The 53,675-nt window shown below is 66.6% G+C and carries 52 protein-coding genes; 21 read left to right on the top strand and 31 right to left on the bottom strand.

Translation table 11 applies throughout. The features are described 5' to 3' along the window. The 3 genes from AAG816_RS21230 to AAG816_RS21220 form a co-directional block, all read right to left on the bottom strand. Positions 1 to 380, bottom strand: a 380-nt coding sequence (locus tag AAG816_RS21230; protein ID WP_341991681.1) for an iron-sulfur cluster assembly protein, incomplete at its 3' end; no start/stop codon positions are given. 51 nt (positions 381 to 431) lie between these two features. Beyond that, positions 432 to 1,175, bottom strand: coding sequence for a uracil-DNA glycosylase family protein (locus AAG816_RS21225; protein WP_341991680.1), 744 nt, complete (start codon positions 1,173 to 1,175; stop codon positions 432 to 434). Between the two features lie 84 nt (positions 1,176 to 1,259). Continuing rightward, complete coding sequence (locus tag AAG816_RS21220) at positions 1,260 to 1,877, bottom strand: glutathione S-transferase (protein WP_341991679.1); 618 nt, start codon at positions 1,875 to 1,877, stop codon at positions 1,260 to 1,262. 117 nt (positions 1,878 to 1,994) lie between these two features. Here AAG816_RS21220 and AAG816_RS21215 point away from each other — a divergent pair, with 117 nt between their 5' ends. After that, positions 1,995 to 2,333, top strand: coding sequence for a hypothetical protein (locus AAG816_RS21215; RefSeq protein WP_341991678.1), 339 nt, complete (start codon positions 1,995 to 1,997; stop codon positions 2,331 to 2,333). A 21-nt stretch (positions 2,334 to 2,354) separates the two neighbouring features. Here AAG816_RS21215 and AAG816_RS21210 read toward each other — a convergent pair whose 3' ends face one another. Next, positions 2,355 to 2,861 carry a thermonuclease family protein gene (locus AAG816_RS21210; RefSeq protein ID WP_341991677.1) on the bottom strand — a complete coding sequence of 169 codons (507 nt, stop codon included), beginning with the start codon at positions 2,859 to 2,861 and terminating at the stop codon, positions 2,355 to 2,357. Between the two features lie 230 nt (positions 2,862 to 3,091). Between AAG816_RS21210 and AAG816_RS21205 the strand changes: the two genes are divergently transcribed. Continuing rightward, positions 3,092 to 4,069, top strand: a complete 978-nt coding sequence (locus tag AAG816_RS21205) for a HAMP domain-containing sensor histidine kinase (RefSeq protein ID WP_341991676.1) — start codon at positions 3,092 to 3,094, stop codon at positions 4,067 to 4,069. Positions 4,070 to 4,080: 11 nt separating this feature from the next. On the opposite strand, the gene cobT is transcribed toward AAG816_RS21205, so the two are convergent. From cobT to AAG816_RS21150, 11 genes are all read right to left on the bottom strand, one after another. After that, positions 4,081 to 5,109 carry a nicotinate-nucleotide--dimethylbenzimidazole phosphoribosyltransferase gene (cobT, locus tag AAG816_RS21200; protein ID WP_341991675.1) on the bottom strand — a complete coding sequence of 343 codons (1,029 nt, stop codon included), beginning with the start codon at positions 5,107 to 5,109 and terminating at the stop codon, positions 4,081 to 4,083. A gap of 74 nt (positions 5,110 to 5,183) precedes the next feature. Beyond that, the gene (locus tag AAG816_RS21195) at positions 5,184 to 8,372 is read right to left on the bottom strand and encodes a multidrug efflux RND transporter permease subunit (RefSeq protein ID WP_341991674.1); all 3,189 of its coding nucleotides are present in this window, start codon (positions 8,370 to 8,372) and stop codon (positions 5,184 to 5,186) included. A 12-nt stretch (positions 8,373 to 8,384) separates the two neighbouring features. Further along, positions 8,385 to 9,572, bottom strand: a complete 1,188-nt coding sequence (locus tag AAG816_RS21190) for an efflux RND transporter periplasmic adaptor subunit (protein ID WP_341991673.1) — start codon at positions 9,570 to 9,572, stop codon at positions 8,385 to 8,387. A 144-nt stretch (positions 9,573 to 9,716) separates the two neighbouring features. Continuing rightward, a complete protein-coding gene (gene murJ, locus AAG816_RS21185) occupies positions 9,717 to 11,267 on the bottom strand; it encodes a murein biosynthesis integral membrane protein MurJ (RefSeq protein ID WP_341991672.1) in 1,551 nt (516 codons plus the stop codon). 213 nt (positions 11,268 to 11,480) lie between these two features. After that, positions 11,481 to 12,656, bottom strand: coding sequence for a DegT/DnrJ/EryC1/StrS family aminotransferase (locus tag AAG816_RS21180; protein WP_341991671.1), 1,176 nt, complete (start codon positions 12,654 to 12,656; stop codon positions 11,481 to 11,483). Between the two features lie 157 nt (positions 12,657 to 12,813). Beyond that, complete coding sequence (locus tag AAG816_RS21175) at positions 12,814 to 13,803, bottom strand: Gfo/Idh/MocA family oxidoreductase (protein ID WP_341991670.1); 990 nt, start codon at positions 13,801 to 13,803, stop codon at positions 12,814 to 12,816. Positions 13,804 to 14,085: 282 nt separating this feature from the next. Continuing rightward, the gene (locus tag AAG816_RS21170; RefSeq protein WP_341991669.1) at positions 14,086 to 14,727 is read right to left on the bottom strand and encodes an outer membrane protein; all 642 of its coding nucleotides are present in this window, start codon (positions 14,725 to 14,727) and stop codon (positions 14,086 to 14,088) included. A gap of 295 nt (positions 14,728 to 15,022) precedes the next feature. Next, positions 15,023 to 15,727 (bottom strand): outer membrane protein, encoded by a 705-nt coding sequence (locus AAG816_RS21165; protein ID WP_341991668.1) that lies wholly within the window; start codon positions 15,725 to 15,727, stop codon positions 15,023 to 15,025. A gap of 208 nt (positions 15,728 to 15,935) precedes the next feature. Next, positions 15,936 to 16,541 carry an outer membrane protein gene (locus tag AAG816_RS21160; RefSeq protein WP_341991667.1) on the bottom strand — a complete coding sequence of 202 codons (606 nt, stop codon included), beginning with the start codon at positions 16,539 to 16,541 and terminating at the stop codon, positions 15,936 to 15,938. Between the two features lie 157 nt (positions 16,542 to 16,698). Beyond that, positions 16,699 to 18,126, bottom strand: a complete 1,428-nt coding sequence (locus tag AAG816_RS21155; protein ID WP_341991666.1) for a mechanosensitive ion channel family protein — start codon at positions 18,124 to 18,126, stop codon at positions 16,699 to 16,701. A 7-nt stretch (positions 18,127 to 18,133) separates the two neighbouring features. Continuing rightward, complete coding sequence (locus tag AAG816_RS21150; protein WP_341991665.1) at positions 18,134 to 20,281, bottom strand: adenylate/guanylate cyclase domain-containing protein; 2,148 nt, start codon at positions 20,279 to 20,281, stop codon at positions 18,134 to 18,136. Between the two features lie 126 nt (positions 20,282 to 20,407). On the opposite strand from AAG816_RS21150, the gene uvrC reads away from it, so the two are divergent. The 5 genes from uvrC to AAG816_RS21125 all read left to right on the top strand — a co-directional run bounded on the left by uvrC (position 20,408) and on the right by AAG816_RS21125 (position 25,333). Next, positions 20,408 to 22,588, top strand: a complete 2,181-nt coding sequence (gene uvrC, locus AAG816_RS21145; protein WP_341991664.1) for an excinuclease ABC subunit UvrC — start codon at positions 20,408 to 20,410, stop codon at positions 22,586 to 22,588. A gap of 129 nt (positions 22,589 to 22,717) precedes the next feature. Continuing rightward, the gene (gene pgsA, locus AAG816_RS21140; protein ID WP_341991663.1) at positions 22,718 to 23,359 is read left to right on the top strand and encodes a CDP-diacylglycerol--glycerol-3-phosphate 3-phosphatidyltransferase; all 642 of its coding nucleotides are present in this window, start codon (positions 22,718 to 22,720) and stop codon (positions 23,357 to 23,359) included. Then, positions 23,356 to 23,607, top strand: coding sequence for a molybdopterin converting factor subunit 1 (gene moaD / locus AAG816_RS21135; protein WP_341991662.1), 252 nt, complete (start codon positions 23,356 to 23,358; stop codon positions 23,605 to 23,607). The genes pgsA and moaD overlap by 4 nt, the downstream gene beginning before the upstream one ends. Before the next feature lie 5 nt (positions 23,608 to 23,612). Continuing rightward, positions 23,613 to 24,134: a molybdenum cofactor biosynthesis protein MoaE gene (locus AAG816_RS21130; RefSeq protein WP_341991661.1), complete on the top strand. Its 522-nt coding sequence runs from the start codon at positions 23,613 to 23,615 to the stop codon at positions 24,132 to 24,134. A gap of 92 nt (positions 24,135 to 24,226) precedes the next feature. Continuing rightward, the gene (locus AAG816_RS21125) at positions 24,227 to 25,333 is read left to right on the top strand and encodes a serine hydrolase (RefSeq protein WP_341991660.1); all 1,107 of its coding nucleotides are present in this window, start codon (positions 24,227 to 24,229) and stop codon (positions 25,331 to 25,333) included. Positions 25,334 to 25,337: 4 nt separating this feature from the next. On the opposite strand, the gene dctA is transcribed toward AAG816_RS21125, so the two are convergent. From dctA to AAG816_RS21110, 3 genes are all read right to left on the bottom strand, one after another. Next, complete coding sequence (gene dctA, locus AAG816_RS21120) at positions 25,338 to 26,651, bottom strand: C4-dicarboxylate transporter DctA (protein WP_341991659.1); 1,314 nt, start codon at positions 26,649 to 26,651, stop codon at positions 25,338 to 25,340. 164 nt (positions 26,652 to 26,815) lie between these two features. Further along, complete coding sequence (locus tag AAG816_RS21115; RefSeq protein WP_341991658.1) at positions 26,816 to 28,126, bottom strand: dicarboxylate/amino acid:cation symporter; 1,311 nt, start codon at positions 28,124 to 28,126, stop codon at positions 26,816 to 26,818. 116 nt (positions 28,127 to 28,242) lie between these two features. After that, a complete protein-coding gene (locus tag AAG816_RS21110; protein WP_341991657.1) occupies positions 28,243 to 29,130 on the bottom strand; it encodes a branched-chain amino acid aminotransferase in 888 nt (295 codons plus the stop codon). Between the two features lie 278 nt (positions 29,131 to 29,408). Here AAG816_RS21110 and AAG816_RS21105 point away from each other — a divergent pair, with 278 nt between their 5' ends. Genes AAG816_RS21105 through AAG816_RS21090 form a run of 4 tightly spaced genes read left to right on the top strand, consistent with a single transcriptional unit; the run spans position 29,409 to position 32,466 of the window. Continuing rightward, positions 29,409 to 29,894 carry a MarR family transcriptional regulator gene (locus AAG816_RS21105; RefSeq protein ID WP_341991684.1) on the top strand — a complete coding sequence of 162 codons (486 nt, stop codon included), beginning with the start codon at positions 29,409 to 29,411 and terminating at the stop codon, positions 29,892 to 29,894. 12 nt (positions 29,895 to 29,906) lie between these two features. Next, positions 29,907 to 30,626: a response regulator gene (locus AAG816_RS21100; protein ID WP_341991656.1), complete on the top strand. Its 720-nt coding sequence runs from the start codon at positions 29,907 to 29,909 to the stop codon at positions 30,624 to 30,626. Between the two features lie 5 nt (positions 30,627 to 30,631). Then, the gene (locus tag AAG816_RS21095) at positions 30,632 to 32,011 is read left to right on the top strand and encodes an ATP-binding protein (protein ID WP_341991683.1); all 1,380 of its coding nucleotides are present in this window, start codon (positions 30,632 to 30,634) and stop codon (positions 32,009 to 32,011) included. Positions 32,012 to 32,061: 50 nt separating this feature from the next. Next, a complete protein-coding gene (locus AAG816_RS21090; RefSeq protein WP_341991655.1) occupies positions 32,062 to 32,466 on the top strand; it encodes a GNAT family N-acetyltransferase in 405 nt (134 codons plus the stop codon). Between the two features lie 3 nt (positions 32,467 to 32,469). On the opposite strand, the gene AAG816_RS21085 is transcribed toward AAG816_RS21090, so the two are convergent. From AAG816_RS21085 to AAG816_RS21065, 5 genes are all read right to left on the bottom strand, one after another. After that, entirely contained in the window at positions 32,470 to 32,826 is a 357-nt protein-coding gene (locus AAG816_RS21085) for a tRNA-binding protein (RefSeq protein WP_341991654.1), read from the bottom strand. A gap of 53 nt (positions 32,827 to 32,879) precedes the next feature. Further along, positions 32,880 to 33,551, bottom strand: a complete 672-nt coding sequence (locus AAG816_RS21080) for a TetR/AcrR family transcriptional regulator (protein ID WP_341991653.1) — start codon at positions 33,549 to 33,551, stop codon at positions 32,880 to 32,882. Positions 33,552 to 33,674: 123 nt separating this feature from the next. Continuing rightward, the gene (proC, locus tag AAG816_RS21075) at positions 33,675 to 34,511 is read right to left on the bottom strand and encodes a pyrroline-5-carboxylate reductase (protein ID WP_341991652.1); all 837 of its coding nucleotides are present in this window, start codon (positions 34,509 to 34,511) and stop codon (positions 33,675 to 33,677) included. 71 nt (positions 34,512 to 34,582) lie between these two features. After that, the gene (locus tag AAG816_RS21070; RefSeq protein ID WP_341991682.1) at positions 34,583 to 35,083 is read right to left on the bottom strand and encodes a YbjN domain-containing protein; all 501 of its coding nucleotides are present in this window, start codon (positions 35,081 to 35,083) and stop codon (positions 34,583 to 34,585) included. 260 nt (positions 35,084 to 35,343) lie between these two features. Continuing rightward, positions 35,344 to 35,664 carry an accessory factor UbiK family protein gene (locus AAG816_RS21065; protein ID WP_341991651.1) on the bottom strand — a complete coding sequence of 107 codons (321 nt, stop codon included), beginning with the start codon at positions 35,662 to 35,664 and terminating at the stop codon, positions 35,344 to 35,346. A 355-nt stretch (positions 35,665 to 36,019) separates the two neighbouring features. Here AAG816_RS21065 and lgt point away from each other — a divergent pair, with 355 nt between their 5' ends. From lgt to AAG816_RS21040, 5 genes are all read left to right on the top strand, one after another. Beyond that, positions 36,020 to 36,835 carry a prolipoprotein diacylglyceryl transferase gene (gene lgt / locus AAG816_RS21060; protein WP_341991650.1) on the top strand — a complete coding sequence of 272 codons (816 nt, stop codon included), beginning with the start codon at positions 36,020 to 36,022 and terminating at the stop codon, positions 36,833 to 36,835. Continuing rightward, positions 36,832 to 37,935, top strand: a complete 1,104-nt coding sequence (locus tag AAG816_RS21055) for an SAM-dependent methyltransferase (protein ID WP_341991649.1) — start codon at positions 36,832 to 36,834, stop codon at positions 37,933 to 37,935. The genes lgt and AAG816_RS21055 overlap by 4 nt, the downstream gene beginning before the upstream one ends. Next, a complete protein-coding gene (gene pgeF, locus AAG816_RS21050) occupies positions 37,935 to 38,702 on the top strand; it encodes a peptidoglycan editing factor PgeF (RefSeq protein ID WP_341991648.1) in 768 nt (255 codons plus the stop codon). The genes AAG816_RS21055 and pgeF overlap by 1 nt, the downstream gene beginning before the upstream one ends. A gap of 111 nt (positions 38,703 to 38,813) precedes the next feature. After that, complete coding sequence (locus AAG816_RS21045; RefSeq protein ID WP_341991647.1) at positions 38,814 to 39,506, top strand: hypothetical protein; 693 nt, start codon at positions 38,814 to 38,816, stop codon at positions 39,504 to 39,506. A gap of 85 nt (positions 39,507 to 39,591) precedes the next feature. Then, a complete protein-coding gene (locus AAG816_RS21040) occupies positions 39,592 to 40,545 on the top strand; it encodes a ribose-phosphate pyrophosphokinase (RefSeq protein WP_341991646.1) in 954 nt (317 codons plus the stop codon). A gap of 57 nt (positions 40,546 to 40,602) precedes the next feature. Here the strand turns inward: AAG816_RS21040 and AAG816_RS21035 are convergent, their stop codons facing one another. Further along, a complete protein-coding gene (locus AAG816_RS21035; protein ID WP_341991645.1) occupies positions 40,603 to 41,373 on the bottom strand; it encodes a phosphatase PAP2 family protein in 771 nt (256 codons plus the stop codon). A gap of 148 nt (positions 41,374 to 41,521) precedes the next feature. Here AAG816_RS21035 and AAG816_RS21030 point away from each other — a divergent pair, with 148 nt between their 5' ends. Together AAG816_RS21030 and AAG816_RS21025 are read left to right on the top strand one after the other, a co-directional pair. Then, positions 41,522 to 41,995, top strand: coding sequence for a YaiI/YqxD family protein (locus AAG816_RS21030; protein ID WP_341991644.1), 474 nt, complete (start codon positions 41,522 to 41,524; stop codon positions 41,993 to 41,995). 47 nt (positions 41,996 to 42,042) lie between these two features. Then, on the top strand, positions 42,043 to 42,447 hold the full coding sequence (locus tag AAG816_RS21025) for an MAPEG family protein (protein ID WP_341991643.1): 405 nt from the start codon (positions 42,043 to 42,045) through the stop codon (positions 42,445 to 42,447). A 77-nt stretch (positions 42,448 to 42,524) separates the two neighbouring features. On the opposite strand, the gene AAG816_RS21020 is transcribed toward AAG816_RS21025, so the two are convergent. Beyond that, positions 42,525 to 43,028 (bottom strand): PadR family transcriptional regulator, encoded by a 504-nt coding sequence (locus AAG816_RS21020; protein ID WP_341991642.1) that lies wholly within the window; start codon positions 43,026 to 43,028, stop codon positions 42,525 to 42,527. Positions 43,029 to 43,277: 249 nt separating this feature from the next. Between AAG816_RS21020 and AAG816_RS21015 the strand changes: the two genes are divergently transcribed. Continuing rightward, positions 43,278 to 44,261, top strand: a complete 984-nt coding sequence (locus AAG816_RS21015) for a tyrosine recombinase XerC (protein ID WP_341991641.1) — start codon at positions 43,278 to 43,280, stop codon at positions 44,259 to 44,261. Between the two features lie 15 nt (positions 44,262 to 44,276). Here AAG816_RS21015 and AAG816_RS21010 read toward each other — a convergent pair whose 3' ends face one another. Next, positions 44,277 to 44,861: a hypothetical protein gene (locus tag AAG816_RS21010; RefSeq protein WP_341991640.1), complete on the bottom strand. Its 585-nt coding sequence runs from the start codon at positions 44,859 to 44,861 to the stop codon at positions 44,277 to 44,279. Positions 44,862 to 44,998: 137 nt separating this feature from the next. Between AAG816_RS21010 and AAG816_RS21005 the strand changes: the two genes are divergently transcribed. Both AAG816_RS21005 and AAG816_RS21000 read left to right on the top strand, forming a co-directional pair. Beyond that, the gene (locus AAG816_RS21005; protein ID WP_341991639.1) at positions 44,999 to 45,412 is read left to right on the top strand and encodes a VOC family protein; all 414 of its coding nucleotides are present in this window, start codon (positions 44,999 to 45,001) and stop codon (positions 45,410 to 45,412) included. 120 nt (positions 45,413 to 45,532) lie between these two features. Continuing rightward, positions 45,533 to 45,691: a hypothetical protein gene (locus tag AAG816_RS21000; RefSeq protein ID WP_341991638.1), complete on the top strand. Its 159-nt coding sequence runs from the start codon at positions 45,533 to 45,535 to the stop codon at positions 45,689 to 45,691. Between the two features lie 126 nt (positions 45,692 to 45,817). Here AAG816_RS21000 and lpdA read toward each other — a convergent pair whose 3' ends face one another. The 5 genes from lpdA to sucD all read right to left on the bottom strand — a co-directional run bounded on the left by lpdA (position 45,818) and on the right by sucD (position 53,615). Continuing rightward, entirely contained in the window at positions 45,818 to 47,224 is a 1,407-nt protein-coding gene (lpdA, locus tag AAG816_RS20995) for a dihydrolipoyl dehydrogenase (protein WP_341991637.1), read from the bottom strand. Positions 47,225 to 47,281: 57 nt separating this feature from the next. Beyond that, on the bottom strand, positions 47,282 to 47,941 hold the full coding sequence (locus AAG816_RS20990) for a LysE family translocator (RefSeq protein ID WP_341991636.1): 660 nt from the start codon (positions 47,939 to 47,941) through the stop codon (positions 47,282 to 47,284). Between the two features lie 178 nt (positions 47,942 to 48,119). Beyond that, the gene (gene odhB / locus AAG816_RS20985) at positions 48,120 to 49,355 is read right to left on the bottom strand and encodes a 2-oxoglutarate dehydrogenase complex dihydrolipoyllysine-residue succinyltransferase (protein WP_341991635.1); all 1,236 of its coding nucleotides are present in this window, start codon (positions 49,353 to 49,355) and stop codon (positions 48,120 to 48,122) included. Positions 49,356 to 49,419: 64 nt separating this feature from the next. After that, positions 49,420 to 52,377 carry a 2-oxoglutarate dehydrogenase E1 component gene (locus AAG816_RS20980; protein WP_341991634.1) on the bottom strand — a complete coding sequence of 986 codons (2,958 nt, stop codon included), beginning with the start codon at positions 52,375 to 52,377 and terminating at the stop codon, positions 49,420 to 49,422. Between the two features lie 353 nt (positions 52,378 to 52,730). Next, a complete protein-coding gene (sucD, locus tag AAG816_RS20975; RefSeq protein ID WP_341991633.1) occupies positions 52,731 to 53,615 on the bottom strand; it encodes a succinate--CoA ligase subunit alpha in 885 nt (294 codons plus the stop codon). Positions 53,616 to 53,675 lie beyond the last annotated feature (60 nt).

The raw sequence follows: 53,675 nt of genomic DNA, 5'->3' as shown, positions 1-53,675 counted from the left end.
CCGCCCTTGCCCGAGGCCACGGCGATGATGGAGGCCACGCCGGGCACCTCGAGGGCGGCGGCGCGGGCCGGCCCATGGCTGTGCCCTGCGTGCCCGCCGGCCGGTGGCGGGGCGGCGGTGCCGGGGCCGGCCTTGCGCTCAGCGGTCAGGGCCACCAGGGCCGACTCCACGCCGGGGATGGCCCGCACCGCCGCCTCTGCCTCGATCCGCACGCCCTCCCAGGCGCGGGCCTGGGCGGCATCCACGGTGATGGACAGATAGACCTTGCCGCTGGTGACAACGATGCCCGACAGCGCCGGCGAGACCGAAAGCGCCACGCCCTCCGGGGTCCGCACGCCGGCGAGCTTGGTGCGAACGAGGTCTTCGGTAAGGTCGGTCATGTCTTTGTCTCTCCCAAACACGAGGGCGCGTGGCGCCAGCTTTGAATCTCTCTATGCCACGCCGCAGCGGGCAGTGGACACCCTGTCTTGCCCGACGGCGCGCAACGCGGTTGCGATATCGGCGCGCAGCTCTGGCAGCAGTTCGGCCTCGAACCAGGGATTGCGCTTGATCCAGCCGGTGTTGCGCCAGGAGGGATGCGGCAGCGCATAGACCTTGGGCGGCACCGCCGACGATGCCCGCACCTGCCGCCAGCGGGCGACGGTTTCCGTCAGGGTGGGGGCGATCTGATCCTGCCGACCCAGCCGGCGCAGCTGGTAGAGCTGGGCCGGGCGGCCGATGGCCAGCACCAGATCGAAGGTCGGCAACTGGGCGAACAGGCGGTCATGCCAAGTGGCGCCGCACTCCCGGCGCGGCGGCAGATCCCCGCCGGCGGCATCCTGGCCGGGAAAGCAGAAGCCCATGGGAATGATGGCGACGCGGGACTCGTCATAAAACTCGTCCCAGGTCACCCCCATCCAATCCCGCAGCCGATCGCCGGAGGCGTCATTGAAGGTGATGCCGGTAAGATGCACCTTGGTCCCCGGTGCCTGGCTCGCCACCAGGATGCGGGCGGTGGCGGACGCCCGCAGCACGGGACGCGGCGCGTGCGGCAGCGGCGCCCCAAGCGGCGCGTCCACGCAGCGGCGGCAGGCGCGGATCTGTGCCAGAAGGCCATCGAGGGGGCCTTCTGACTGCTCCGCCTGCGCCGCCTCGGCGCTCTCCGTGCGCGTCCTGCGACCGGATGTGTCTGTCATGCGCGCTCTCTGGTGCCGCGCCGCCCTCGCCAGCGGCGTCCCCTCATATGGGGGCGCCGCATCCGATCTGCACCCTGATGGGCCTTAAGCGCCGACGTGCGCCGCGGGCCGGGCCGAGACCTCAGCCCGCCAGCGGGCGAGGTTCAGCAGCGTCTCCGGCACGGCGATGCGCGCCGCGCGCATGAAGTCGATGGCGACGAGCGCGGTGATGTCGGCGACCGTGAAACGATCCAGGGCCACAAAGGGGCGATGCGCCAGCTCGCCATCGAGGAAAGCGAGGAAATCCAGCACCTTGGCCTTGTTGGCCTCGCCCCATTCCTTCACCTGCGGCGTCTCCCGCTCCGCCAGAGCCGGATGGATATGGCGGAAGGCGAACTGCACCGCCTGCATCAGCTCGATTTCCACCCGCCGCTGCCACATCTCCACCACTGCCACCTCCTGCGCGCCCGTGCCGAACAGGTTCGGCTCCGGCTGCACCTCTTCGAAATAGCGGCAGATGGCGATGCTCTCGGAAATGGCGGTGCCGTCATCCAGCACCAGGACCGGAACCGTGCGGCGCGGGCTCAGCTTGCGGAAGTCCTCGGCCCAGTGCGCGCGGGCGCCGAGATCCACGGTGACTTCCGGCACGGTGATGCCCTTCTCGGCCAGGAAGAACTGGACGCGGCGCGGATTGGGCGAACGGGCGGAGAGATAGAGCAGCATGGCGTTTCCTCGTGTTTTGTCGCGAGAGACCATGCGGGTGAGGAGGCGTCAAGGCGGGGTGGACGACCAAGCCGCGCCTGATGGGGGCATCCTGCGCCGCATCGCCGGGAGTGGGCCATGGTCATAGCGGAACGGATGTTGCACTGCCGACGGGTTGCGGACGTCGTCGATGTCCCGATCCGCATTCACGCGCCGGAGATGGAAAGCCCCAAGGCCTTCAAATGCGCCTACGAGATCCACTGGCCGGACGGGCCTTATACCAACGACGCCTGGGGGGCTGATGCGGTTCAGGCCCTTGACCTGTGCCTGAAATCCATCGCCTGGCGGCTCTATTGCAGCGATGCGCACAGGGACGGCACGCTGTTCTGGACTGGGCAAGGCGAGGGCTACGGCGTCCCCATGGCCAAGAGCGGGCGCGATCTGTTGATGGGGCAGGACAAGGAATTCGATGCGTAAGGCTGTCCAGCGTCTCAGATCCTAACGCGAATGCGCCGCCCGCCAATCCACCGGGCGCTCGAAGGGGCCGGACCAAATGCCCTGCCGGGTCGCCCGGGCTTCCGCCTCCAGGGCCGTGTAGCGCCCGCTGGACAGGGCCAGACCGGCCCGCACCAATCCGCTGGCCAGATCCGCCTCGCCCACCCGGCAGATGGCGACGAGCCGATGATAGGCGTCATTGGCGCGGCCGGTGCAATGGACCAAGCCATGCACCACGGCGGCCTCCAAGGCCGTGCGCGCTGCCGCCCCGCACGGCCATTCCTGCGTGGGCGCGCCGCAGGTCTGGCGCAGTTCAGGGGCATCGATCCCCGCCAAGCGCACACGGCGCCCAGCAACCTCCAGCGTATCGCCATCCACCACGAACGCCGGGCCGATCACATCCTTCTCACTGCCCCACTTCCGGGTGAGGTGGTGGGCCAATGCGAACAGCGCCGCCAGCACGGCGAAGGCGGTCAGCGCGTCAACAATGCGGGAGGAGCGGCGAAGCATGCCCTCGCAGAGCTGATTCCCGTGTGCGGCGTCAATGTGGAGCGTGGACGTTAACCTTTCATAAACCGTACTGGCGCAGGAGTCGGATCGGATCTCTCGCGGGCGGACTCAGCCGCACGCCGGGGCGCAGAAGGTTCGGGCATATGACAGGGCCCTTCACGGATCGCGCATCTCGCGCCCGCGTGCCTGACCGGGCCGCCGCGGCGGATGAGAGCGGATTCGACGCCCTGATGAGCGAGGCGCACCGCTCGGTGCGCTGGCTGGCCGGCGCCATGGTCGCCTTTCTGATCTGCCTGCTGATGGCCCGCATACGCACGCCCTTGCTCTGGCTCGCTGCCGCGCCCCTGGCCTTCGCCGCACTGGAATTGTTCACCCTCTGGGGCACATTGCGGCGCCTCGCCCACGCGCGTCCTCTCGCCAGTTCCGCGGCGCTGGACGCCGCCTTGGCAGAGAGCCGCGCCAAGTCGAAATTCCTGGCCGAAATGAGCCACGAGTTGCGCACCCCGCTCAATGCGGTGATCGGCTTTTCCGAAATGATGGCGCAGGAAGTGCTGGGGCCACACGCTGTTCCCACCTATCGCGACTATGCCCAGGACATCCATGCCTCCGGACGCCATCTGCTGTCGCTGGCCGACGATGTGCTCGATCTGGCCCGGATCGAGACCGGCCACCGCGAACTGTTCGAGACCGCCGTCAGCCTGGAGACGCTGGCGCAGGACTGCAGCCACATGATGCGGCTTGCCGCCAGCCAGCGCTCAGTCGCGCTGACCATCCATCTGGCCCCGGTTCCGCGCCTGTGGGCCGACGAGCGGGCGGTGCGGCAGATGACGTTGAATCTGCTCACCAATGCGGTGAAATTCACGCCCCAGGGCGGCGCTGTGCGCCTGCGTGTGGCCTTGGATCCCTCGGGTCGCCCCTATCTCGCGGTGGAGGACACCGGCCCCGGCATGGGCGATGCGGAGTTGCCTTTGGCCCTCTCCCCCCGCCATCGGGAAAGCGCCCTGGACCGGGCCAGCGGTCGCGGCGCCGGGCTGGGCCTCGCCATCGTGCATGGCCTGGCGGACTTGCATGGGGCCGAGCTGAGCCTGGCGGATCGCGCCTCCGGCGGCACCCGCGCCACCCTCACGTTTCCGGTTGCCCGCTGCCTGCCGGAGGCGGCGGAGGCCCCGGCCGTGCCGGCGGCCATGAAGCTGGCCGCGGCGGAATAAGCCGACGCCCGTCAGGCCTGGTCGGAAACGCCCGCCTGCGCGAACGTGGCCATGCCGCGATGGCAGGCCACGGACGCCTTCACCACCCCCAGCGCCAAGGCGGCGCCGGAGCCCTCGCCCAAACGCATGCCCAGATCCAGGATCGGCTCCAGGTTGAGGCGGGCCAGCAGGCGGCGATGGGCCTGCTCGGCGGACACATGGCCGGCGAGGCAATGGTCCAGCGTGCGGGGATCCAGCGCATGCAGCACCGCCGCGGCGGCGGTGACCACATAGCCATCCAGGATCACCGGCACCCGCTCATGGCGGGCGGCCAGGATCGCCCCGGCCATGGCGGCAATCTCGCGCCCGCCGACCCGGCGCAGCACTTCCAGCGGATCGGACAGGGCCTTGCCATGGAAGGCGATGGCCTCGCGGACGGTCTCCACCTTGCGCGCCAGGATCTCGCCGGACGCGCCGGTTCCGGCGCCGACCCACTCCTCCGGCGTGCCGCCATAGAGCGCATGGCAGATGGCGGCGGCGATGGTGGTGTTGCCGATGCCCATCTCGCCCAGGCACAGCACATCCGCGCCACCGGCAATGGCCTGCATGCCGAAGGCGATGGTGGCGGCGCACGCCCGCTCATCCAGCGCCGCATCTTCGGTAATGTCCGGGGTGGGCAGGTCGAGAGCGAGGTCGAACACCCGCAAACCGGCGTCGAAGGTGGCGCAGATCTGGTTCACGGCGGCTTTGCCGGCGGTGAAGGTATCCACCATCTGCTTGGTCACGCTGCCCGGATAGGGCGACACGCCCCGCGCCGCCACCCCGTGGGTGGCGGCGAACACCGCCACCATGGGCCGGTCGGCGGTGGGCATGGCCTTGCCCTGCCAGGTGGCCAAATGGATGGCGATGTCTTCCAGCCGTCCCAGGGCGCCCGGGGGCTTCACCAATTGCCCCTGGCGCTCGCGCGCCGCATCCCCTGCCACAATGTCCGCGTCCGGCATGGTGGCGATCAGGTGGCGAATGTCGTCGAACGGGAGGCCGGTGGGGGTCTGGACGGGCATGGGCACTCGGAGATCGGTTCAGGTAAAACGAAAGCGGCGCCGGAAGCCCGGCGCCGCGCGATGAGGGGACGCGATCACTCCGCCGGGGCGGGGTGGTCGGATGGGGGATGATCGGGCTCGGCGCCCTTGCGGCGTTCCGCGAAGGAGGCGATCCAGCGGGCCAGCACATAGAACACCGGTGTGAACAGCAGACCGAAGAAGGTCACGCCGATCATGCCGGAGAACACCGCCGTGCCCAGCGCCTGGCGCAGTTCGGCGCCGGCGCCCACCGCCCACACCAGCGGAACCACGCCGAGAATGAAGGCAAGCGACGTCATGATGATGGGACGCAGCCGCAGCCGGGCCGCCTCCACCGCCGCCGCCTGACGCCCCTGCCCCTGGTCCTCCAATTGCTTGGCGAACTCCACGATCAGGATGGCGTTCTTGGCCGCGAGTCCGATGAGCACGATGAACCCGACCTGGGTCAGGATGTTGTTGTCCATCCCTCGCATCAGCACACCCAGCAGCGCCGCCACCAGGCACATGGGCACGATGAGCACCACCGCCAACGGCAAGGTCAGGCTTTCATACTGCGCCGCCAGCACCAGGAACACGAACACCACACCCAGACCGAAGGCGAAGATGGCGGTATTGCCCGCCCGCTGCTGCTGATAGGCCAGCGTGGTCCACTCATAGGAGAAGCCCTGCGGCAAGGTCTTGGCCGCCAGCTCCTCCATGATCTTGATCGCCTGGCCCTGGGAATAGCCCGGCGCCGAGGTGCCATCCAGCTCCGCCGCCGGATAGAGATTGTACCGCGGCACGCGATACGGCCCGGAGATGTCGTTGACCGTGGTGAAGGAGCCGAGCGGCACCGTTCCCCCGTTTGCATTGCGCACGCGGATGGACAGGATGTCCTTCACATTGAGCCGGAACGGCGCATCCGCCTGCACCTGCACCCGGAAGGTGCGGCTGAACAGGTTGAAGTCGTTCACATAAGACGAGCCGATATAGGTCTGGAGCGCCGCGAAGACGTCGGCGACATTCACCTCCAGCAACTGCGCCTTGGCGCGGTCGATGTCGAGGAACACCTGCGGCGTCGAGGTTTCGAACAACGAATAGACCTGTTGCAACCCCGGCGTCTGCGCCGCCGCGCCCATCATGGCATAGACTGCCCCCCGCAGCGCCAGATAGCCGGCGCCGTCGCGATCCTCGATCATCATGCGGAAGCCCGCCGCATTGCCGATGCCGTTGACCGGCGGCGGCTGCACGACGATGAGCTGCGCTTCCTGGATCGCCGCCACCTTGCCGAACAGCGCCTGCTGCACCGCCGTGGCGGTGCGGGTGGGATCGCCGGCCCGCTGCGAGAACGGCTCCAGGATCACGAACATGGCGCCCGCGTTCGGGGCATTGGTGAAAGTCGCACCGGAGAAGCCGACGATGTTGACGATATGGCCGACGCCGGGCGTGCCGAGCACCAGATCGGCGGTGCGCTTCATCACGTCTTCGGTCCGCGCCATGGCGGAGCCGGGCGGCAATTGCGCCGCGATGATGAGATAGCCGCGATCCTGCTGCGGGATGAAGCCCTGCGGCGTCGTCACGAAGAGATAGCCACCGAAGGCCACGATGCCCGCATAGACGATGAGCACCAGCGCGACGATGCGCACCATCCGCGACACGATCGCCGCGTAGCCGTTGCCGAGTTTTTCGAACGCGCGGTTGAACAGCTTGAAGAAGCCGACCACCGGGCGGGCATACCAGGGGTGCTGGTAATCCCCATGGCGATGCGGCTTGAGCAGCAGAGCGCACATGGCCGGTGACAGGGTCAGCGACACCAGCAGCGAGATCAGGGTCGAGCCGGCAATGGTCAGCGCGAACTGCTGGTAGAACTGGCCTGAAATGCCGGTGATGAAGGCGGTGGGGATGAACACCGACGACAGCACGAGCGAGATCGCCACCAGCGCCCCGCCCACTTCATCCATGGTGCGATAGGAGGCATCGCGCGGCGAGAGCCCCGCCTCGATATTGCGCTCGACGTTCTCCACCACCACGATGGCATCGTCCACCACGATGCCGATGGCCAGCACCAGGCCGAACAGCGACAGATTGTTCAGCGAGAAGCCGAACAGGCTCATCACGAAGAAGGTGCCCACCAGCGAGATGGGGATGGCGAGGATCGGAATGATCGCCGCACGCCAACTCTGCAGGAACAGCACCACCACGATCACCACCAGCACAATGGCTTCGAGGATGGTGTGAATCACCGCCTCCACCGACTGCGAGATGAACTCGGTGGGATTGTAGTAGATGGCGTATTTCAGGCCCTGCGGAAACGACTTGCCCAGTTCCTGCATCCGCGCCAGCACCGCATTGCCGGTCGCCAGCGCATTGGAGCCCGGCCGCTGGAACACACCCAGCGAAATGGAGATGTCCTTGTCGAGATAGGAGGTGGAGGAATAGTCCTGCGCGGTGATTTCCACGCGCCCCACATCCTTCAGCCGGACCAAGGCGGTGGGTGTCTGCTTTATCACCACATTGGCGAACTGGGCTGGGTCCGAGAGTCGCCCCAGCGTCCGCACGGCGATCTGGAACGCCTGCTGCTGCGGGATCGGCGGCTGGTTGAGCACGCCGGAGGCCACCTGCACGTTCTGAGCCTGCAGCGCGGTAACAACTTCCGCCGATGTCAGATTGAGGGTTTGCAGCCGGTCAGGATCAAGCCACACCTGCATGGCGTAGTCGCGGCCACCGAACACGGTGATGGAGCCCACGCCATCGATACGCGACAGCACGTCCTTGATCTGGACATTGGCGTAATTGGAGATGAACAGCGGATCGCGCGAGCCGTCGGGCGAATACAGGCTCACCACCATCATGATGTCGGGGGAGCTTTTCGCCGTCACCACGCCGATCTGCTGCACCTGGCTGGGCAGGCGGGGCTGGGCAATGGCCACCCGGTTCTGCACCTGAACCTGCGCAATATCCAGATTGGTGCCGAGATCGAAGGTCACCGAGATCGAGAACCGGCCGTCCGCCGACGAGTTGGAGGAGACATAGAGCATGCCCTCCACGCCATTGATCTGCTGTTCGATGGGCGCGACGACGGTGTCGGCGACGGTCTCGGCGCTGGCGCCGGGATACTGGCCGCTGACGTTGATCACCGGCGGGGCGATATCAGGATACTGCGCCACCGGCAGGCGCAGGTAGGATACCCCGCCCAGGATCATCACCACGATGGAGATGACGAAGGCAAAGATCGGTCGATCGATGAAGAAATGTGAGAAGCGCATGGGTTCGCCTCCTCACTTCGCCGAGGCGGCAGCGGCACCGGAAGCTGGAGCGGCCGGCGGCGCTGCGGGCTTTTCCTCCTGCACCGTCACCTTCACGCCGGGACGAACGCGCATAAGGCCGTTCACCACCACCATGTCATCCGGCGCCAGGCCGGACTTGATCACCCGGCGCCCGTCCATCAGCGGGCCCAGTTCGACGAACTTCATGGCGATGGTGTTTTCGGGTCCGACCACATAGACGAACTTGCGCACCTGCTCGGAACCGATGGCGACATCGGGAACGGTCAAGGCCTGATAGGGCTCGCCTGCGGCCAGGCGAATGCGCCCAAACATGCCCGGACGGAACAGGCCCTTGGGGTTTTCGAACGACGCGCGGCCGCGGATGGTGCCGGTTTCCCGGTCCACCACATTGTTCAGGAAGTCGAGTTTGCCCTTGTGATCGAAGGTCTTGTCGTCGATCAGCTTGATCTCCACCGGGGCGCCGGTGACGTCGGCGCCATTCTTGCCCCGTTGGTAGCGCAGCAGCGACGCCTCATCGAAGGTAAATTCGAACCGGATCGGGTCGATTGAGACGATCACCGCCAAGAGCGTAGGCGACCCGCCCGTACCGCCCAGCACATAATTGCCGACGGATACGCGACGATCGCCGATGCGCCCGCTGACCGGGGCGGTGAGTTGGGTGAACTCCAGGTCCAGCTGGGCATTGGCCACAGCGGCCTCCTGCGCCTGCAGGGTCGCGGCGGCGGCTCGCTCGGTCTGGGTGCGCTGGTCGAAGGTCTGCTTGGAGATCGCGGTGGAATTGCGATCCTGCAGCAGGGTGCGGGCGCGCTCCAAGTCGGTGGTGGCGAAATCGAGGTTGGCCTGAGCCAGTGCGAGGTTCGCCTTGGCCTGATCCAGCGCGATCTTGTAGGGGCGCTGGTCGATGGTGAACAGCAGGTCGCCCTTCTTCACCATCTGGCCGTCGGTGAAGTGGATCTCCGCCAGATAGCCGGGGATGCGCGCATGGACGTTCACTTCATCGATGGCGACGAAGCGGCCGACATATTCGTCATAGTCGGTGATGGTGCGGGGCTGCGGCTTGGCCACGGTCACCGTGGGCGGCGGCGGGGCAGCCTGCTGCTGCGGCTGGCCACAGCCGGCCAGCGCGAGGAGCGCCAGAGTTCCCAAGGCCAAGAGCGGGAGGCGGGCCGAAACAAGCATACAACAGCTCCGAAAGGACGCCCTGGAGGACGTATCACAGTCTCATCGGATGACCGGCGCCTCCCGCAACAGACGAGCCGTCATTTCACACCGGTCGATAGCACAGCTTGCCGCGATGCAAAATGGCGGAAGGCCGATCAAAGCCTAGGCCTGAGGTCTCGGCGGGCGCCGCCCGATCAGCCCAGCGGCGAACCCGCGCCCCAGGAATGCCGCAACGGCAAGGAGATACGCGCCGCCGCCGATGGCGATCACCAGAGCCAACATCACTTCGTCGCGACCGACCGTCATGCCGGCCGTCAGCAGATCCGCGGCGCGAGTTCCGCCAAACAGCGCCGCCGCCAAAACCAACCCGCAGGCGCCGAGGCGCAGCAGGTGCCCCCACAAGGCGCTGTCTCCCACCGCGAACCCTCGACGGCGGGCAAACCACACCAGAAGCCCCAGATTGATCCAGCCGCCCATGGCGGTCGCCAACGCCAGACCCACCTGCGCCAAGGTGCCCATGAGAGCGAACTTCAGCGCGACATTGATGGCCACCGCGGTCAGCGAGGCCTTCATCGGTGTTGCCGTGTCACCCCGGGCGTGGAACGGCGCGATGAACGCCCGCACCACCACAAAGGCGAGCAGGCCCAGTCCATAGGCTTGCAGCGTGGCCGCCGCCTCCGCCGCATCGCCGCTGGTGAACGCGCCGCGCGCGAACAGCGCCCGCATGGTCAGATCGGGAATCATCAGCGCCGCCATCACGAACGGCAGCGCCAGCACCACCGCCAGCTCGATGGATCGGGCCTGGGCGTGGGCCGCGCCCGCGTCATCCCCTGCCGCCAGACGGCGAGCCATTTCCGGCAGCAGCACGGTGCCGATGGCGATGCCGACCACGCCGATGGGCAGCTGATTGATGCGATCGGCATAATATAGGGCAGACAGGGCGCCCGACGGCAGGAAGGTGGCAATGATGGTGTCAGCGAACAGCGCGATCTGCACCCCGGCGGAGCCGATGATGGCGGGCCCCAACGCCTTGAGGAATTGCCGCGTGCCGGGATCCAGGCGCGGCGTGCCGAAGCGCAGCCCGATGCCGGTGCGCTCCGCATCCCACGCCACCAGGATCACCTGCAACACGCCGGAAATCAGCACGCCCCAGGCGGCCGCATGGCCGGCGGTCTGGAACGCGGCGGCGGACAGCAGCGTCCCGACCATGCACACGTTTAGCAAGATGGGCGATGCGGCGGCCATGGCGAAACGATCGGAGGCGTTCAGGGCCCCGGAGATCAGCGTGGCAACGGAGATCAGCGCCAGATAGGGAAAGGTGATGCGGGTCAGCGTCACCGCCATGGCGAAGCGCTGCGGATCCTCCAGCAGGCCCGGTGCCAGCAGGCTGACGAAGGTGGGCGTGAAGCCAAGGGCCAGCACAAGCAGCACCGCATGCACCAGGGCCATGGCCGTGAGCACCTCGTCGGCAAATCCACGGGCTGCCGGGATGCCGCCCTGTTCCTTCAGGCGGGCATACGTGGGCACGAAGGCAGCGTTGAAGGCCCCTTCCGCAAAGATCGCGCGAAAATGGTTCGGGAGTCGGAACGCGATCAGAAACGCATCCGCAATCGGCCCGGCGCCGAGCACCGCCGCCATCACCACGTCACGCACGAAGCCAGCGAGCCGGGACAGCAGGGTCAGGCCGCCGACGGAGAGGATATTGCGAAACATGGATCTTTTGACTTTGGGCTGCGGGTGGCCGCGACCCTAGAGCATGATGCCCAAAAGTGGAAACTGGCCGGCCGGTCTCCGCATGCTCCACCGCACTTCCAACCAAGCCCCGGCAACCCGACCACGCCCGGCCGAGCTGTGCCCGGCACCCATCCCAGGCCGGCCCATCCTGGGGATGGCCGGCCCGAGAGCGAGGTCTGTCGAAGGATCCGTCTATTTGCCCAAGGCGCGGCGCACCGCAGCGATCACGCGGTCCTGAACCTCGGCTTCCAGATAGGCGTGCATGGGCAAGCTGATGACTTCGGCGCAGAGCGCTTCCGCCACCGGCAGGTGCTCGGCGGCCGACGGGAACTGAGCATAGGCCGGCTGCCGGTGCATGGGGATCCGGTAGTAGACGGCGGTGGGAATGCCGTCCGCCTTCAGCGCTTCGGCCAAGCCATCGCGGACACCCGGGGCAAAGCGCAGCGTATATTGCGCCCACACCGACGTGGCCCGCGGGTCCACATGCGGCACGATGGCGAGATCCGCGAAGGCGGCATTGTACCGGCGCGCCACCTGCTCGCGCGCGGCAATTTCGTCCTCGAAGATGGACAGTTTCTCGATCAGCACCGCCGCCTGGATGGTATCGAGGCGCGCGGTCATGCCGATGCGCACATTCTCGTACTTGTCCACGCCCTGGCCGTGCTCGCGCACGCTCTTGAGCACCGCCACCAGATCCGCATCATCGGTGAGGATCGCGCCACCATCGCCGTAGCAGCCCAGCGGCTTGGCCGGGAAGAAGGAGGTGGCGGTGGCATCGCCGATGCTGCCGGTGCGCTTGTTGTTCCAGGTGCCGCCGAAGCCCTGGGCGGTATCCGCCAGAACCTTGAGGCCATGCTTCTCCGCAATGGGGAGAATGGCGTCATAGTCGGCGGGCTGGCCGAACAGATCCACCGGGATGACCACCTTCGGCTTCAGGCCCTTGGCCAGCGCCACGGCAACCGCCTGCTCCAGGCTGGCAGGGTCCATGTTAAAGGTATCGGCCAGCACGTCCACGAACACCGGGGTCGCGCCCACCCACGGCACCACTTCGGCGGTGGCGCAGAAGGTGAAGGCCGGGCAGAACACCGCGTCACCGGCACCCACGCCCCAGGCCATCAGCAACATGGCCAGGGCATCGGTGCCGCTGGAGCAGGACACCGCATATTTTGCGCCGGCGAACGCCGCCAGTTCGGTTTCGAACCGGGTCACCTCCGGGCCATTGATGAAGCGGCAGCTGTCCAGCACCGCGGTCACGGCCTGATCGATGCGCTGGCCGAGGCGGGCGCGCTGGGCGGCCACGTCGATGAACGGGATCGGCGCATCGGCAACCGAAGCGGGGCGCGCCTGCACGGCGGCGGATGTGGTCATGGTGGCGTCCTTGTCTTGGGGGCCATGTCATTGTGGCCATGTCGGGAAGGCCGGAGCGCCTCAGCACCGGGCGTCCTGCCCCCGCGCGGTCAGGTCTCTAGATATGGGCCACCGACGACGCGGGGGAACATCCCCACCCGTCGGTTGCCGGCGGGTGTCAGCCGGCGAGGCGCACTTTGGCACGGGCGGCTGCTTCCACCCGTTCGGTCAGGCAGGCGATGGCGATCTCAAGGCTGGCAACGCCCTCCTCACCGCTGACCGGCGGATTGCCCCCGGTGCGCACGGCGTCCAGGAAGCGTGTCAGTTCGGTGCGCAGCGGCTCGGCATAGGCCACGGGCAGATGGCGCATGGAATAGGAGCCGTCGGGCCGATAGTCGAAGCATTCGGTGACCTGACGGGTCAGCAGATCGCCGATCACATATTTCTTGCGCGTGGCCACATGCACCGTGCGCGCCTTGAACGGCGTCAGCCAATTGGTGTTGATGTGCGCCAGAACGCCGGAAGCGGTGCGGAATTGCAGCAGAGCGATGTCTTCGCGCTCGGCCACGGCGCTGGAGGTCTGCGGCTGCACCTCCACAATGTCGGAGCCGGTGAACCAGCGGATCAGGTCGATGTCATGCACCGCCAGATCGATCACCACGCCCACATTGGACATGCGCGGGGGAAACGGACCGACGCGGGTAATAGCGATGGACAGCAGTTCCTCGCCGTCGATGGCATCCTTGACCGCCTGGACCGCGGGATTGAAGCGCTCCACATGCCCGATCATCAGGGTGACCCCCTTGGTGCGGGCCAGGGACACGATTTCACGGCCCTGCTCCACCGTGGAAGCCACCGGCTTCTCCACCAGCACCGAACAACCGGCGTTGATCACATCCAGGGCGATGGGATGATGCAGATGGGTGGGTGCTGCCACAATGACCGCATCAAGCCCGAGAGCCAGCAGATCGTGGTGGTCGCCCACGGCCTGACAGCCCAGGAATCCGGCGACACGCGCCGCCTGGGCCTGGTCCGGGTCCGCCACTGCCACCAGTTCCGCGCCGGGCAGTTCGGCGAGCACGCGGGCATGATTGGATCCCATGACGCCAATGCCGGTGACACCAACGCGAAGGGGACGCTTCTCGGACGCAGCCGAATCACGAGCCATTTCAGCCCTCTTGTTCATGAAGTTCGGCTCGGCTCGTATCACGCCAATGCGCACCAAAGCGAGGCGGGGCGGCACCGGAACGGCATTCCTGCGTTCAAGAATTGCATCGGCGTGTTACCACCCTGCCCCTCGGCCCCGCCGAAGGCGGAGCGGATCAAGGCATGGTTTTGACGCAAAGCGCTGGCGCGACTCACAAAAAAGGACGCACGGGAGGCGCGTCCTGCGTCACGCAAGAGGGCAAGGTGCCGAGCGACAGCAGCGGCGAGCCGACACGGTGAAACTCTAGAATTTGTAGTTCACGCCGAGGCGCGCCGTCGAGGCCGTCACGCCAGCATCGCCAATGGACTGAAATCCGCTCTTCCCCAGATCCATATAGAGATACTCCGCCCGAGCGGTCCAATTATTGGTCAGGGCGTATTCGACGCCAGCCCCGGCCGCCCAGCCGGTGGACGTATTGGACTGACTCACTCCGTTGGCGGTGATCTTGTTGTTCCCCCAGGCCAGACCGCCGGTCACATAGGGCAACACGCGATCGAACGCGTATCCGAGTCGCGCCCGTACCGTGCCGAAATAGTCCAGCTTGGACGAGACCGGCCCATTGCTGCCGCTGATATTGGCGGCGTCGACGTCCGCCTCCACACCGACCAGAACGTTGTTCTGGAACTGGTAATTGTAGCCGACCTGGCCGCCGCCCAGCCAACCGTCGGGGCTCAAGCCAAACGCGTCCGCCGCTCCGGTGCCGGAACCCCAGGCATAGCCGGTATTGGCGCCGATATAGAATCCCGTCCAGGAGAACACGGGCGCCGCAGCGGCCACCGGTGCCTTGTTGCCGTATGCGGGCAATTGGGTCAGATCGGCCGCCATGGCAGGGGCCGCCAACAGCAGCACACCGGCGAAGGCGCCCGAAACAAACACCGACTTCATGATCGCAAACCTCGAGAATGAGCCATTGCTCCCTTTCTCGCGCGCGACGTCGACCCTGCCGTGTTCCTGCTTGGGCAAAGCGATGGCAGAGCCGGGGTAAGTTCGTGTCGGCGACTTTGCGGCGACACGTCCGCGACGGGGCACGGTGCGGCTGAGTCGGACCTGAGGAACTCCGCGTGGCAAAGGGGCAACACGCGCTCGCGCGGGGCGCAACCCATCGGGGACTCTGGAGGCGCTGGACATAAAAAAAGCCCCGGGCTGACGCCCGGGGCTCTCAGAACCGAAAAGCTTCGGATCAGAACTTGTAGTTCACGCCGGCCTTCAGCACGCTCATGTCGAACGAGGTGTTGAGGGTGCCACCGTTCGAGAAGGCGTAGTTGTTGCCGCCCAGGTCGATGTAGAGATATTCGACCTTGGCCGTGAAGTTGTTGGTGATGGCGTATTCCACACCGGCACCGACCGTCCAACCCCAGTTGGTGGAGGAGGTGTCAGCACCGTAGTAGGTGCCGAAATCGGTCTTGCCCCAAGCGGCGCCGCCGGTGACGTACGGCAGCACGCGATCGAAGGCATAGCCAACGCGAGCGCGGATGGTGCCGAAGTAGTCGAGGGTCGCGCCGTTCTTGTTGACGCCGTTGTTCAGCGGGCCAACGGTGATCACGTTGGTGTTGCCGATGCCGGTCCAGTCGATGTCGGCTTCCACGCCGAGCACGACGTTGTTGGCGAACTGGTAGTTGTAGCCGATCTGGCCACCGCCGACCCAGCCGTCACCGCCACCGATGTTGTAGTTGTAAGCGACACCGATCGGAGTGCGGTAGTCGTAGTTGTTGTTACCCCAGCCGTAGCCGACGTTCGCGCCGATGTAGAAGCCGGTCCAGGAGAACACGGGAACCACGGGCACGACGGCCTTGACGGGATACTTGGTCGCGAGATCAGCCGCAGAGGCGGCGCCGCAGCCGATGAGGGCCAGGGCCGAGACCCCGAGGAGAGCGCGCTTCAACATGTGGAACACCTTTGTTTTCGACGAAGAACCAGAATGCGCAGACCATACAGCGAGGTTGTCGTTTCGTCTGTGACCTGCGGGCAACACCCCCCTGAGAAAGCAGGGCGACATTGTGGCAGCAAGGCTACATCAGAACACAATTCAAACTCAAGGCTGGATGCGATCCTTTGTTCATCAGGGTTTTGGCGAGATTGCCAAGCTTAACGGTTCAGAAACGATAGTTCACACCGGCGCGAACAACGCTTCCATCATATCCAATCGACGCAGGGCCAACCCACGAGCCATAGGTAGAACTACCCAGATCAACGTACAGATACTCTGCACGAGCACTCCAATTACGATCAAGCGCGTATTCCGCGCCTGCTCCCAACGTCCATCCATAGGATGTCTGGCTGTTGCTCAAACCGAAGACTTGGTACTGGCCTTCACCATAAGCCAATCCTCCGGTTGCATAGACGAGAAAACGCTCGGCGGCAAAGCCGACACGGCCCCGCACGGTGCCCAAATAGTTCACGCTGAAGGCCCCGCCGGCCACACCTGACCAATCGAAGTCGGTCTCAACGCCGAACACGATCGGCGACCCGGGCGCCTGAAAGTTAAAACCGGCCTGCAAACCGCCAATCATGCCGCTGGGATTGTCCCCGGCGGCGGAACCCCAGCCATAGCCGGCATTGGCGCCGATGTAGAATCCATTCCACGACGGCGGCAAAGCGGCCTGCGGGGCGTATCCGTAGCTCGCGGACAAGTCCGCCGCAACGACGGGAGTCGCCAAGGCCGTCAAGGCGGCCAACCCTGCGAGAATGCGGGTTTTCATCTCGGTCTCCTCTTCCCAGGCCTAGCCAAGGCCACACCTGCTGGGCGCGAGTTAGCCCGGCAATGGCAAAGGAAACGTCGCCAAGCCTGACACCGGGCATGGCTTTGCGTGCGGATGGTGAACGGGATGTAAAAAAGGCGTACCGCGGCGCCATCCGTCAGGCGTTTCGCCCATGCACCGCGGCGCTGGCGGCGGCGAGCGCCGCGGTGCGCGAATCGATCACCACTTCCGTCGCTTCCGCCAGCAGGGGGTTGCGCTCCAGCAGGCACTCCATGGCCGGCACCGGAATGGACAGCAGGCGCACCTCGCCCTCCGCCGTCAGGTCCACCTGCGATGCCGCGCCGCGGTACACATCCCGAGTGGCGTAGAGGTCCCCCGCCACCAACCGCTCCACATTGACCCCGCCCCGCATGGGCAGGCTCACCTGCGCCGCCCCGGACAGCATCACCAGGAAGCTGGGAGTGCTGGCTCCATGGCGGAGAATCACTTCTCCCGCGCAGAAGGTGAGCAGACGCGCGGCCGCAGCGATGTCCATGAGATCCGCGGCATTGCCGCCGAATGCGCCGCTTGCGGCGAGCGCCTCCGCCCGCAGGTCGGCAGAATCGGCGCCATACAGCACCTCGCCCGCGCTCCCGCCGCCAAGGGCCAGATCGTGCCGCTGGCCCACATACCACAGGCGATGCAGGAGGATGTCCCGCGCAGCCGTGACTTGCGTGGCGTCGGCCACCAGGAAGCGGACCTCATACTGCACACCATCCGCCCCCATGGCGAGGATGCGGCAGACCAGCCTCGCCGGCTCCAGCAATTGCGGGACATCGAAGGCCGCCTCGCGCAGCGCGTCCTTGGCCGCCTCGGGCGAGGTCTTCAGCGGAAGAGTCACCGTGGCCTCGACCCAGACCGGCTGGTGCGCGCGGGTGATGTGCATCACGTCGCCGGACATGTTGGCGCTGGGAATCACAACCCGCTGCCCGGCCAGGGTCTCCACGGTGATGGCCCGCCAGTCGATCTGCACCACGCGGGCCGGCGCCCCATCGATGGCCAGCCAGTCCCCGAGATTGAAATGCCGGCCGGAAAACACGATCACGCCGGCCACCAGCCCGCCGATCACATTCTGCAACGCCAGGCCGAGCACCACCGAGCCGATTCCCAGCGCCCCCAGCAAGCTGCCCAGATCCACGTCCCAGATGGTCGAGACGATGATCGCCGCCCCCACCGCAACCACCGCCGACGACGCCAGTTCATAGAACAGGCGCGGCGCCGGCAATCGCCCCACAGTCTCGCTGAAGGCGATCAGCAGGCTCTGAAGGATGGTGAAGACCGCATGCAGCAGCAGAATACCGACCACCGTATCGACGATCTTCACCGTCAAGCCGTCTGGCGGAAGATGGGCCAGCTGATGCACGATGATCCAGACCACGCCGGCGGGCAGAACGATATTCTGCAACACGCGCAGCGGCCGTCGCATCACCGATCCGGCATCGGCGAACCGGCGCACCAGCTCGATCAGCACCACCGTCAGCAACGGAAAGCCGAGGACCACCAGCAAGGTCCACTGGGCTTCGGGCTGGCTCAGAACATCCCACATGGCGTCCTCACCCGGTGGGAGTGTCGGGGGTGAAACCGGCGTCGCGCTGCCAGGTTTCCACATGGGTGGAATCGAACAAAACGATGTCCGGCATCTGCACGAAGCCCTCGCGGGCACTCAGTTGCTGGAGAGCGGCAGAGGTGACCCGCAGGGTTCCCGGCTCGGCGTCGAACACGATGCGGCGGGCCTGCAGCATGGTCGGGCCCCACACGTCATACAACAGCCGATGCCGCCCCACGACGCCCACTTCCGCATCCCCCAGGGCCACGCCGGCCCGGGCGCTGAGCGGCACCTCATAGGTGCGGGCCAGGCGCTCCAGCACCGCATTCACCTGCGCCACAAAGGCCAGGCTGCGCTGGGCGGCGTCTAGCCGCGGCGTGGAGAGACCGCAGGCCGCGATGTAGGTTTCGCCAATGGTGCGGATCTTCTCCAGGCCGCCGGCGGCGCAGGCCTCGTCGATATCGCCCACCAGGGTGTTGATGCGCTCCAGGGTGTCGCGATGGCCCGCGCCCACCAGCCCGTCGAAGCCCTCGATGATGAGGACCACCACGCAGACATTGCGCACCCGCTCTGAGAAGGAACTCTCCCCCAGGCGAATGCGATCGGCGATGAGGTCGGGATAGATGTTGCGCAGCAGCTGTTCATAGTCGCGGGTCTTCTGGTCGATACGGGCGCTGCGCTCGGCAATCTCATTGGCCATGGCATTGAACGCCTTGGCCAGTTCGGCGAACTCATCCCGGCCCTTCACCGCGATGCGCACGCTCTCATCCCCGCCGGCCAGCTTGTTGACCCCCGCCAGCACCGCATGGATCGGACGGGTAAAGCTGCTGGCCAGCAGCACCGAAACGTCGGTGAGCAGCACCGCGGCGATGGCCGCCACCACCATGATGGAGTGGCGCAAGTCCTGAACCGGCGCCAGCGCCTCAGCCTCATCCTCCTGCGCGATCACGATCCAATGCAGCCCCTGCACCGAGACCGGCGCCCAGGAACTCAGGGTCGACACACCTCTATAGTCCTGGACGATCTGCGTATCCGACAGCCCCTTCTGGCCCTCGCGGGACGCGCGGGTATCCACCCGCTGGGCCAGGATGGGGGAATTGAAATGCTTGATCTTGGCCAGCGTCTCCGCGTCCACGCCCGCCGCGGCAAGGGCCTTGTAATACCCCTCCGGATTCTGGATCAGGAAGCGGGATGGCGAGCGCATCAGGAGGTCATTGGCGCCCACCAGATAGACTTCGCCGGTCTTGCCCAGCCCCACGCTGTCCCAGCGGCCGTCGAAGGTCAGGAAAGCGTCGATCTGCCGGACGGACAGGACGCCGATCAGGATGCCGGTCAGATTGCCGTCGGTCAGCACCGGCGCGGCGATGAAGGCGGACGGCCGCAGGCCGGCGGGAACGTAGGGGCTGAAATCCTCCAGCACCGTCTGACCCGGCACACCGCCCCCCTCGATCACCCGGCGAAAGGCCCGCGCGGCGCCGGAATTCGAGAGCGGTCCGGAGGTGAGGCTGGCGCCGAGATCGATGCGCTTGGAGACGGTGTAGACAATTGTCCCGGACTTGGCATCCACGAGGAGAACATCTTCCAGAGCGTGGGTTTCCACCGCCCGGAGGAAGAAGGGCCGATATTTGGCAATCACCTGATCATAGGCCGACAGGGTACCGTCCGGCCCGGATGTGACATCGACAATCTTGCGGCCGCCGCTCCCGGCGGGGTCGTCATTGCGCACCACATAGGCGTCCTGGAGACGCAAGGCCGCCGGGCTCGTGGGCAGAAAGGCGCGGGGCGACAAGGGCGCATCCACCAGCGTGGCAAAGCTGGGAAGCACCTTGTCCTTATAATAGGCTTCCAAGGCCAGACTGGGTCCGTCGGGCGCGCCCTGCCCCAATTGGGCGAACGCCGCGGTGAAGGCGGCGATGCCCTCCACCGCCGGCGTGTCCTGCGAGATGTCACTGAAATCGTCCGCCACATCCTTGAACCAGGCGGAGACCTGCGAGGTCTTCGACGCCCGCAGCGTGGTCAGTTGCTCGAAGATGGTGGACTTGAGCGCGTGGGTGCCGCTGCGGATGGCGACGAAGCTGGCTGCCAGCAGGCACAAAACCCCGCACATGAGCAGCATGGCCAGGATTTTTGACCGGATGGACAGGATCCCGAACATGAAGCCCCCAGCAGGACGCACGACGCCGTCGGTTGGATAGGTATCTTTATAAGCGCTGTCCATGGGGCTGTGTACCTGGGGCGCCGCCCCCTGGCCCTTGTCCACCGGAGTGCCTACGTTCCGCCCATGATGTCCCGCCCTCCCCTCGACCAGCCCGACGCACCGGAAGACGCCGATCTCCCCGAGTCCGAGGATGATGCCCTGTTGCTGGTGGAGGACGCCGAAGAGGCGCCGCCCGCACCGGGAACGCTGGCCAACGGCCGCGAGGCCATCGCCCGCGCAGCCAAGCATGCTCCATCCGGTCCCGGCGTCTATCGCATGCTCGCGGCCGATGGGGCGGTGCTCTATGTGGGCAAGGCCAAGAGCATCAAGAAGCGCATCCTCAGCTATACGCGGCTGGTGGGGCACACCAACCGCATCGCCCGGATGATCGCGGCCACCGCCAGCATGGAGTTCCTCTCCACCGGCACCGAGCCGGAAGCCCTGTTGCTGGAGGCCAACCTCATCAAGCAGTTGAAGCCGCGCTTCAACGTGCTGCTGCGGGACGACAAGTCGTTTCCCTACATCCTCATCACCGCCGACCACGCAGCCCCGCAGATCTTGAAGCATCGGGGCGCGCGCTCGCGGGCGGGGGATTTCTACGGCCCCTTCGCCAGCGTCTGGGCGGTGGACCGCACCATCAATGCTCTTCAGCGGGCCTTCCTGCTGCGCTCCTGCTCGGACAGCTATTACGAGAACCGCAGCCGCCCCTGCCTGCTCTATCAGATCAAGCGATGCTCCGGCCCCTGCACCGGCGAGATCAGCCACGCCGACTATGCCGAGCTGGTGCGCGAGGCCCGCGCCTTCCTGACCGGGCGCTCCCGCGCCATCAAGGAAGAGCTGGCGCTGGAAATGGAAGCCGCCTCCGAGGAACTGGAGTTCGAGCGCGCCGCCCGGCTCAGGGATCGCCTCGCCGCGCTCTCCGCCGTGCAGGGCAGCCAGGGCATCAACCCGCGCTCGGTGGAGGAGGCGGATGTGTTTGCCTGCCACCAGCAAGGCGGGGCCACCTGCATCGAGGTGTTTTTCTTCCGCACCGGCCAGAACTGGGGCAACCGGGCTTATTATCCCCGCGCCGACCGCTCGCTGGACGAGAGCGAGGTGCTGGGCGCCTTCCTGTCGCAATTCTATGAGGACAAGCCCTGTCCCCGTCTGATCCTGCTCAGCCATGAGGTGGAGGAAGAAGCCCTCATCGCCGAAGCCCTTTCCACCAAGGCCGGCTACCGGGTGGAGATCGCGACCCCCAAGCGCGGTGAGAAGCGCGAGTTGGTGGACCACGCCATGCAGAACGCCCGCGAGGCGCTCGGCCGCAAGCTGGCGGAGACCGCCACCCAGACCAAGCTTCTGGAAGGCGTCGCGGAGGCCTTCCAGTTGCCCCGCCCGCCCCGGCGCATCGAGGTCTATGACAATTCCCACATCATGGGCAGCAATGCGGTCGGCGGCATGATCGTGGCCGGGCCCGAGGGGTTCCGGAAGAACCAGTACCGCAAGTTCAACATCAAGTCGGCGGACCTGGTGCCGGGTGATGACTACGGCATGATGCGGGAAGTCCTGCGCCGCCGCTTCTCCCGGCTGCTGCGGGAAGCGCCGAGGGCTGAGGCGGGGCCGATCGCAGCCATCGCACCAGCCATCCCCTCAGAGATCGACGCGGTGACGGCGCCGGAAACGACGTCGCCGGACGACGCCCCCGCAGCAGAGCGCGCCGCCGCCACATGGAAGGGGCGCGGGGAGCCGGGGGAGGTTCCTGTGGATCCCAGCCGCACCGCAACGCCAGTTGCCGACGAGGAGACCCTGCCCGACGATGACGCTTCGCCCTGGCCGGACCTGGTGCTCATCGACGGCGGCCTTGGCCAGTTGAATGCGGCCCGCGTCGTCATGGACGAACTGGGCATATCCGACGTGCCGCTGGTGGGCATCGCCAAGGGCCTCGACCGCGAGGCCGGGCGCGAGCAGTTCTTCCTGCCCGGTCGCACCGCCTTTCGCATGGAGCCCCGCGACCCGGTGCTCTATTTCATCCAGCGTCTGCGCGACGAAGCCCATCGATTTGCCATCGGCTCCCATCGGGCTCGCCGCAAGAAGGACATCACCGACGCTGGCCTTCAGACCATCCCGGGCGTGGGACCGACCCGGAAGCGGGCGCTCTTGCGGCACTTCGGTACCTTGAAGGCCATCGAGCGCGCGTCTTTGGCGGATCTTGAGCACGTTCCGGGCGTCAATGCCTCGACGGCGAAGGCCATATATGAGTATTTCCACGAGCGTGCCCAGGGATGAGGCGGCCTCGACCTCGCCGGCTTTCACAGGCATGCTGGTTTCCATCGACGTGGCAGATGCCCTTGGCAGATGCGCTTGCCGTGACCGCGAGCGATGTCTGCGAAGCGCCCTTGAATGAACCGAGCAGGCATGGCTGACGCAGCAACACGCCCCACCGCCCCCCGCCCCGCGCCGTCCGCGCGGAGTGTCGCATTCTCGGTACCGAATCTGCTCACCTATTCCCGGTGCGCGGCGGTGCCCCTCGTGGCCGCCTGCCTGTTCTGGGCCGACATTCTCCATGGCGGTGTCTCCCTGCGCTGGCTGGCGTTGGGCCTGTTCGTCGCCGCGGCGGTGACGGACTTTTTCGACGGCTACCTCGCCCGCGCCTGGTCGCAGCAATCGGCCATCGGCCGCATGCTGGACCCCATTGCCGACAAATTGCTGGTCTCCACCTCGTTGCTCATGCTGGCCTCTGATGGCACCATCCGCGGCTGGTCGCTGTGGGCCGCCGTGGTGATCCTGTGCCGAGAAATCCTGGTGTCCGGCCTGCGGGAGTTTCTGGCGGAACTGCACGTGAGCGTGCCGGTGTCACGACTCGCGAAGTGGAAGACCACCTTGCAACTCATCGCCGTCGGCTTCCTGCTGGCGGGCGAGGCTGGCGACCGGCTGCTCCCCGGCGTGACCTTTGCGGGGCTGACCTTGCTGTGGATCTCGGCGGTGCTGACGCTCTACACCGGATACGATTATTTCCGCGCCGGCGGCCGGCATCTGGTGCAGGGAGACAAGGCTTGAAGGTGCTGTATTTCGCCTGGCTGCGCGAGCGGGTTGGCGTCGCCGAGGAACAGGTGGAGCCCCCCGTTGAGGTGCGGACCGTCGCAGATCTGGCAGGATGGTTGCGCGCTCGTGGCGGCGGCCATGCCCATGCCTTCGAGAATCCCGCTGTGGTGCGCGCCGCCCTGGACCGCCGCCATGTGAAGCCCGACGCCCTGCTTCATGGCGCGCGCGAGATCGCCTTTTTCCCGCCCATGACGGGAGGCTGATCGCCGTGCCCGCCCCCAGTGTCTCTACCCTTGATGCTGCCGATCTGCCGCTCGATGCCTTTCAGGTCCGGGTGCAGGCGGAGGTGTTTGACGCATCGACGGAGACCACTGGGCTGGTGGCTGGGCGCACGGACGTGGGCGCTGTGGTGACGTTCACCGGCCTGTGCCGCGCCGACGATCAGAACGGGACACCGCTGGCGGCGCTGACGCTGGAGCATTATCCCGGCATGGCGGAAGAGGAGATGGACCGTCTTCTTCAGGAGGCGCGCACGCGCTGGCCCCTGAGCGGCGCGCGCCTCGTCCACCGTTACGGACGGATGGTGCCGGGCGATCCGATCGTGCTGGTGGTCACCGCCTCCGCCCATCGCGGCGCGGCCTTCGCCGCCGCCGAATTCCTGATGGACTGGCTAAAGACCAACGCTCCCTTCTGGAAGAAGGAGGAGCGCCCCGGCACCGCCGCCGATGGCACCTGGGTGGAAGCCAAGGGCACCGACGACGCCGCTGCGGATCGCTGGCAGAAGGGCTGAGCGGTCCGCGTCCCGTTCGCCGTGTCTCCAGGCTTGCAACGTAGCGGCCACAACGGCTCCCAGCCGCCTCCTCCCTCCCCATGACACAGGCCATGATGAAGGCACGTCGCAACGCTCGCTCCCGCCAGACGCTGGGCGTCGTGCTGCTCGCGGCTCTGACCTTGGCCAGCACGGGAGGGTGGGCGGATACGCCAAAGTTTCCCGGCGCCGATTGGGAGACCGTGCCCACCGCGCAGCAAAGTCCGGCCTGCCAGGACGCCTTGTCCCGGGCGCGCGGCCAGTTGGAGAGCGGCGCTACCACCGCGCTGGTGGCGGCGCGCGACGGCCGCATCCTGTTCAGCTACGGCCCCATCGCCACGGCGAGCATCGTGGAGTCCGTGCGCAAGAGCATTCTGGCAATGATGTATGGGCGCCATGTGGCTGATGGCACCATCGACCTCGATGCCACCTTGGGCGCCCTGGGCATTGACGATATCGGCGGCCTCCTGCCCATCGAGAAGACGGCCCGCGTGCGCGACCTGCTCAGTTCCCGTTCGGCGGTCTATCACCCCGCCGCCAATGCCGGCGATGACCTATCCACCGCACCAATTCGGGGATCGCAGCAGCCGGGAAGCTATTTTCTCTACAACAACTGGGGATTCAACGCGGCGGGAACCGTGTTCGAGCAGGCGACCGGTCGGGGCATCTACGAGGCTTTTGCCACAGACATCGCCGCCCCGCTGCACTTGCAGGACTTCCAACCGGGCCGCCATGTCCGCGGCCGCTTCGGCGACAAGACCCGCTCCAGCCACCCGCCCTACCATTTCTTCCTGTCCACGCGGGACATGGCCCGCATCGGCTATCTGATGCTGGAACATGGCCAGTGGGAGGGCACGCAGGTGATCGCCGCCGACTGGGTGACCACCATCACCACGCCCATCACCACCTCAGCCGACATGCACCCCCGCAAGACCGCCGCCTACGGACTGGGCTACGGCGACCTATGGTGGACCTTTGCAGAACCGCCCGGATCGCCGCTGGAGGGCGCGTTCATGGCCTGGGGCGTCCATGGCCAGTACATCCTGGTGGCTCCCAAGCGGAACATGGTGATCGCCCACAAACGGCTGGTCGCCCCCTCGGCCAACGGGCCGGTGCTCCGCGTGCGAAAGGATGACTTCCTCGCGGCGGCGCGCATCCTGCTGGACGCGCCGTGCCCCTGACGCGTCAGGTGGGAGGACTGCTGTTGGCGGGGCCGCGCGCCTGGAGCACGCGCTGGGCGGTCTCCGCATCCAGCGCGCCCTCCCATTTGGCGATCACCAGGGTCGCCACCGCATTGCCGACCACATTGGTCATGGCCCGCGCCTCGCTGAGAAAGCGATCGATCCCGAGAATCAGCGCGAGCCCGGCGACCGGGATGCCCGGCACCACCGCCAAGGTGGCCGCCAGCGCGATGAAGCCGGAGCCGGTCACCCCGCCCACGCCTTTGGACGTCGCCAAGGCCACCAGCAGGATGACCATCAGCTGCGAGAAATCCAGATGGGTGTTGGTGGCCTGGGCGATGAACAAGGTCGCCAGCGTCATATAAATATTGGTGCCGTCGGAATTGAACGAGAAGCCGGCGGGCATCACCAGTCGCACCACCGAGCCCTCCGCGCCCGCCAGCCGCAGTTTCTCCATCAATGGCGCCAGGGCGCTTTCCGCGCAGGAGGTACCGAGCACGATCAGCAACTCGTCCTTGATGTAGGCAATGATGCGGAAAATGCTCAATCCGTTGAACCGGGCAATGCTCCCCAACACCAGCACGATGAACAGCAACTCGGTGAGATAGACCGCCGCCAGCAGCTTGAGCAGGGCGCCGATGGCGGCAAGGCCGTATTTGCCGATCACGAACGCCATAGCTCCAAATGCGCCCACCGGTGCCGCCGCCATCACCAGCCGAGCCACCGCGAAGATGCCCCGCTTCAGATAGGCCAGCCCCTCCAGCAGGGGCGCCGCCTGTTCGCCCAACTGGCCGATGGCGAAGCCGGTCAGCAAGGCCACCAGCAGGACCGGCAGTATCGCGCTGCCGGTGAAGGCCCCGAAATAAGTGTCGGGAATGATGGCGAGAAGAAACGAAACCGGCGTCACCCCGTGGCTTTGCTCCACATAGGCGCCGATGCCGCTGGTATCGATGGTGGCCGGGTTCACGTCGAATCCCGCCCCCGGCTTCAGCAGCAGGCCGACCACCAGCCCGATCACCAGGGCCAAGGTGGACACCACCTCGAAATAGAGCAGCGCCTTGCCGCCGATGCGCCCGACCTTGCGCCCGTCCTGCATGCCGGCGACGCCCAGCACCAAGGTCAGGAACACGATGGGTGTGATGATCATCCGCACCAGTTGCACGAAGCCGGTGCCCAAGGGCTCCATGGCCGCAGCAACGCCGGGAACTGCCAAGCCGAGGATGCCCCCTGCGGCGGCGGCCACCAGGACCTGCACATAGAGGATCTGATGCAGGCGCTGACGGCCGGCAGGAACGGGCGGGGCGGGCGGCGGCAGCATGGTAGGTGAGTAGCATAAGGCACTCAGTGCCGCAGCGGTCTTTTTCGCCGCGCCGCTGCTCCCGCCGTCCTGATCCGCAGATGGCCTAACGGCGGCAAACACCGCACATCTCACGTGGCGGACCGGGGCGTCTGCCGCGATCCGCCACCGGTTGTCGCGACGTGCTAATGCACCGGCGCTGCCACGGCGCGGGCCGGCGCCGCGGCCAGGGGCTCCACGGGTTTGCCGTCCAGCACCGCATGCAGGCGATCCATGTCCAGTTCACCTTCCCAACGGGCCACCACCAGGGTCGCAACCGCATTGCCGGTGAAGTTGGTGAGCGAGCGGCACTCGCTCATGAAGCGGTCGACACCCAGGATCAGCGCCATGCCGGCGATGGGAATTTCCGGCACCGCGGCCAAGGTCGCCGCCAGGGTGATGAAGCCAGAGCCTGTGACGCCGCTGGCGCCCTTGGAGGTCAGCATGGCGACGCCGAGCACCAGGAGATAATGCTCCCAGGTGATGTGCGTGTTGGTGGCCTGGGCGATGAACAGCGTCGCCAGGGTCATATAGATATTGGTGCCGTCCAGATTGAACGAATAGCCGGTGGGGACCACGAGGCCGACCACCGAGCGGGAGGCGCCCGCATGCTCCAGCTTCTGGATCAGCGCCGGCAAGGCGCTTTCAGACGAGGACGTGCCGAGCACGATCAGCAGTTCGTCCTTGATGTAGCGCACCAGCTTGAACACGCTGAAGCCGAAGACCTTGCCGATCGCACCCAGCACCACGAACACGAACAGGAGCGCGGTGAGATAGAAGGTGGCGATCAGCTGCAGCAGGTTGCCGATGCTGGAGATGCCGTACTTGCCGATGGTGAAGGCCATGGCACCGAACGCCCCGATGGGCGCGGTGTACATGACCAGCTTGACCACCGCGAACACCGCTTTCTCGATGGCTTCCAGGCCATGCAGCAGTGGATCGGCGATGTTGTCGGACAGCGAGCCGATGGCAAAGCCGGACAGGATCGCCACCAGCAGCACCTGGAGGATTTCGCCGGTGGAGAAGGCGCTGAACATCGTGTTCGGGATGATGTTCAGGATGAAATCGACCGTGCTGGCATGCGCGGCCTGGTTGGTATAGCCGGCGATCGCCTTGGTATCGATGCTGGCCACATTGGCGTTGAAGCCGTCACCGGGCCGGACGATATCGCCGACGATGATGCCGAGAATGAGCGCGAAGGTGGAGACCACCTCGAAATAGATCAGCGCCTTGCCGCCCACCCGGCCCACCTTGCGCACATCGCGCATGCTGGCGATGCCGATCACCACGGTACAGAAGATCACCGGCGCGATGATCATCTTCACCAGCTTGATGAAGCCGTCGCCAAGCGGCTTCATGGCCTCGCCGGTGGCGGGGAAGAATGCGCCCAGGAGCAGTCCCGCGACCACCGCGACCAGAACCTGGAAATACAAGACTTTATAAATCGGCCGACGCATCGACGTTCCCCGCACAGCTTCTTGGGGACCGGAAGGTCCACAAACGAAAAGGGTGGCCGTCGGCCACCCTTTTGCTCTTATGCGTGTGATTTACGTCATGCAATTCTGACGTAACGTCAGGCCGCCTGCTTCTTTGGTTGAACTTCGGCGGTATAAGCGTCCATCAACTGATGGGTGATCCCGCTCGGGGCGAAGCGCCAATCGGCGATCTCACCCACCGGGGTCACCTCGGCGGCGGTACCGGTGATGAAGCACTCGCTGAAGTCGGCCAGTTCCTCGGGCTTGATGTGACGCTCGATCACCTCCAGGCCATGGCGCTTGGCCAGTTCGATCACCGTGCGGCGGGTGATGCCGTCCAGGAAGCAATCGGGGGTCGGGGTGTGGATCACCCCATCCTTGACGAAGAAGATGTTGGCGCCGGTGCACTCGGCCACGAAGCCGCGATAATCCAGCATCAGCGCGTCCGCATAGCCGCGGCGCTCCGCCTTGTGCTTGGAGATGGTGCAGATCATGTACAGGCCCGAGGCCTTGGCCTTGCAGGGGATGGTGGCCGGGTCGGGACGGCGGAACTCCGCCATATCCAGGCGCAGGCCCTTCTGGCGCTGCTCGGGATCGAAATAGCTCGGCCATTCCCACACGCCGATGGCCAGATGGATCTGGTTGCTCTGCGCGGAGACGCCCATCATCTCGCTGCCACGCCACGCCACCGGGCGCACATAGGCATCGACGAGATTGTTCTTTTCCAGCGTCAGCCGCTTGGCGGCATCGATCTCGGCGATGGAATAGGGGATGGTGAAATCCAGCATCTCGCCGGACAGCCGCAGCCGCTCGGAGTGCATGGAGGACTTGAAGATTTCGCCGCCATAAGCGCGTTCGCCTTCGAACACGCAGCTGGCATAGTGCAGGCCATGGGAGAGCACATGCAGCTTGGCATCCTGCCACGGCACCAGCGCGCCATCGTACCAGATCCAGCCGTCGCGTTTGTCGAAAGGCTCTCCACTCATGGTCTTCACTCCTGTCAGGCGCGTCTTGCAGGCGGCCTTTGCTTCCGGCGACGACTGCACTTTGCAGCGGCGCAAGGTATCGATAGTTTCATGCCCGAAGGATGGGCACACTCGCCGGAAAGCGCAATGATCGAACGTCTCACAGCAATCTGAAGACCGATCCTTTCGCTTCCGATGCCATCTGAGTAACGATCGGACCGAAAAAAGTCAACATGACTGACGTAAATCCTCATTCCGAGCCCCCCCGCACCGCCGATATCGCGGCCCCGTCCGACACCATGGAGGGCCAGCCCTCGGTCGAGTTGATCGAGCTGTTTTTCTTTGCGTATCGCGACTTTGTGGGCGATCCGGACGAGATCCTGGCCTCCATCGGTTTCGGGCGCGCGCACCATCGGGTGCTGCATTTCGTGAACCGCAATCCTGGTATGCGCGTGACGGACCTGCTCGACATCCTGCGCATCACCAAGCAGAGCCTTGGCCGTGTGCTGCGCGAACTGGTGGATGAGGGCTTCGTGGAAAGCCGCGCCGGCGCCTCGGACCGGCGCCAGCGGCTGCTGTATCCCACCGCCAAGGGGGAAGCGCTGGCCCGCGAGTTCGTCGCCCTGCAAAGCCGGCGCATCGCCAAGGCGCTGGCGGAATGCGGCCCGGGCGCGGAAGAAGCCGCCCGCCGCTTTCTTGTGGCCATGATCGACCGGGAGGATCGCCCGGCGGTGGAGCGCCTGATCCAGCGGGCGGAACGCGCCGCCCGCTCCCATTCCGCCTGAGGGCCAGACCTGATGACCGAGATTGCCCCCCGGCCCGCCCCGCCGCCATTGCCGGACGACGCCCCCCATCTGCTGGTGGTGGATGACGACAACCGTATCCGCACCCTGCTGTCCCGCTTCCTCAGCGAGCACGGCTACCGCGTCACCACTGCCGCTTCGGCCCTGGAAGCACGCAGCCGCATGGTGGGCCTTGAGTTCGACCTGCTGGTGCTGGATGTGATGATGCCCGGCGAATCCGGCGTCGATTTCGCCCGCTGGCTGCGCACCACCTCTGCCGTGCCGATACTGATGCTGACCGCCCGCTCCGAAACCGTGGACCGGATCACCGGCCTGGAGGCGGGCGTAGACGACTATGTGGCCAAGCCGTTCGAGCCCCGCGAACTGCTGCTGCGCATCGGCTCCATCCTCAAGCGCACCACGGTGACGCCGCCCAAGGCCATTGAAGCGGTGCGGTTCGGCGACTTCACCTTCCATCTCGGGCGCGGCGAACTCACCCGCGCCGGCGAAGGGGTGCGGATCACCGAGCGCGAGCGCGACATGCTGCGGGCGCTGGCCGAGCAGCCAGGGGAAACCGTGCCGCGCCTGGCGCTTGCCGGTGGCGGGGCGGCCAGCGAGCGGGCGGTGGACGTTCAGGTCAACCGCCTGCGCCGGAAAGTGGAGCGGGATCCGGCCAATCCCTCCTTCGTGCAGACGGTGCGGGGCATCGGCTATCGGCTGGTGGTGACGCCGTGAGCGTGATGGAAGCCAGCCGGGCGGGGCTGCGCAGCCTCAGTGAATTCTGCACCGAAGCCAATTCGCGCTTCGCGGCCTGGTTCAACCGCGTCACCCCCAAGGGGCTGTTTCCCCGCTCGCTGCTGATCATCGTCATTCCCATGGTGATCCTGCAGTCGGTGGTCGCGTTCGTGTTCATGGAGCGGCACTACAACACCGTTACACGGCGGCTGTCGGCGGCGGTCAGCCAGGACATCGCGGCGGTGGTGGATATGTACGCTACCTATCCGAACGACAAGGACGCGGCCAATCTGCGGCGCATCGCCTGGCAGTCGCTGGAACTGTCCGTCGACGTGCTGCCGCCCGATCCCCTGCCGGCGCAGGGGCCGCGTCCATTCTTCTCCATTCTCGACAGTGCCCTGTCGCGGGAGATCGGCCGGCGCATCAAGCAGCCCTATTGGATCGATACCGTGGGGCGCTCGAACCTGATCGAGGTCCGGGTGAAGATGCCCGATGCGGTGCTGCGCATCTTTGCCCGCCGCAGTTCGGCCTATGCCTCCAACTCGCATATCTTCCTGCTGTGGATGGTGGGCACCTCGCTGGTGCTGCTGGCGGTGGCCATCCTGTTCCTGCGCAACCAGATACGCCCGATCGAGAATCTCGCCGACGCGGCGGAAGCCTTCGGCAAGGGCCGCGACGTGGAGAACTTCCGCCCCCGTGGCGCCCGCGAGGTCCGGCGCGCGGCGGTGGCATTCCTGGAGATGAAGCGGCGCATCGAGCGACAGATCGAGCAGCGCACCGCCATGCTGGCGGGCGTCTCCCATGACATGCGCACCATCCTCACCCGCTTCAAGCTGGAACTGGCCTTCCTGCCCGAAGGCCCCGAGGTGGATGAGCTGCGCCGGGACGTGGACGAACTGCAGGGCATGCTGGAGGCCTATCTGGCCTTCGCCCGCGGCGATGGCGGCGAACAGACGGCGCTCACCGACATGGCGCAACTGGTGGAGGATCTGCGGGCCAGCGCCCAGCGCTCCGGCGCCCAGGCCAGCGCCAGCTTCATGGGCCCGCCGCTGGTGCAGGTGAAGGCGGATTCGCTCAAGCGCTGCATCGGCAATCTGGTGGGCAATGCGGTGCGCTATGCCAAGCGCCTGGAGATCACCGGCACCCGTGATGCCCGCTGGCTCATCGTCACCGTGGACGACGACGGCCCCGGCATTCCCGAGGACAAGCGCGAGGACGTCTTCCGCCCCTTCCTGCGGCTGGACGATGCCCGCAACCAGGACGCGGGCGGCTCCGGCCTCGGCCTGTCCATCGCCCGCGATATTGCCCGCGCCCATGGCGGCGATGTGATCCTTGCGGACAGCCCCCTGGGCGGGCTACGCGCCACCATTCGGCTGCCGGTGTGATGACATCAAAACCCTTGATCCGCCCCGCAAGGGGCGAGGACGTCCCGGCCATGACCGCCATCGCTCAGGCGGCCTATGGCATCTATGTGCCGCGCATCGGCCGCCCGCCTTTGCCCATGCTGGCGGACTATGCGGATCTGGCCGAAAACGGGCTGGCCCAGGTGTTGGATATCGATGGCGCCGTTGCCGGCTTCCTGGTGCTGATCCACGAGCCGGACGCGTTGCTGCTGGACAACATCGCGGTAAGCCCGGATTTCCAGAAGCGCGGGCTCGGCCGGCTGCTCCTCTCCTTTGCCGATGAGGCCGCCCGTACCGCCGGCTATTCAACTGTTCGCCTCTACACCAATGCCGCCATGACCGAGAATATCGCCCTCTATGGCCGCTGCGGATATGTGGAAACCCACCGGGCGACGGAGGATGGGCGCCACCGTGTCTATATGCAGAAGCCGGTGTGAGCCTCAGAACAGGCGCGCGCCGTTCGGCACTCCGGTGGCCGGCGTCACCAGCACCACGGCGCCGTTGTCGTCCGCGAAGCCGAGGGTGAGCACTTCCGACAGGAACGGGCCGATGCGGCGCGGTGGCAGGTTCACCACGCCGGCCACCTGCCGCCCCACCAGTTCCTCAAGCCCGTAATGCTCGGTGATCTGCGCCGACGACCGCTTGACGCCAATGTCCGGTCCGAAATCGATGCTGAGCTTATAGGCCGGCTTGCGGGCTTGCGGGAACGCCTCCGCTTCCAGGATGGTGCCGACGCGCACGTCAACTTTGAGGAAATCCTCAATTCCGATCTGGCCGCTGACCGCAGGCGACACCATACCGCTCTCCTTGTTCTGGGATCGGGCCACTCAATCGGCCATGGGCCAATGGGTCAAGCGCCCGCCTGCGCCTCGGTTGGCGCATCCGCCTGCCCGACCGCAGCCGATCGGCGGCGGGCGCGCCAGGGAAGCGCCAGATAGGCCAGATCATCCAGCATGCCCAGCAGCTTGGCGCCGCTGGCCAATTCCCGGTCCAGGGCCGCCATGGTGGGGGCAAGACCGGGGTCCTCGTCCTTCAGCCAGACATCCAGAATGCGCCCGAACAGCACCGCCAGCCCGCGGGCACGGGTCGCGCCCGCCAGTCCGGTGGACGGCAGGCCGGCTGCGGCCAGCATCCAGGTCTGGGACCGGATGCTCAAATCCAGCAGGGTCAGCGCCAGGAGCGGATTGCGCCGGGCCGAGGCCATCAGGGAGCGCACCGCGCCCCGATGTGGATCCAGCGCATCCAGGCGCCGCATCAGCACCTCGAACAGACGCTCCTGGGCCGGCTCCTCCGCCAGTTCCGCAGCGGTGGGGTCGGCGCCGGCTGCCAACACGTGCCGATCCGTGGCACGAAAGAAGGCAGCGAGCAGATCGCGCGGCGAGGCGAACGCCACCCGCAGTTCCGACAGCGCCACGCCCGAGCGCTCCGCCACCTGAAGCAGATCGATGCGCTCGAACGGCCCCTCCTCCAGGAGCGAGAGGAAGGCACGTAAAGCGGCGTCACGGCTGGTTTCCGAGGTCATAAGTCCTCCCGCCGACGGGCTGCTGGGCTACATGCCGCATTCGATCCGGCTGAACGCCGGATCACAACGGATGCCACGCGTCAGGTGGGGGCGGTAGACCGCCCCCACAAGGTCGGATCGCTCTCAGCCGGCCAATTCGTGGGACCGCCGGGTGGCGTCCGCGACGGCGCGGGTCAGCAGGGGGCCGAATCCGGTGGAGGCATCCATCAGCACCGCCAGAGCGGCGGCCGTGGTCCCGCCCGGCGACGTGACGTTCTGGCGCAGGGTTCCCGGAGCGGTGCCGGACTGGGCCAGCAGCGCCCCGGCGCCGGAGACCGTGGCTCGGGCCAGCCGATCGGCGAGATCGGCGGGGAGGCCTGCGGCCGCTCCGGCCTGCGCCAAAGCTTCCGCCAGCAGGAACACGTAAGCGGGACCGGAGCCGGACACGGCGGTGGCCACGTCCATCAGATCCTCATTGTCCACCCATTCCACCGGCCCGACCGCACCGAGCAAAGCAGAAGCCGCATCCCGCGCCACCTGCGGCGCGGCGGCGTTGGCCACGGCCACCGTGATGCCCTGGCCGATGGCCGCGGGGGTATTGGGAATGGTGCGGATGATGGCGGTGCGATGGGTCAGGGCTTTCTCGAGGAAGCCGATGGTGCGCCCGGCCATGATGGAAACCACCACCGTCTCCGGCCCCACCAGCGCGCGCACGCTGGCGATGACCGCGGGCGCCACCTGCGGCTTGACCGCGAGCACCAGCACGCCGGCGGCGGGAAGGGTGTCATAGGCGGGATTGGCGGCAACGCCCTTGGCGGCCAGGGCCGCGGCGACCTCATCGGGCAGGTTCGGATCAAGCGCCACGAGGTTGGCGGGATCGAGCCCCAGGCCGAGCCATCCGTCGAGCAGCGCCCCGCCCATCTTTCCCGCGCCCACGAGGACCACGGGCCCCTTCAACTGCTTCAACATGTCCAGCGACATCGGCACACCTGCACGCAAAGGGAGACACCGGGCCGGTACGGCCCGGTTCTCGCGATGGGAGTCCCGCTGTCTTAAGCTTCTCCGACGGTATCGAAAAGCGCGGAATCCATAGCCTCCCGCGCAGTCTTGCCGGCCCACACCACAAATTGGAACGCCGGGAAGTAGCGATCCACCGCATCCATGGCCGCATCCAGGATGGCTTCGCACTGGCGATCGCTGGCAGTCGCGCCGCCGGCCAGGACCAAGGCATGCCGGAACATGATCACGCCCTCCTGCGGCCAGGTATCGAAATGACCCAGCCACATCTGTTCATTGATGAGAGCCAGGAGCTTCAGCACCTCGCCGCGGCGGCTGTCGGGCACCTTGAAGTCGAAAGCGCAGGCGAGATGCAGGGCCTCGATCTCATCCATCCACTGGAAAGAGACGTGGCAGTCGGTCCAGCGGTTGTTGAGGGACAGGGTGATCTCGTCTTCGGCGGAACGCTCGAAGGACCAGTCGCGCACGGCGGCGAGCTGTTCTACCAAATCGACGGGGTTGGCCGACGCTTCGGTTTCGATTTCGATCAGAGACATGCCTCGACCTCGCGGTGTGAGGGACGCGGAGATGGTCGAACTCGGCACGAACGGCACTCAAAGCCAGCCAGGATTTGCGCGACGCAGCGTGCCGGCGGCCCCGCCGCTCCACTTGGAACGACGTGCCCTGGCGAGGCTGCGCCCCGTCGCGCTCTGGCGCGACGATCCGGCTACGAATCGCCAGTAACTCACTATATCGCGACGCGGTATCGCCCCGCTACGACAGATTATAGTCATGCCCCTGTCGTGGGCATTGCATGTCAGACCGGCCCGGGACCAGCGCCTGGCGTGCCGGAAAAGCCGGTGTCGCCGGAGACGTGTGACGCAGACCCGGCGGCGACTTTCGCCTCCAGTTCGGCTAGGCGCGCGGCCAGGCGCTCATTCTCCAGGCGGGCGGCGGCAGCAAGGTCTTTCACCACCTCGAACTCCTCGCGCTTGACGAGATCCATGTCGCGCAGGAACCGTTCCATCTGTCCACGCATCACGGTTTCGGCCTCGCGGCGCATGCCCTGGGCAACGCCTGCCGCGTCGTTCACGAGTCGCGACATTTCGTCGAACAGACGGCCTGTGGTCTGGGTCATGATCGGCCTCCGCGCCGGTTCGGGTTCGCGCTGTGCGGCGCGCTGTTAGACAATGGGCATAGCGCGCATCGCCCGCAAGGTCTGCCTCCCGCCCGCATGCCGCACCGCGGCAAAGCGACCGCCCAGGGGACGACCCGTGTCACCGCCCCACACGCTTGACGACGCCGGCGGCGAACGGCACATGGCTCGGGGGATAAAAATCCCGTTTGGCGCGTGCCGATGCCCAGGCATTCAGGAACGGTCATTCAGGAATTCGTCGCCAATCCGGCGTTATGGATAGGCTGAGGGGCAGCTTCTCCACCACAAGGCTGCCGTGCAGCCGCCCGCCCGCGCGGTGCGTTTCCCCGGAGACCCGATGATCCAGTTCGCCTTGCCCTTCCCGGCCATCGATCCAGTGCTCTTCGCGGTGGGGCCGCTGGCCATCCGCTGGTATGCGCTGGCCTATATCGCCGGGCTGCTCATCGGCTGGCAGTTGGCCCGGGTGCTGGTGGCGCGACCCGCCCTATGGGGCGGCACATCGCCCATGCAGCCGGCGGACCTGGACGACGCGCTGTTCTGGGCCACCTTCGGCGTGATCCTGGGCGGGCGCATCGGTTATGTGTTCTTCTACAATCCCGCCTTCTTCCTCGCCAATCCCACCGAAATCCCCATGCTGTGGCATGGCGGCATGTCGTTCCATGGCGGCCTTGCCGGGACCATCGTGGCGCTGATCCTGTTCGCCCGGTCGCGATCCATCCCGGTCTTCTCGCTGCTGGATGTGGCGGGTGTGGTGGCACCGGTGGGCCTGTTCTTCGGGCGGCTGGCGAATTTCATCAATGGCGAGCTGTGGGGCCGACCGGCGGATGTGCCGTGGGCGGTCATTTTCCCCACCGGCGGCGACATCCCGCGCCATCCCAGCCAGCTTTATGAAGCGGCAGTGGAGGGGCTGGCGCTGTTCGTGGTGATGCTGATCGCCGTCCGCCTCGGTGTGTTCCGCCGCCCGGGTCTGGCCGCGGGCATCTTCGGCATCGGCTATGGGCTGGGGCGCATTTTCGGCGAGTTCTTCCGCGAGCCGGACCCGCAACTGGGCTATCTCGCCTTCGGCACCACCATGGGCATGCTGCTGTCACTGCCCTTGGTGCTGGCCGGTGCCGGCCTCGTGCTCTATGCGCTGCGCCGCGCCCGGCCGTGACCACGCCGCTCGCCGTAGAGCTGAAGGCGCTGATCGCCGCCGAGGGCCCGATCTCGGTGGGGCGCTACATGGCGCTGTGCCTTGGCCATCCCCGCCATGGCTATTACATGACCCGCGACCCCTTGGGCGCCCGCGGCGACTTCATCACCGCCCCTGAAATCAGCCAGATGTTCGGCGAACTGATCGGCCTGTGGGCGGTGGCCACCTGGCAGCAGATGGGGGCACCCAAAGCCTTCCGCTTGGTGGAGCTGGGCCCCGGCCGCGGCACCTTGATGGCGGATGCGCTGCGCGCCGCCCGGCTGGTGCCGGCCTTCGGCGCTGCCGCGCAAGTGGATCTGGTGGAAATGAGCCCGGTGCTGCGGGCGCGCCAAGCCGCGAGCCTTAAGGGCCTTGCAACACCCATCTGGCACGACGGACTGGAGAGCGTGCCCGACGGTCCAGTGGTGGTGATCGCTAACGAGTTCTTTGACGCCCTGCCCATCGACCAGTTCGTGCGCGGCCGCGCTGGCTGGCACGAGAGGCGGGTCGGGCTCGATGACGCGGACCAACTGGTGTTCGGCCTCGACCCGCGCCCGCTGCCCGCCATCGGCGCCCTGGCGGCGCACTTCCCCCCGGCACGGGAGGGCGACCTGCTGGAACGCCTGGAGGGCGGCGCTGTCCAGGCGCTAGGCGCCCGGTTGGCGGCACAGGGCGGCGCCGCCTTGTTGATCGATTATGGTCACGCGGCGCACGGTTATGGCGACACGCTCCAGGCCATGAAGGACCACCGTTTTGTGTCCCCGCTGGAGACACCCGGCGAGGCTGACCTGACCGCCCATGTGGATTTTGCCGCGCTGGCCCGCGGCGCCAAGGCGGCCGGTGCGCGCGCCTTCGGCGCCCTGACCCAGGGCGAGTTCCTCGCCCGGCTCGGGCTTGGCGCCCGCGCCACCCGATTGCAGCAGGGACAGGATGAGGCGGGGCGCGCGGCCATCGCCGCCGCCGCACACCGCCTGGCCGGCGCCGAGGCCGGCCAGATGGGCACATTGTTCAAGGTTCTGGCGCTGGGCGACCCATCGCTCGGCCCGCCGCCCGGCTTCGCGCCGCAGGAGGAATTTGCGTGATGAAAGTGGAAGCCCCGTCCCTTGCCGCGCTGCCCGGCATCCGCCACGCCTTTTTCACCCGCCAGGGCGGGGTCTCCACCGGCCTGTATAACAGCCTCAATGGCGGCATGGGTTCGCGCGACGACCGGGAGAACGTGGTGGAGAACCGCGCCCGCATGGCCCGCGCCTTGGGGGTGGAACCGCCCAATCTGGTGGCCTGCTCGCAGGTGCATTCCGCCATCTGCGTGCCTCTGGAAACACCATGGCGCCGGGAAGACGCGCCCCAGGCGGATGCGGTGGCCACCGCCGTCCCCGGCCTTGGCGCCACCATCACGGTGGCCGATTGCGGCCCGGTGCTGTTTGCCGATCCCGTGGCGCGGGTGGTGGGCGCCGCCCATGCGGGATGGAAAGGCGCCTTCGGCGGCGTGGTGGAAGCCACCGTGGCCCAGATGGAGAGGCTCGGCGCCCGGCGCGCGGATATTCACGCCGCCATCGGCCCCCTGATCCGCCAGCCCAGCTACGAGGTGGGAGAGGACTTCATCGCCCGCTTCCTGGCGGAGTCTCAGACCTTCGTACGCTTCTTCGCCCCTGCAGACCGCCCCCACCATGCCCTGTTCGATCTGCCGGGCTTCATCACCCATCGGCTGACCGAGGCGCGGGTCGGACACATCGAGGATCTGGGCCTGGATACCTACACCGACCCGGCGCGGTTCTTCAGTTTCCGCCGCGCCACCCACCGCGCGGAGGCCGACTATGGCCGGATGGTGGCGGCCATCACCCTGAGCTGAGCCGGCAAAGGCCCGGCCGGATCACAATTAACGATACCTTAACCGTTCTTCTGGACCTGCCGACGGATCGGAGTTACGCCTTCTTCACCAAATGTGAAGAGGGGCTGAGGCATGAGGAACGCAACGAGCGGCGCGACATGGGGCACCATCCTGCGCATGGCTGCCCGCGTTGCGGTTCTCGGTGCGGGCTTGGCGCTCGCCGGGTGCCAGACCGACGGCACCGGGGTCGCCTCAAGCGGCGGGACCACATCCCGCACCCTGGCCTTCGAGTCCATTGACGGGCCGCCGAAGGACACCTTCGACCGCCTGGTCACCCGCCTGTCGTCCGAAGCGGAATTGAGCCAGGTGGCCGTCGTCTCCCGCAGCCAGCCTGCCGGCTACCGTGTCCGCGGCTATCTGTCGGTGCACACCGAGCGCGGCAAGACCCAGGTGGCTTATGCCTGGGATGTGTTCGATGCCGACAAGCAGCGGGTGGCGCGTATCACCGGCGAGGAAACCGCCAAGGCGGTCAAGGGCGGCGCCTGGGCCGTCTGCGACGAAGAAATGCTGGCCCGCATCGCCGGCAACACCATGGCCAGCCTGACCGAAAGCCTGAGCATGGGCGCGCCCCGCGCCACAACACCCACCGCGCCTGCCACCGCCGCCGGCCCCGTTGAGACCGCAGCCCCCGTCGCGGCTCAGCCCGCCGCCGAGCCGGCCCCGCCCCGCGACCCGCTGGAAAATGGCGGCGTGCCGGTGGCCCTGGCCCCGCCATTCGGCAACGCCACCGGGACCGATGCAGCCTTGGCATACGCGGCCCGCTGAATCCCGCCTTTACAACACGCAATGCCCGCGCCTATCAGGGCGCTTGAACAGGTCCAAGGCCCGCGCCCCGGGCGCGGAGTGCCGAATGCCCAATGAGAATGGATCCATGAAACTGGTCGCGGGAAATTCCAATCGCGCGCTCGCGGAAGCGATTGCCGGCTATCTGGACACGCCGCTGACCAAAGCGGTGGTGCGCCGCTTTGCGGACATGGAGATCTTCGTCGAGATCCAGGAAAACGTGCGCGGCCAGGACGCCTTCGTGGTGCAGTCCACCTCATTTCCGGCCAACGACCATCTCATGGAACTGCTCATCATCATCGATGCGCTGCGCCGTGCCTCCGCCAAGCGCATTACGGCGGTGGTCCCTTACTTCGGCTACGCCCGCCAGGATCGTAAGCCCGGCCCGCGCACGCCCATCTCCGCCAAGCTGGTGGCCAATCTCATCACCCATGCGGGCGCCGACCGCGTGATGACGCTGGACCTCCATGCCGGACAGATCCAGGGCTTCTTCGACATTCCCACCGACAACCTCTATTCCGCCCCGGTGATGGTGCGGGACATCAAGGAACGGTTCGACCTCAACAATCTCATGGTGGTCTCCCCCGACGTGGGTGGCGTGGTGCGTGCCCGCGCGCTGGCCAAGCGCATCGACGCCCAGCTCGCCATCGTCGACAAGCGCCGCGAGCGCCCCGGCGAGAGCGAAGTGATGAATGTCATCGGCGACGTGAGCGGGCGTAGCTGCATCCTGGTGGACGACATCGTCGATTCCGGCGGCACGCTGGTGAATGCCGCCGAGGCGCTGCTGGCCCGCGGCGCCAAGGAAGTGCATGCCTACATCACCCATGGGGTGCTGTCCGGCGGCGCGGTGGCGCGGATCTCCTCGTCCAAGCTGAAGGAATTGGTGATCACCGATTCCATCCAGCCCACCGAGGCGGTGAAGGTGGCCCGCAACATCCGGGTCCTTCCCATCGCCGGCCTGATCGGCGAAGCCATCGCCCGCACCGCTCACGAAGAATCGGTCTCCAGCCTGTTCGACTGACCGCGATTGAGGCGCCGGCTCCGGGGGATTGACGCTCCGGAGCCAGGCGATTGTTCTTTAATCGTCAGCGTTGGTGGTTGGATCCTCCGGCTCCACCTCGCCGCGCGACTGCAGATACACCATCACCAGCCAGCACAAGGACGCCCATCCCGCGCCCAGTGCCCACCCGCCGAGCACGTCGGTGGGCCAATGCACGCCGAGATAGAGCCGGCTGATCCCCACCAGCAGCGTCAGCGTGATGGCGAGGCCGAACAGGAAGCTCTTCACCCGCCAGCCCGCCTGGGTCCGGGCCAGCAGCGCGCCCAGAGTCAAGTAGACTACCGCCGACATCATGGAATGGCCGCTGGGAAAGCTCTGGGAAAACACCTCCATGCCGTGCGGCACCAGTTCCGGCCGGGGGCGGGAAAAGCCCCATTTCAGTGCCGACGACAAGGCCGCCCCGCCGGCCACGGAGACCAGCACCATCAAGGCGGTGTGTCGCTTGCGGACCATGAACAGGAACAGGATGACCGCCAAGGTCATCAATGTCAGCACCGTGGTGCCGCCGATGGCGGTCAGGTCGCGCATGGGCTCTTGCAGCCAGTGCGGCCCGACGGGGGTGGAGAGGTCGCCGGGCACCCGCAGCGCCAGCAGGATGCGCTCATCCAGGCCGCGCGTGTCGCCTTCCAGTACCTCGTCGGCGATCTTGGCGAACACATAGAACGCGCCCGCCGTCAGAGCGAGCACCAGCAGCGTGTCCTTCTCCATGCGGCTGACGCGATCGAGGACAGCGGAAAATCCGGGAATGCCGGACAGCAGGCGTCGCCCGCGGCTGAGAAGTGTGTTCATGGCCGCAGAACCGCATGACACCGCGCCCGCGTCAACTGGGCTCCGGTGCCTTGGCACCACTCCGCTGGGCTCCTCGCGCATCCGTCACCGGGCAACGCGGCGGCATGGCCGCTTGCGGCCACGGGCATTGCCTGCCATTCAGCCCGCCATGGCTCAACGCGAAACTCCCATCACGCTCTATGTGGATGCCGACGCCTGCCCGGTGAAGGACGAAATCTACAAGGTGGCCGAACGGCACAAGCTCGACGTCCATGTGGTGTCGAACAGCCCCATCGCTCTGCCGCGGACGGCCAATGTCCACCGGGTGGTGGTGGCCAGCGGGCCGGATGTGGCGGACGATTGGATCGCCGAGCGGGTGTCCCGCGGCGACGTGGTCATCACCGCCGATATTCCTTTGGCCTCGCGCTGCGTGAAGGCCGGGGCGGACGTGATCGCCCCCAATGGCAAGGCCTTCACCGAGGCCACCATCGGACCGGCCCTGGCCACCCGCAACCTCATGGATGAATTGCGTTCCGCCGGCCACGCCACCAGCGGTCCGCGGCCATTCTCGCCGCGGGATCGCTCCGCCTTCCTCTCGGCGCTGGATCTTGCCATCGTGAGGCTGAAGCGGGCGGGGTTCTGACCCGCCGCCATCGCCCCGCCTCTTCCTGGACCCGACCGGAGCCCGCCGTGACCCACGAACTCTTCCTGCTCGCCGCCACCATCGTTCTGGCCTTCGTGCAATTGCTGCTGGCCGCGCACATGGCCACCCGCGAGCGCGGCTCGGCCTGGAATGCCGGGCCCCGGGACGCGCCGGCCAAGCCGCTTGGGGCGATGGCCGGGCGGCTCGACCGCGCCTTCAAGAATCTGATGGAGACCTTTCCGCTGTTCGCGGCGGCGGTGCTGCTGGCCCATGCGGCGGGGGTACATACCGCGCTGACCATTGCCGGTGCCCATGTCTATTTCTGGGGCCGGGTGCTCTATGTGCCGCTCTATGCCAGCGGCCTGCCCTATGTGCGCTCCGGCGTCTGGGTGATGGCCTCGGCGGGCATCATCCTCATCCTGGCAGCGGTGTTCCTGTCGCTGCCGGCGTGAAGCCGGCAGCATCACCTTTGAGGGCTGAGAGGTCGCACGGCGTGCGGCCACTCTGAAGCGGTACGGCCTGCGGGCGATCAGACTTCGCGCAGGTCATTGGCAATGCCGGCGAGGATCTCCACCAAACGGGTCTCCGCACGGGGATTTTCCGCCAGCTTGGCCCGCGACACATCGCGCAGGTTTTCCAGCGCCGCCTCGATCAGGCGGGGCAGTTCGGGGCCTGCGGCCGGCTCGCGCTCGGCGCCCATCCAGCGGCGGACCTTGCCCATCTTCAGGCCGATTTCCGACAGGCGCCCGATGATGGCGTCGGCGAAATCGCGGTTGGCCTCCAGATAGCTGCGCCCCTCCGGCGTTATGGTGAAGCGCTTCTTGGCCCCATCCAGCTCTGCGGTGACGTAGCCGGCCTCTTCCAGGAAGGTCAGGGTCGGATAGATCACGCCCGGGCTGGGGGAATAGCAGCCGCTGGTCTTTTCCTCGATCAGCTTGATGATCTCATAGCCGTGGCGCGGCTGCTCGGCGATCAGCGCCAGGGCCAGCAGCTTCAGGTCGCCCTGGGCCAGCATGCGGCCGATGCGGAACATGTCGCCGCCGCCACCACCACCGCGATGACGCCCACCCCGGCCCCAGCCGCCGCCAAACTCTCCCCGTTCACCCCCCCCGCCACAGTGCGCGACATCGCGGTGCGATCGAAATCCAAACATGTGTTTTCTCCATTACGTTATATCTAAAGATACAACGATCTCTCATATATCTTTCGATATATCGAAAAGCAAGAGGTGCGTGATCCCTTAAGCGATGGCGGCTAAGGTGGGGGAGGACAGGAGGCGCCCATGGCCATGACCGATACGGAAACCGCGGCCCGTTCGCGCAATGCGCTGCTCAGTGCGCTGGTGCCGGAAATGGCCGCGGCTGTGGACGGCTGGCTGGCGCGGCTCGCCCATGAGCGGCGCCTCTCCCCCAAGACCTTGGACGCCTACGCCCGCGACCTGACCTTGGTGATGAACCGCCTCACCCTGCATCTGGGCGAGCGGCCGACGCTGGCGGCCATGGCCGCCCTCACCCCTGCCGATGTGCGCGCGGTCCTGGCGGCCCGCCGGGCGGAGGGGGTGGCCCCGCGCACTTTGGTGCGCCTGATGGCCGCCGCCCGTTCGTTCGGCCGTCATCTGGAACGGGAGGGCCTGGGCAAGGTGGGCGCGCTGACGGCCGTGCGGGCACCGAAGGTGCCGCGCAGCCTGCCCAAGCCGGTCTCGGTGGCGGACGCGCGCGCGCTCGCCGATCCTGCCACCCGCGCCGGCGAGGATCGCGAACCCTGGGTGCTGGCCCGCGATGCGGCGGTGATCGCTCTGCTCTATGGCGCCGGCCTGCGCATTTCCGAGGCGCTCGGTCTCACCCGCGCCATGGTGCCGGAGCCCGGCGCCGGCGACCAGATCACCGTCACCGGCAAGGGCCAGAAGACCCGCATGGTGCCGCTGCTGGCGCAGGTGACCCAGGCCATCGCCGACTATGCGACGCTCTGCCCATATGTGCTGGAGCCGGAGAAGCCGCTGTTTCGCGGCATGCGGGGCGGGCCATTGTCACCCCGCATTGTCCAATTGGCCGTGGAACGTATGCGCGGGGCCCTGGGCCTGCCGGACAGCGCTACACCCCATGCGTTGCGCCATTCCTTTGCCACCCACCTGCTGGCGCGCGGTGGCGAGATGCGGGCGATCCAGGAATTGCTGGGCCACGCCTCGCTCTCCACCACCCAGGTCTATACCGCCGTGGACAGCACCAAGCTCATGGAAGCCTATCGCGCCGCCCATCCGCGGGCCTGACGCGGCAACGCAGCTTCACGACCGCGCGGCGAAGGCCCGGCGCCGCAGATCCATGACCCGGCGCCAGAAGCCACTGCCGCGGCCCGCTTTCCATTCCGCGAACGCAGCACGCAGTTGCTGCTTGTACGGGTCCACCAGCCGGTGCGCCCAGGCATTGATACCGAGAATCCAGTCGCACAGTCGCGCGAACCAGCCGATGGAACGCAATTGCTGGCGGCAGGCCTCGAACAGGAACGCCATCAGCCCGACGCCCACCAGCTTGGCCACCAGGAAGCAGAGGCTGCCGGCCACCACATCCTTATGGGCGAAGAACCAGAGCGCGAGGATGTTGATGGGCTCGATCAGGATCAGCGGCACCACGAACAGCACCAAAGCGCCATAGGGCGGCAGCCGGCGCGCCCATTGGGCGATAGCGTGCTTGATGGCTTCGAACGGCAGCAGCCCCGTCACCCATGCGACGGCGGGCTTGGCCTTCTCCCACAGCCACGCCTCCCACAGGAACAGCAGCGCCAGCACCATGAACAGCGGGCGTAGCGCCGAGCGCGTGCGCGTGCCGGTCGCGGTCTCAGGTCGTGAATCGGGCGGGGGAAGTTGGGACATGGCTTTGCGCAATTGGGGCCGGGTTTGAGGCGTTTAAAGGGCGCAGGGTTAAAGCACCATCACCCGAAAGTTTGGTTCATGCGCCCCCGGCGGAGATCTACCTTGATCTGAAGTGTGACGGATTCGGAGGCCTTGGCATGAGCATCCACCATATGTCGCTCGGAGTCGCCGACCTCGACCGTGCCGTGGCGTTTTACGACCGGGTGCTGTCGCCGCTGGGCCTGGGGCGCGAGGTGATGTTTGCGGAGCCCACCGGCACCCGTTCCGCCGGCTATGGCCGCCCGGGCCAATGGGCCTTGGAGGACAATGTGCAGTTCTGGCTGGAGGAGCGGTCCGGGGCGGTCATCGCCTGTCCCCCGGGCTTCCACATCGCCTTCGATGCCGTCGACGCCCATGCGGTGCACGCCTTCCATGCGGCGGGACTGGCAGCCGGAGGCCTGGACAACGGCCCTCCGGGGCCGCGCCCCGCCTACGGGCCAGCCTATTATGCCGCCTTCCTGATCGATCCGGATGGATGGCGCATCGAGGCCGTGACCTACAACATCGCGTGAACAACCGTACCGCGCTGCCGTAGCGGCATGCTTTGAGGCGTGGTGGCGCGCAATGAGGCTTCGAGCCCAGCCTGAACGGACTTACGCTAACGCTTCCCGTAAGGTTAAGGAGTGAGAGAGATGAAGCGTCTTGCCCTCGCGTTCTGCACGCTTTCGATCCTGGCCACCACCGCCCCGGCCTTTGCCGACTGCATGTCGAAGTCGGCCACCGCCCCGACCCCGCAGCCCACCACCTCGGCTAGCGCCCCCACCGACGCCGGCGCGCCCAAAGGCAGCTGAGCCGGCGAGCGCCCGAACGGCTACGCGCCATCGGAGCGCTAAAAGCCAAGAGGCCAGCCCGCGCGTGCGGGCTGGCCTCTTTTTTCGTTTCGTCACCCGGTCACCCGCCGCAGCGGGCGCGATGGCTCAGAAGTGGATGGCGCGCTTTTCCACCGCGAGCGCGGCTTCCTTCACCGCTTCCGAGCGGGTGGGATGGGCGTGGCAGGTGCGGGCCAGGTCTTCCGACGAACCGCCGAACTCCATCAGCACGCACAATTCGTGGATCAGTTCGCCGGCCTCGGGGCCGATGATGTGGGCGCCCAGCACCTTGTCGGTGGCGGCATCCGCCAGGATCTTCACGAAGCCGTCGGTGGTGTTGTTCACCTTGGCGCGGCCGTTGGCGGTGAAGGGGAATTTGCCGACGGAATAAGCGATGCCGGCGTCTTTCAGCTCTTCCTCGGTCTTGCCCACCGAGGCCACTTCCGGGAAGGTATAGACCACGCCCGGGATGACGTCGTAATTCACATGCCCGGCCTTGCCGGCGAGGATCTCGGCCACCGCCATGCCCTCGTCCTCGGCCTTGTGGGCCAGCATCGGGCCGGCGATCACGTCGCCAATGGCGTAGATGCCATCCACAGTGCTCTTGTAGTGGGCGTCCACTTCCACCCGGCCGCGCTTGTCGGTAGCAACGCCGATCTCGGCCAGGCCCAGGCCGCCGGTGTAGGCGACGCGGCCAATGGCCACCAGCACCACATCCGCTTCCAGCGTCTCGGGCGAACCGCCAGCGGCAGCTTCCACCGTGACCTTCAGCGTCTTTCCGGAAGCGTCCACACCGGTGACCTTGGTGCCCAGCTTGAAGGCGAAGCCCTGCTTGGACAGGATGCGCTGGAACGACTTGGCCACCTCATTGTCCATGCCCGGCAGGATGCGGTCGAGATATTCGACCACCGTCACCTCGGCGCCGAGGCGGCGCCACACGCTGCCCAGCTCCAGGCCGATGACGCCCGCGCCCACCACCAGCAGCTTGGCCGGCACCTGCGACAGGGTCAGCGCGCCGGTGGAGGAGACGATGCGCTGCTCGTCGATGGTCACGCCCGGAAGCGGCGCCACGTCGGAGCCGGTGGCGATCAGGATGTTCTTGGTCTCCAGCACCTGCACGGCGCCGTCGGCATTGGCCGTCACCTGCACCTTGCCGGTGCCCAGGATCTTGCCGGTGCCAAAATGCACGTCGACCTTGTTCTTCTTCAGCAGGAACTCGACGCCCTTGACGTTGCCGTCCACGCCCTTGTCCTTGAACCCCTGCATGGCGGCGAGGTCTAGCTTCGGCGCGCCGACGCCGATGCCCATGCCGGCGAACGAGTGGCCCGCCTCTTCAAACAGCTCGGAGGCATAGAGCAGCGCCTTGGAGGGGATGCAGCCCACGTTCAGGCAGGTGCCGCCATGGGTGGCGCGCTTTTCCACCACCGCGGTCTTGAGGCCGAGCTGGGCGGCGCGGATGGCGGCCACATAGCCGCCGGGGCCGGTGCCGATGACGATGAGATCGTAGGAAGCCATGGACGTGCGATCCTTAAAACTGCGAAGGCCGCAAGGCGGCCGGGTTCGAACGGAGCATCAGGCGGCGGAGTGCGCCCGCTGCAAGGCAAGACGGACGCCCAACGCGATGAGCGCGCCGCCGGTAAGACGATTGAACCAGCGGCCCGCGCGGGCGAGTTGCGCCCGCACAGCACGGCCGGTGAAGAAGAAGGAGACCAAGGTGAACCACCCCATCAGCAGCGCCGACATGCTCAGCGCGTAGCCCACCTGCATGGCGATGGGCGTATCGGCGCTGACGAGCGTGCCGAACAGCGACAGGAAGAACAGCACGGCCTTGGGATTGAGCGCATTGGTCAGGAAGCCCAGCCCGAAGCTGCGCGCATCCGACATGGGGACGCCGGAAATGGACGCGGCGGCGGCCGGCTGAGCATCAATGTCCATGGACATCGCCGGAGCGCGAAACGTCTTGACGCCCACATAGACCAGATATGCGGCCCCGAGCCATTTCAGGATGTTGAACGCCAGCAGCGAATGGGCAACGAGCAGGCCGATGCCGGCCAAGGTATAGCTGGCATGAAACAGCATGGCGGAGCCCACGCCCAGGCTGGTGACGATGCCGGCACGGCGGCCATGCACCACGCTCTGGCGCACCACCATGGCGAAATCCGGCCCCGGGGTGATCGCCGCCAGAGCGAACACCGCCATCAGGGTAAAATACTCCGCGAGATGGCTCGTCATCGCCTGCCCTGCCAGCCGCGCGCCGCTGCGGGCGGACCGAAGGCCCGACGCCCGCACCGCCGCTTTGGTATGGTTCGCGGCGAGCCACCTGCCCGCCGGACCCTCAAACCTCGCAGCCCCAGCCCCGCCGCATCCCGGCAAAGCGGGAGCGGCGGCAGCCTTTAGGACCTGCGTCCGATCACAGATCAAGCACGAGACGCGCGGGATCTTCCAGGGTCTCCTTGACCCGCACCAGGAAGGTCACGGCCTCGCGACCGTCGACGATGCGGTGATCGTAGGAGAGCGCCAGGTACATCATCGGGCGGATCACCACCTGTCCCTTGATGGCCACCGGGCGCTCCTCGATGCGGTGCATGCCGAGGATGCCCGACTGCGGCGCATTGAGGATGGGGGTGGACATCAGCGAGCCGTAGATGCCGCCGTTGGTGATGGTGAAGGTGCCGCCCTGCATGTCGTCAATGCCGAGCTTGCCGTCACGGGCCTTGCGGCCATAGCCGGCGATGGCCTTCTCGATCTCCGCCACGGAGAGCAGGTCGGCGTCACGCACCACCGGAACCACGAGGCCCTTCTCGGTGCCGACCGCGATACCGATGTTGTAATAGTTCTTGTAGACCAGATCCTGGCCGTCGATCTCGGCATTCACCGCCGGGATGTCCTTCAGGGCCGCGATCACCGCCTTGGTGAAGAAGCCCATGAAGCCCAGCTTGGTGCCGTGCTTCTTCTCGAACGCGTCCTTGAACTGGGCGCGCAGGGCCATCACCGCGGTCATGTCCACGTCGTTGAACGTGGTGAGCATGGCGGCGGTGTTCTGCGCGTCCTTGAGGCGGCGGGCGATGGTCTGCCGCAGCTTGGTCATCTTCACCCGCTCTTCGCGGACGGCATCGGCCTGGCTGGACGGACCGCGGGGCGCAGCGGCCGCCGGGGCAGCAGCGGGCTGGGCGGCGGTGGCGATGGCCGCGAGCATATCGCCCTTGGTCACCCGGCCATCCTTGCCGGAACCGTCGACGCCGGCGGCGGCGACGCCGCTTTCCGCCGACAGGCGATCCACGGCCGGGCCGTTGGCGCTGGCGAGAACGGCGGCCTTAGCCGGTGCCGGAGCAGCGGCGGGAGCGGGAGCCGCAGCAGGAGCCGCCTTCGGCGCTTCGGCCTTGGGGGCAGGCGCAGCAGCAGCGCCCGTGCCTTCGCCGATGGACCCCAGCAGGGCGCCCACATTCACGGTCTCGCCGTCCTTGGCGACGATTTCCGCCAGCACGCCGGAGGTCGGAGCGGGAACTTCGACGGTGACCTTATCGGTTTCCAGTTCCACCAGCGGCTCGTCGGCTTTCACCGCATCGCCGGGCTTCTTGAACCACTTGCCGATGGTCGCTTCCGTCACGGATTCGCCGAGCGTTGGAACGCGGATCTCGGTTGCCATGGCTGTCGTCTTCTTTCGATCTTGCGGGTTTGCAGGCTTGCGTGCGTCAGGCGGGAGAAAACCCTCAGCCGAGGGCTTCCTCCAGGAACGCCTTCAGCTGGGCGAGATGCTTGGACATGAGGCCCGTCGCGGTAGCGGCGGAGGCGGGGCGACCGGCATAGCGCGGCCGGCGGGAGGCGGCGCTGATATTCTCCAGCACCCACTCCAGATACGGCTGCACGAACGCCCAGGCGCCCTGGTTCTTCGGCTCTTCCTGGCACCAGACCACTTCGGCGTTTTTGAAGCGCGAAAGTTCCTGGGCCATGGTCTTCAGCGGGAACGGGAACAGCTGCTCCACGCGCATCAGATAGACGTCGTTGGTGCCGCGCTTCTCGCGCTCCTCCAGGAGGTCGTAATAGACCTTGCCGGAACACAGAACCACGCGGCGGATCTTGTCGTCCGCCACCAGCTTGATGCTCTCGCTGGTGGGATTGGACTGGGCATCGTCCCACAGCACCCGGTGGAACGAGGTCTCCGGGCCGAACTCCTCCAGCCGCGACACCGCCTTCTTGTGGCGCAGCAGCGACTTGGGGGTCATCAGGATCAGCGGCTTGCGGAACTCGCGCTTCAGCTGACGACGCAGGATGTGGAAGTAGTTGGCCGGGGTGGTGCAGTTGGCCACCTGCATGTTGTCCTCGGCGCACATCTGGAGATAGCGCTCCAGGCGGGCGGAGGAATGCTCGGGGCCCTGGCCCTCATAGCCGTGCGGCAGCAGGCAGACGAGGCCGGACATGCGCAGCCACTTGCGCTCGCCGGACGACAGGAACTGATCGAAGATCACCTGCGCGCCATTGGCGAAGTCGCCGAACTGGGCTTCCCACAGCACGAGCGTGTTCGGCTCGGACAGGGTGTAGCCATATTCGAAGCCGAGCACCGCCTCCTCCGAGAGCATCGAATTGATGACCTCGTATTTGGCCTGCTTCTCGGTCAAATGATTGAACGGCTTGTAGCGCTGCTCGGTGTCCTGGTCGGTCAGCACCGAATGGCGCTGCGAGAAGGTGCCGCGCTCCACATCCTGGCCGGACAGGCGGACCGGGCTGCCCTCTTCCAGCAAGGTGCAGAAGGCCAGGGCTTCGCCGGTGGCCCAATCGATACCGGCGCCGTCCTCCACCACCGCCTTGCGGCGGTTGTCCAGGAAGCGCTGGATGGTGCGATGGGGGGTGAAGCCCTCCGGCACGGTGGTGATCTTGCGGCCGATGTCCTTCAGCGTATCGACGGCCACGCCGGTGTTGCCACGGCGCGGATCGTCCTCGCTATTGGAGGCCTTCAGGCCCGACCAGCGGCCGTCCAGCCAGTCGGCCTTGTTGGGCTTGTAGTGCTGGCCGGCCTCGTGCTCGCCTTCCAGCTTGTCGCGCCAGGCGGCGCGCATCTGGTCCAGTTCGCCAGCAGCGATCACGCCCTCGGCTTCCAGCTTCTTGCCGTACAGCTCCAGCGTGGAGGGATGCTGGCGGATCACCTTGTACATGTGCGGCTGGGTGAACGACGGCTCATCGCCCTCGTTATGGCCGAAGCGGCGATAGCAGAAGATGTCCAGCACCACCGGCTTGTGGAAGCGCTGGCGGAACTCGGTGGCCACCTTGGCGCAGAAGGTGGTGGCTTCGGGATCGTCACCATTCACATGGAAGATCGGCGCCTCGATCATCTTCGCCACATCCGAGGGATAAGGCGAGGAGCGCGAGTAGCGCGGATTGGTGGTGAAGCCGATCTGGTTGTTGATGATGACGTGGATCGAGCCGCCGGTGCGATGGCCCTTCAGGCCCGACAGGCCGAGACACTCGGCCACCACGCCCTGACCCGCGAACGCCGCATCGCCGTGCAGCAGCAGCGGCAGCACCGCCACCCGCTCGGTATCGCCCAGTTGATCCTGCTTGGCGCGGGCCTTGCCCAGCACCACCGGATCGACGATCTCCAGATGCGAGGGGTTAGCGGTCAGCGACAGATGGACCTTGTTGCCATCGAACTCGCGATCGGACGAGGCACCCAGATGGTACTTCACATCGCCGGAGCCCTCGACCTCGTCGGGGGCCCAGGAGCCGCCCTTGAATTCGTGGAACAGGGCGCGATGGGGCTTGCCCATCACCTGGGTCAGCACGTTCAGGCGGCCGCGATGGGCCATGCCGAACACGATGTCGCGCACGCCGAGATTGCCGCCGCGCTTGATGATCTGCTCCAGCGCCGGGATCAGGCTTTCGCCGCCGTCCAGGCCGAAGCGCTTGGTGCCGGTGTATTTGACATCGAGGAACTTCTCGAAGCCCTCGGCCTCCACCAGCTTGTTGAGGATGGCGCGCTTACCTTCGCGGGTGAAGGACACTTCCTTGTCCACGCCCTCGATGCGCTCCTGGATCCAGGCCTTCTCCTCAGGCGAGGAGATATGCATGAATTCAACGCCGATGGTCTGGCAATAGGTGCGGCGCAGGATGGCCACCATCTCGCGCACGGTGGCAAATTCCAGCCCGAGCACGTTGTCGATGAAGATCTTGCGGTCGAGATCGGACTCGTAAAAGCCGTAGGAGACCGGATCCAGCTCCGGCGCGTCGCGCGGCGGGGTCAGCTTCAGCGGATCGAGATCGGCCTGCAGATGGCCGCGCATGCGATAGGCCCGGATCATCATCAGCGCCTTGACGCTGTCGCGGGTCGCCTGCTGCACCTCGGTGGCGGAGAATTCGACGCCCGCCTTCTGGGCCTTCTCCTTCACCTTCTCGGTGACCTTCTTCTCCACCTCGATCCAATTACCGTCGAGGGCGGAGACGAGTTCGCCATTGGCATGGAGCGGCCAATTGGCCTTCTTCCACGAGGCGCCGCGGGCGCTTTTCTTGACCGCTTCGGGATCGTCCTTCAGGGCGGCGAAGAAGCTCTGCCACTGGGCGTCCACCGAAGCGGGGTCAGCCTCATACTGGGCATAGAGATCTTCTATCCACTGAGCATTACCTCCGTACAGGAAGGAGGTGGCGAGAAAGAGGTCGTTCTGGTCCGCGCGCGACATGGGCCTAGATCCCGGATGACCTTTGGAGCTAAGCCTCGTTTAAGAGCGCAACTGGCGCCGAAAACCAAGCCCAAAAGCCGTTGACAGCCATAAAGATGACGATGCGTCGGGCTGCGCCGCCGCATCGTTGCGTATGCCCACTCCGCGCGAAACGCGGAACGAGAGAGCCGGACCGCTACATAAGCCGCGGACACCGCATGGGAAAGAACCTTCCCACCGTTGACCCCGGCGTTCTGCGCACGGCCGCTCTGCGCACCGCGTACCGCACCTGGCTTTCGCCAGCGTGGCACACACCGTGTTGTTCCACCTGAAAGACGGCAATCCGGTGATGCTCACCGGATTGCCGTGATCTTTCAGCCCTTCAGCAAGGCCGCCAGGGTCTTGCCCAGCCGCGCCGGAGACGGCGAGACGGTGATGCCCGCCGCTTCCATGGCGGCGATCTTGTCTTCCGCGCCGCCCTTGCCGCCGGAGATGATGGCGCCCGCATGGCCCATGCGGCGGCCGGGAGGGGCGGTGCGGCCGGCGATGAAGCCCACCATCGGCTTCTTGCGGCCGCGCTTGGCCTCATCAAGGATGAACTGCGCCGCGTCCTCTTCCGCCGAGCCGCCGATCTCGCCGATCATGATGATCGACTCCGTCTTCGGGTCGGCCAGGAACAGCTCCAGCACGTCGATGAACTCGGTGCCCTTCACCGGGTCGCCGCCGATGCCCACCGCCGAGGTCTGGCCGAGGCCCTCCTGGGTGGTCTGGAACACCGCTTCATAGGTCAAGGTGCCGGAGCGCGAGACCACGCCCACCGAACCGGGCTTGAAGATATTGGCCGGCATGATGCCGATCTTCGACTGGCCGGCGGTGACCACGCCGGGGCAGTTCGGCCCGATCAGGCGCGACTTGGAGCCGGACAGCGCCCGCTTCACCCGCACCATGTCCAGCACCGGAATGCCTTCGGTGATGCACACGATCAGGCCGATCTCGGCGTCGATGGCTTCCAGGATGGCATCCGCCGCGCCCGGCGGCGGCACATAGATCACCGAGGCGTCGGCGCCGGTGGCTTCTTTGGCTTCGATCACGGTGTCGAACACCGGCAGGCCCAGATGGGTCGAGCCGCCTTTGCCCGGCGAGGTGCCGCCCACCATCTTGGTGCCATAGGCGATGGCCTGTTCGGAATGGAACGTGCCGTTCTTGCCGGTGAAGCCCTGGGTGATAACCTTGGTATTGGCGTCGATCAGCACGGACATCACGCAGCTTCCTTCTTCACGGCCGCGACGATCTTCTGCGCCGCATCATCCAGATCATCG

The sequence above is a fragment of the Azorhizobium sp. AG788 genome (assembly GCF_943371865.1).
Lineage (GTDB): Bacteria > Pseudomonadota > Alphaproteobacteria > Rhizobiales > Xanthobacteraceae > Azorhizobium.
The sequence above is the reverse complement of the archived record's forward strand: the minus strand, read 5'-3'. Positions and strand labels throughout refer to the sequence as shown.

Coding starts and splice junctions, on each gene's coding strand:
- AAG816_RS21010 (WP_341991640.1), bottom strand. CDS start 44,861: ATGTCCCAACTTCCCCCGCCCGATTCACGACCTGAGACCGCGACCGGC.
- AAG816_RS21005 (WP_341991639.1), top strand. CDS start 44,999: ATGAGCATCCACCATATGTCGCTCGGAGTCGCCGACCTCGACCGTGCC.
- sucD (WP_341991633.1), bottom strand. CDS start 53,615: ATGTCCGTGCTGATCGACGCCAATACCAAGGTTATCACCCAGGGCTTC.
- AAG816_RS21210 (WP_341991677.1), bottom strand. CDS start 2,861: ATGCTTCGCCGCTCCTCCCGCATTGTTGACGCGCTGACCGCCTTCGCC.
- AAG816_RS21045 (WP_341991647.1), top strand. CDS start 38,814: ATGAGGAACGCAACGAGCGGCGCGACATGGGGCACCATCCTGCGCATG.
- AAG816_RS21215 (WP_341991678.1), top strand. CDS start 1,995: ATGGTCATAGCGGAACGGATGTTGCACTGCCGACGGGTTGCGGACGTC.
- AAG816_RS21190 (WP_341991673.1), bottom strand. CDS start 9,572: ATGCTTGTTTCGGCCCGCCTCCCGCTCTTGGCCTTGGGAACTCTGGCG.
- AAG816_RS21000 (WP_341991638.1), top strand. CDS start 45,533: ATGAAGCGTCTTGCCCTCGCGTTCTGCACGCTTTCGATCCTGGCCACC.
- AAG816_RS21040 (WP_341991646.1), top strand. CDS start 39,592: ATGCCCAATGAGAATGGATCCATGAAACTGGTCGCGGGAAATTCCAAT.
- AAG816_RS20980 (WP_341991634.1), bottom strand. CDS start 52,377: ATGTCGCGCGCGGACCAGAACGACCTCTTTCTCGCCACCTCCTTCCTG.
- AAG816_RS20990 (WP_341991636.1), bottom strand. CDS start 47,941: ATGACGAGCCATCTCGCGGAGTATTTTACCCTGATGGCGGTGTTCGCT.
- AAG816_RS21205 (WP_341991676.1), top strand. CDS start 3,092: ATGAGCGAGGCGCACCGCTCGGTGCGCTGGCTGGCCGGCGCCATGGTC.
- AAG816_RS21035 (WP_341991645.1), bottom strand. CDS start 41,373: ATGAACACACTTCTCAGCCGCGGGCGACGCCTGCTGTCCGGCATTCCC.
- AAG816_RS21015 (WP_341991641.1), top strand. CDS start 43,278: ATGGCCATGACCGATACGGAAACCGCGGCCCGTTCGCGCAATGCGCTG.
- AAG816_RS21110 (WP_341991657.1), bottom strand. CDS start 29,130: ATGAGTGGAGAGCCTTTCGACAAACGCGACGGCTGGATCTGGTACGAT.
- AAG816_RS21180 (WP_341991671.1), bottom strand. CDS start 12,656: ATGACCACATCCGCCGCCGTGCAGGCGCGCCCCGCTTCGGTTGCCGAT.
- AAG816_RS21070 (WP_341991682.1), bottom strand. CDS start 35,083: ATGTCTCTGATCGAAATCGAAACCGAAGCGTCGGCCAACCCCGTCGAT.
- AAG816_RS21105 (WP_341991684.1), top strand. CDS start 29,409: ATGGAGGGCCAGCCCTCGGTCGAGTTGATCGAGCTGTTTTTCTTTGCG.
- AAG816_RS21080 (WP_341991653.1), bottom strand. CDS start 33,551: ATGACCTCGGAAACCAGCCGTGACGCCGCTTTACGTGCCTTCCTCTCG.
- AAG816_RS21020 (WP_341991642.1), bottom strand. CDS start 43,028: ATGTTCCGCATCGGCCGCATGCTGGCCCAGGGCGACCTGAAGCTGCTG.
- pgeF (WP_341991648.1), top strand. CDS start 37,935: ATGAAAGTGGAAGCCCCGTCCCTTGCCGCGCTGCCCGGCATCCGCCAC.
- AAG816_RS21150 (WP_341991665.1), bottom strand. CDS start 20,281: ATGTTCGGGATCCTGTCCATCCGGTCAAAAATCCTGGCCATGCTGCTC.
- AAG816_RS21090 (WP_341991655.1), top strand. CDS start 32,062: ATGACCGCCATCGCTCAGGCGGCCTATGGCATCTATGTGCCGCGCATC.
- AAG816_RS21030 (WP_341991644.1), top strand. CDS start 41,522: ATGGCTCAACGCGAAACTCCCATCACGCTCTATGTGGATGCCGACGCC.
- AAG816_RS21175 (WP_341991670.1), bottom strand. CDS start 13,803: ATGGCTCGTGATTCGGCTGCGTCCGAGAAGCGTCCCCTTCGCGTTGGT.
- pgsA (WP_341991663.1), top strand. CDS start 22,718: ATGGCTGACGCAGCAACACGCCCCACCGCCCCCCGCCCCGCGCCGTCC.
- uvrC (WP_341991664.1), top strand. CDS start 20,408: ATGATGTCCCGCCCTCCCCTCGACCAGCCCGACGCACCGGAAGACGCC.
- AAG816_RS21195 (WP_341991674.1), bottom strand. CDS start 8,372: ATGCGCTTCTCACATTTCTTCATCGATCGACCGATCTTTGCCTTCGTC.
- murJ (WP_341991672.1), bottom strand. CDS start 11,267: ATGTTTCGCAATATCCTCTCCGTCGGCGGCCTGACCCTGCTGTCCCGG.
- AAG816_RS21160 (WP_341991667.1), bottom strand. CDS start 16,541: ATGAAAACCCGCATTCTCGCAGGGTTGGCCGCCTTGACGGCCTTGGCG.
- AAG816_RS21115 (WP_341991658.1), bottom strand. CDS start 28,126: ATGCGTCGGCCGATTTATAAAGTCTTGTATTTCCAGGTTCTGGTCGCG.
- dctA (WP_341991659.1), bottom strand. CDS start 26,651: ATGCTGCCGCCGCCCGCCCCGCCCGTTCCTGCCGGCCGTCAGCGCCTG.
- AAG816_RS21100 (WP_341991656.1), top strand. CDS start 29,907: ATGACCGAGATTGCCCCCCGGCCCGCCCCGCCGCCATTGCCGGACGAC.
- AAG816_RS21155 (WP_341991666.1), bottom strand. CDS start 18,126: ATGTGGGATGTTCTGAGCCAGCCCGAAGCCCAGTGGACCTTGCTGGTG.
- AAG816_RS21095 (WP_341991683.1), top strand. CDS start 30,632: ATGGAAGCCAGCCGGGCGGGGCTGCGCAGCCTCAGTGAATTCTGCACC.
- AAG816_RS21170 (WP_341991669.1), bottom strand. CDS start 14,727: ATGAAGTCGGTGTTTGTTTCGGGCGCCTTCGCCGGTGTGCTGCTGTTG.
- lgt (WP_341991650.1), top strand. CDS start 36,020: ATGATCCAGTTCGCCTTGCCCTTCCCGGCCATCGATCCAGTGCTCTTC.
- AAG816_RS21065 (WP_341991651.1), bottom strand. CDS start 35,664: ATGACCCAGACCACAGGCCGTCTGTTCGACGAAATGTCGCGACTCGTG.
- proC (WP_341991652.1), bottom strand. CDS start 34,511: ATGTCGCTGGACATGTTGAAGCAGTTGAAGGGGCCCGTGGTCCTCGTG.
- AAG816_RS21165 (WP_341991668.1), bottom strand. CDS start 15,727: ATGTTGAAGCGCGCTCTCCTCGGGGTCTCGGCCCTGGCCCTCATCGGC.
- odhB (WP_341991635.1), bottom strand. CDS start 49,355: ATGGCAACCGAGATCCGCGTTCCAACGCTCGGCGAATCCGTGACGGAA.
- AAG816_RS21125 (WP_341991660.1), top strand. CDS start 24,227: ATGATGAAGGCACGTCGCAACGCTCGCTCCCGCCAGACGCTGGGCGTC.
- lpdA (WP_341991637.1), bottom strand. CDS start 47,224: ATGGCTTCCTACGATCTCATCGTCATCGGCACCGGCCCCGGCGGCTAT.
- AAG816_RS21085 (WP_341991654.1), bottom strand. CDS start 32,826: ATGGTGTCGCCTGCGGTCAGCGGCCAGATCGGAATTGAGGATTTCCTC.
- AAG816_RS21220 (WP_341991679.1), bottom strand. CDS start 1,877: ATGCTGCTCTATCTCTCCGCCCGTTCGCCCAATCCGCGCCGCGTCCAG.
- cobT (WP_341991675.1), bottom strand. CDS start 5,109: ATGCCCGTCCAGACCCCCACCGGCCTCCCGTTCGACGACATTCGCCAC.
- AAG816_RS21225 (WP_341991680.1), bottom strand. CDS start 1,175: ATGACAGACACATCCGGTCGCAGGACGCGCACGGAGAGCGCCGAGGCG.